Annotated in this window: 52 protein-coding genes and 1 riboswitch (2 of these 53 running past the window's edge); of the genes, 24 read left to right on the forward strand and 28 right to left on the reverse strand. The window is 57.1% G+C overall.

Translation table 11 applies throughout. The features are described 5' to 3' along the window. The 18 genes from ftsA to leuO form a co-directional block, all read right to left on the reverse strand. Nucleotides 1-94, reverse strand: the start of a protein-coding gene (ftsA, locus tag ACQUTD_RS12065; RefSeq protein WP_072570610.1) for a cell division protein FtsA. The gene continues 1,163 nt to the left of window position 1, outside the view; only the first 94 of its 1,257 coding nucleotides appear in the window; the start codon lies at nucleotides 92-94; its stop codon lies off the left edge, out of view. After that, entirely contained in the window at nucleotides 91-924 is an 834-nt protein-coding gene (gene ftsQ, locus ACQUTD_RS12070) for a cell division protein FtsQ (RefSeq protein WP_318363866.1), read from the reverse strand. The genes ftsA and ftsQ overlap by 4 nt, the downstream gene beginning before the upstream one ends. A 1-nt stretch (nucleotide 925) precedes the next feature. Then, nucleotides 926-1,846 (reverse strand): D-alanine--D-alanine ligase, encoded by a 921-nt coding sequence (locus ACQUTD_RS12075; RefSeq protein ID WP_473276247.1) that lies wholly within the window; start codon nucleotides 1,844-1,846, stop codon nucleotides 926-928. Then, entirely contained in the window at nucleotides 1,839-3,314 is a 1,476-nt protein-coding gene (murC, locus tag ACQUTD_RS12080; protein WP_072570605.1) for a UDP-N-acetylmuramate--L-alanine ligase, read from the reverse strand. The genes ACQUTD_RS12075 and murC overlap by 8 nt, the downstream gene beginning before the upstream one ends. A 55-nt stretch (nucleotides 3,315-3,369) precedes the next feature. Next, nucleotides 3,370-4,437, reverse strand: coding sequence for an undecaprenyldiphospho-muramoylpentapeptide beta-N-acetylglucosaminyltransferase (gene murG, locus ACQUTD_RS12085; RefSeq protein ID WP_321988615.1), 1,068 nt, complete (start codon nucleotides 4,435-4,437; stop codon nucleotides 3,370-3,372). Further along, complete coding sequence (ftsW, locus tag ACQUTD_RS12090; RefSeq protein ID WP_072570602.1) at nucleotides 4,434-5,678, reverse strand: cell division protein FtsW; 1,245 nt, start codon at nucleotides 5,676-5,678, stop codon at nucleotides 4,434-4,436. The genes murG and ftsW overlap by 4 nt, the downstream gene beginning before the upstream one ends. Further along, nucleotides 5,678-6,994, reverse strand: coding sequence for a UDP-N-acetylmuramoyl-L-alanine--D-glutamate ligase (gene murD, locus ACQUTD_RS12095; protein WP_318373932.1), 1,317 nt, complete (start codon nucleotides 6,992-6,994; stop codon nucleotides 5,678-5,680). The genes ftsW and murD overlap by 1 nt, the downstream gene beginning before the upstream one ends. 2 nt (nucleotides 6,995-6,996) lie before the next feature. Next, a complete protein-coding gene (gene mraY, locus ACQUTD_RS12100) occupies nucleotides 6,997-8,079 on the reverse strand; it encodes a phospho-N-acetylmuramoyl-pentapeptide-transferase (RefSeq protein ID WP_072570598.1) in 1,083 nt (360 codons plus the stop codon). After that, nucleotides 8,073-9,431 carry a UDP-N-acetylmuramoyl-tripeptide--D-alanyl-D-alanine ligase gene (gene murF / locus ACQUTD_RS12105; RefSeq protein ID WP_473276251.1) on the reverse strand — a complete coding sequence of 453 codons (1,359 nt, stop codon included), beginning with the start codon at nucleotides 9,429-9,431 and terminating at the stop codon, nucleotides 8,073-8,075. The genes mraY and murF overlap by 7 nt, the downstream gene beginning before the upstream one ends. Continuing rightward, nucleotides 9,428-10,915: a UDP-N-acetylmuramoyl-L-alanyl-D-glutamate--2,6-diaminopimelate ligase gene (murE, locus tag ACQUTD_RS12110; protein WP_473276253.1), complete on the reverse strand. Its 1,488-nt coding sequence runs from the start codon at nucleotides 10,913-10,915 to the stop codon at nucleotides 9,428-9,430. The genes murF and murE overlap by 4 nt, the downstream gene beginning before the upstream one ends. Then, complete coding sequence (gene ftsI, locus ACQUTD_RS12115) at nucleotides 10,902-12,668, reverse strand: peptidoglycan glycosyltransferase FtsI (RefSeq protein ID WP_072570592.1); 1,767 nt, start codon at nucleotides 12,666-12,668, stop codon at nucleotides 10,902-10,904. The genes murE and ftsI overlap by 14 nt, the downstream gene beginning before the upstream one ends. A 15-nt stretch (nucleotides 12,669-12,683) precedes the next feature. Continuing rightward, a complete protein-coding gene (gene ftsL / locus ACQUTD_RS12120; RefSeq protein ID WP_072570590.1) occupies nucleotides 12,684-13,049 on the reverse strand; it encodes a cell division protein FtsL in 366 nt (121 codons plus the stop codon). Then, a complete protein-coding gene (rsmH, locus tag ACQUTD_RS12125) occupies nucleotides 13,046-13,987 on the reverse strand; it encodes a 16S rRNA (cytosine(1402)-N(4))-methyltransferase RsmH (RefSeq protein WP_318363859.1) in 942 nt (313 codons plus the stop codon). The genes ftsL and rsmH overlap by 4 nt, the downstream gene beginning before the upstream one ends. A 2-nt stretch (nucleotides 13,988-13,989) precedes the next feature. Next, nucleotides 13,990-14,448 (reverse strand): division/cell wall cluster transcriptional repressor MraZ, encoded by a 459-nt coding sequence (mraZ, locus tag ACQUTD_RS12130; protein WP_072570586.1) that lies wholly within the window; start codon nucleotides 14,446-14,448, stop codon nucleotides 13,990-13,992. Nucleotides 14,449-15,056: 608 nt separating this feature from the next. Beyond that, complete coding sequence (gene cra, locus ACQUTD_RS12135) at nucleotides 15,057-16,061, reverse strand: catabolite repressor/activator (RefSeq protein ID WP_072570584.1); 1,005 nt, start codon at nucleotides 16,059-16,061, stop codon at nucleotides 15,057-15,059. Between the two features lie 180 nt (nucleotides 16,062-16,241). Continuing rightward, nucleotides 16,242-16,733, reverse strand: a complete 492-nt coding sequence (ilvN, locus tag ACQUTD_RS12140; protein WP_072570582.1) for an acetolactate synthase small subunit — start codon at nucleotides 16,731-16,733, stop codon at nucleotides 16,242-16,244. Nucleotides 16,734-16,735: 2 nt separating this feature from the next. Continuing rightward, nucleotides 16,736-18,460, reverse strand: coding sequence for an acetolactate synthase 3 large subunit (gene ilvI / locus ACQUTD_RS12145; RefSeq protein WP_473276260.1), 1,725 nt, complete (start codon nucleotides 18,458-18,460; stop codon nucleotides 16,736-16,738). 307 nt (nucleotides 18,461-18,767) lie between these two features. Then, nucleotides 18,768-19,712, reverse strand: coding sequence for a transcriptional regulator LeuO (gene leuO, locus ACQUTD_RS12150; protein ID WP_072570580.1), 945 nt, complete (start codon nucleotides 19,710-19,712; stop codon nucleotides 18,768-18,770). Nucleotides 19,713-20,341: 629 nt separating this feature from the next. On the opposite strand from leuO, the gene leuL reads away from it, so the two are divergent. From leuL to leuD, 5 genes are all read left to right on the forward strand, one after another. After that, nucleotides 20,342-20,428: a leu operon leader peptide gene (gene leuL / locus ACQUTD_RS12155; protein ID WP_099458810.1), complete on the forward strand. Its 87-nt coding sequence runs from the start codon at nucleotides 20,342-20,344 to the stop codon at nucleotides 20,426-20,428. A gap of 92 nt (nucleotides 20,429-20,520) precedes the next feature. After that, nucleotides 20,521-22,092 carry a 2-isopropylmalate synthase gene (gene leuA, locus ACQUTD_RS12160; protein ID WP_072570578.1) on the forward strand — a complete coding sequence of 524 codons (1,572 nt, stop codon included), beginning with the start codon at nucleotides 20,521-20,523 and terminating at the stop codon, nucleotides 22,090-22,092. Beyond that, entirely contained in the window at nucleotides 22,092-23,183 is a 1,092-nt protein-coding gene (gene leuB / locus ACQUTD_RS12165) for a 3-isopropylmalate dehydrogenase (protein ID WP_072570576.1), read from the forward strand. The genes leuA and leuB overlap by 1 nt, the downstream gene beginning before the upstream one ends. Before the next feature lie 2 nt (nucleotides 23,184-23,185). Continuing rightward, complete coding sequence (gene leuC / locus ACQUTD_RS12170; RefSeq protein WP_072570575.1) at nucleotides 23,186-24,586, forward strand: 3-isopropylmalate dehydratase large subunit; 1,401 nt, start codon at nucleotides 23,186-23,188, stop codon at nucleotides 24,584-24,586. Between the two features lie 10 nt (nucleotides 24,587-24,596). Continuing rightward, nucleotides 24,597-25,202, forward strand: coding sequence for a 3-isopropylmalate dehydratase small subunit (gene leuD / locus ACQUTD_RS12175; protein ID WP_318376573.1), 606 nt, complete (start codon nucleotides 24,597-24,599; stop codon nucleotides 25,200-25,202). A 92-nt stretch (nucleotides 25,203-25,294) separates the two neighbouring features. On the opposite strand, the gene ACQUTD_RS12180 is transcribed toward leuD, so the two are convergent. Then, complete coding sequence (locus tag ACQUTD_RS12180) at nucleotides 25,295-26,473, reverse strand: sugar efflux transporter (RefSeq protein WP_072570571.1); 1,179 nt, start codon at nucleotides 26,471-26,473, stop codon at nucleotides 25,295-25,297. 197 nt (nucleotides 26,474-26,670) lie between these two features. On the opposite strand from ACQUTD_RS12180, the gene sgrR reads away from it, so the two are divergent. Then, nucleotides 26,671-28,332 carry an HTH-type transcriptional regulator SgrR gene (gene sgrR / locus ACQUTD_RS12185; protein WP_473276265.1) on the forward strand — a complete coding sequence of 554 codons (1,662 nt, stop codon included), beginning with the start codon at nucleotides 26,671-26,673 and terminating at the stop codon, nucleotides 28,330-28,332. Nucleotides 28,333-28,372: 40 nt separating this feature from the next. Here sgrR and ACQUTD_RS12190 read toward each other — a convergent pair whose 3' ends face one another. After that, nucleotides 28,373-28,942 carry a DUF4142 domain-containing protein gene (locus ACQUTD_RS12190; RefSeq protein WP_072570567.1) on the reverse strand — a complete coding sequence of 190 codons (570 nt, stop codon included), beginning with the start codon at nucleotides 28,940-28,942 and terminating at the stop codon, nucleotides 28,373-28,375. A gap of 242 nt (nucleotides 28,943-29,184) precedes the next feature. Further along, complete coding sequence (locus ACQUTD_RS12195) at nucleotides 29,185-29,619, reverse strand: hypothetical protein (protein ID WP_473276268.1); 435 nt, start codon at nucleotides 29,617-29,619, stop codon at nucleotides 29,185-29,187. Between the two features lie 393 nt (nucleotides 29,620-30,012). Beyond that, nucleotides 30,013-30,113, forward strand: a riboswitch (TPP riboswitch). A 33-nt stretch (nucleotides 30,114-30,146) separates the two neighbouring features. On the opposite strand from ACQUTD_RS12195, the gene thiB reads away from it, so the two are divergent. The 6 genes from thiB to ACQUTD_RS12225 all read left to right on the forward strand — a co-directional run bounded on the left by thiB (nucleotide 30,147) and on the right by ACQUTD_RS12225 (nucleotide 37,307). Further along, complete coding sequence (thiB, locus tag ACQUTD_RS12200) at nucleotides 30,147-31,130, forward strand: thiamine ABC transporter substrate binding subunit (RefSeq protein ID WP_318363851.1); 984 nt, start codon at nucleotides 30,147-30,149, stop codon at nucleotides 31,128-31,130. Then, a complete protein-coding gene (thiP, locus tag ACQUTD_RS12205) occupies nucleotides 31,106-32,707 on the forward strand; it encodes a thiamine/thiamine pyrophosphate ABC transporter permease ThiP (RefSeq protein WP_473276271.1) in 1,602 nt (533 codons plus the stop codon). The genes thiB and thiP overlap by 25 nt, the downstream gene beginning before the upstream one ends. Further along, complete coding sequence (thiQ, locus tag ACQUTD_RS12210) at nucleotides 32,691-33,392, forward strand: thiamine ABC transporter ATP-binding protein ThiQ (RefSeq protein ID WP_072570558.1); 702 nt, start codon at nucleotides 32,691-32,693, stop codon at nucleotides 33,390-33,392. Before thiP ends, thiQ begins: the two co-directional genes overlap by 17 nt. 174 nt (nucleotides 33,393-33,566) lie before the next feature. Beyond that, nucleotides 33,567-34,889, forward strand: a complete 1,323-nt coding sequence (locus ACQUTD_RS12215; RefSeq protein WP_321988602.1) for a PTS sugar transporter subunit IIC — start codon at nucleotides 33,567-33,569, stop codon at nucleotides 34,887-34,889. A 3-nt stretch (nucleotides 34,890-34,892) separates the two neighbouring features. Continuing rightward, nucleotides 34,893-36,434, forward strand: a complete 1,542-nt coding sequence (locus ACQUTD_RS12220) for a DUF4127 family protein (protein ID WP_473276275.1) — start codon at nucleotides 34,893-34,895, stop codon at nucleotides 36,432-36,434. Between the two features lie 9 nt (nucleotides 36,435-36,443). Further along, entirely contained in the window at nucleotides 36,444-37,307 is an 864-nt protein-coding gene (locus tag ACQUTD_RS12225; RefSeq protein ID WP_158684883.1) for a MurR/RpiR family transcriptional regulator, read from the forward strand. Nucleotides 37,308-37,316: 9 nt separating this feature from the next. On the opposite strand, the gene tkt is transcribed toward ACQUTD_RS12225, so the two are convergent. Then, the gene (tkt, locus tag ACQUTD_RS12230; protein WP_473276279.1) at nucleotides 37,317-39,308 is read right to left on the reverse strand and encodes a transketolase; all 1,992 of its coding nucleotides are present in this window, start codon (nucleotides 39,306-39,308) and stop codon (nucleotides 37,317-37,319) included. Nucleotides 39,309-39,585: 277 nt separating this feature from the next. Between tkt and loiP the strand changes: the two genes are divergently transcribed. Continuing rightward, nucleotides 39,586-40,344, forward strand: a complete 759-nt coding sequence (gene loiP / locus ACQUTD_RS12235) for a metalloprotease LoiP (protein WP_072570549.1) — start codon at nucleotides 39,586-39,588, stop codon at nucleotides 40,342-40,344. Nucleotides 40,345-40,470: 126 nt separating this feature from the next. Here loiP and speB read toward each other — a convergent pair whose 3' ends face one another. From speB to ACQUTD_RS12255, 4 genes are all read right to left on the reverse strand, one after another. Further along, nucleotides 40,471-41,391, reverse strand: coding sequence for an agmatinase (gene speB, locus ACQUTD_RS12240; RefSeq protein ID WP_072570548.1), 921 nt, complete (start codon nucleotides 41,389-41,391; stop codon nucleotides 40,471-40,473). A 94-nt stretch (nucleotides 41,392-41,485) separates the two neighbouring features. Continuing rightward, nucleotides 41,486-43,462, reverse strand: coding sequence for a biosynthetic arginine decarboxylase (gene speA / locus ACQUTD_RS12245; protein WP_072570546.1), 1,977 nt, complete (start codon nucleotides 43,460-43,462; stop codon nucleotides 41,486-41,488). After that, nucleotides 43,455-43,667, reverse strand: coding sequence for an acid stress response protein YqgB (gene yqgB / locus ACQUTD_RS12250; protein WP_158684882.1), 213 nt, complete (start codon nucleotides 43,665-43,667; stop codon nucleotides 43,455-43,457). Before yqgB ends, speA begins: the two co-directional genes overlap by 8 nt. A gap of 92 nt (nucleotides 43,668-43,759) precedes the next feature. Beyond that, entirely contained in the window at nucleotides 43,760-43,903 is a 144-nt protein-coding gene (locus tag ACQUTD_RS12255; protein ID WP_442778374.1) for a hypothetical protein, read from the reverse strand. 429 nt (nucleotides 43,904-44,332) lie between these two features. Here ACQUTD_RS12255 and metK point away from each other — a divergent pair, with 429 nt between their 5' ends. From metK to ACQUTD_RS12300, 9 genes are all read left to right on the forward strand, one after another. Next, nucleotides 44,333-45,487, forward strand: coding sequence for a methionine adenosyltransferase (gene metK, locus ACQUTD_RS12260; protein ID WP_318374589.1), 1,155 nt, complete (start codon nucleotides 44,333-44,335; stop codon nucleotides 45,485-45,487). A 401-nt stretch (nucleotides 45,488-45,888) separates the two neighbouring features. Further along, nucleotides 45,889-47,283 carry a sugar porter family MFS transporter gene (locus ACQUTD_RS12265; protein WP_072570541.1) on the forward strand — a complete coding sequence of 465 codons (1,395 nt, stop codon included), beginning with the start codon at nucleotides 45,889-45,891 and terminating at the stop codon, nucleotides 47,281-47,283. Nucleotides 47,284-47,359: 76 nt separating this feature from the next. Continuing rightward, nucleotides 47,360-47,860 (forward strand): SprT family zinc-dependent metalloprotease, encoded by a 501-nt coding sequence (locus ACQUTD_RS12270; protein ID WP_072570539.1) that lies wholly within the window; start codon nucleotides 47,360-47,362, stop codon nucleotides 47,858-47,860. An 84-nt stretch (nucleotides 47,861-47,944) separates the two neighbouring features. After that, nucleotides 47,945-48,652: a deoxyribonuclease I gene (gene endA / locus ACQUTD_RS12275; protein WP_072570537.1), complete on the forward strand. Its 708-nt coding sequence runs from the start codon at nucleotides 47,945-47,947 to the stop codon at nucleotides 48,650-48,652. Between the two features lie 45 nt (nucleotides 48,653-48,697). Next, nucleotides 48,698-49,429: a 16S rRNA (uracil(1498)-N(3))-methyltransferase gene (gene rsmE / locus ACQUTD_RS12280; protein WP_072570535.1), complete on the forward strand. Its 732-nt coding sequence runs from the start codon at nucleotides 48,698-48,700 to the stop codon at nucleotides 49,427-49,429. Between the two features lie 12 nt (nucleotides 49,430-49,441). Next, nucleotides 49,442-50,389, forward strand: coding sequence for a glutathione synthase (gene gshB, locus ACQUTD_RS12285; RefSeq protein WP_072570533.1), 948 nt, complete (start codon nucleotides 49,442-49,444; stop codon nucleotides 50,387-50,389). Between the two features lie 117 nt (nucleotides 50,390-50,506). Beyond that, nucleotides 50,507-51,070, forward strand: a complete 564-nt coding sequence (locus ACQUTD_RS12290) for a YqgE/AlgH family protein (RefSeq protein WP_318363841.1) — start codon at nucleotides 50,507-50,509, stop codon at nucleotides 51,068-51,070. Continuing rightward, nucleotides 51,070-51,486, forward strand: coding sequence for a Holliday junction resolvase RuvX (gene ruvX / locus ACQUTD_RS12295; RefSeq protein WP_473276289.1), 417 nt, complete (start codon nucleotides 51,070-51,072; stop codon nucleotides 51,484-51,486). The genes ACQUTD_RS12290 and ruvX overlap by 1 nt, the downstream gene beginning before the upstream one ends. Before the next feature lie 43 nt (nucleotides 51,487-51,529). Further along, entirely contained in the window at nucleotides 51,530-52,204 is a 675-nt protein-coding gene (locus tag ACQUTD_RS12300) for a DapH/DapD/GlmU-related protein (protein WP_473276293.1), read from the forward strand. 108 nt (nucleotides 52,205-52,312) lie between these two features. Here ACQUTD_RS12300 and ACQUTD_RS12305 read toward each other — a convergent pair whose 3' ends face one another. Next, complete coding sequence (locus ACQUTD_RS12305; protein ID WP_473276297.1) at nucleotides 52,313-53,005, reverse strand: IclR family transcriptional regulator; 693 nt, start codon at nucleotides 53,003-53,005, stop codon at nucleotides 52,313-52,315. Between the two features lie 69 nt (nucleotides 53,006-53,074). Between ACQUTD_RS12305 and ACQUTD_RS12310 the strand changes: the two genes are divergently transcribed. Continuing rightward, nucleotides 53,075-55,333 carry an FAD-dependent oxidoreductase gene (locus ACQUTD_RS12310; RefSeq protein ID WP_473276300.1) on the forward strand — a complete coding sequence of 753 codons (2,259 nt, stop codon included), beginning with the start codon at nucleotides 53,075-53,077 and terminating at the stop codon, nucleotides 55,331-55,333. 3 nt (nucleotides 55,334-55,336) lie between these two features. Here the strand turns inward: ACQUTD_RS12310 and ACQUTD_RS12315 are convergent, their stop codons facing one another. After that, entirely contained in the window at nucleotides 55,337-56,314 is a 978-nt protein-coding gene (locus tag ACQUTD_RS12315) for a PilT/PilU family type 4a pilus ATPase (protein ID WP_473276303.1), read from the reverse strand. Nucleotides 56,315-56,330: 16 nt separating this feature from the next. On the opposite strand from ACQUTD_RS12315, the gene ACQUTD_RS12320 reads away from it, so the two are divergent. Further along, nucleotides 56,331-57,026, forward strand: the 5' portion of a protein-coding gene (locus ACQUTD_RS12320) for a YggS family pyridoxal phosphate-dependent enzyme (RefSeq protein ID WP_473276306.1). Its footprint extends 18 nt past the window's final position; 696 of the gene's 714 nt are visible here — the first part of the coding sequence; the start codon lies at nucleotides 56,331-56,333; its stop codon lies off the right edge, out of view.

Consider the following 57,026-nt stretch of genomic DNA (forward strand, 5'->3'; position numbering starts at 1 on the left):
TACCGTCGGGCAGAACTTCCCCTACTAAAGCGGCGACCTTCGCGGTGCCAATCTCCAGTCCAACTACCAGTTTTCTGTCCGTCGCCTTGATCATTGTTGCTCTGCCTGTGCCTGATTCTGTTGCTGATTAGGATCCTCAATGGGAGCCGGTTTCCATCCGACCGCCGCGCCTGAGTCATAGCGCAAGTCAACGTAGCTAATCTCTTTGCCATCGGTCTGCGCCTGCTGCAAAAGCACCGGGTACAGTTCAACAAAGCGGGACAGGCGTTTCATCGTATCGCCCCGCCCAAGATTGAGCTTAATATCGTTGTTCAACGTTAATTGCCAGGAGCGCCGCGCGGTCATGGCCGCCTCTTTCAACGTGAACTTATCCTTAGCCAGCTCTTTACCCATATCACGGTAGCCCTGCAAAACTTCGTTTTCGCTGCCTTCCGGACCGTACAGCAGAGGTAATCCCTCTTTACTGACGCGATCCGCAGGTACGCTGAACGAATTGCCGTCGGCATCCACCATGTGCTGATCATTCCACCGCGCTATAGGCACATATTCAACCAGATGAATCTTCAATTCATCGGGCCATTGCTTACGAACGCTCGCCTGTTTGATCCACGGCAGGCGCTCGATCTGGCTCTGAATGATGTTAACGTCCTGCGTCATAAAGGTGCCGGGCGATCCCAGCGCCAGTATGGACTGACGAATATCATCATTACGCGTGTAATGCCGTTCGCCCGTGACTACCAGTCTGGAAAGGGGTAAACGTTGCGCGTCATCCATCCAGCCCAGCACCATCCAGCCGCTCACCAGCACGGTACACACTACCGTAAGCAGGAAAATAATCCCTGCCAGACGCGTTCCATTATTCCGTCGTGAGGAGCTAACCTCTTCCTCACTCTGGTTGCGCGTGTTCAGTGCCGCCTGCGACATATCAGTCCGCCAATGCCAAAATTCTTACAACCAGCTGCGAGAAGCTCATTCCCGCCTGGCGCGCCGCCATCGGCACCAGACTATGGCTGGTCATGCCCGGCGAGGTATTCGCTTCCAGGAGATAAAACTGACCATCGCTGTCCTGCATGGCGTCAATGCGACCCCAGCCCTGACAGCCTAACGCGGTCCATGCTTTTTGCACCAGATCGCGTAAATGCGATTCATCGCTTGCTTCTAAACCGGAAGGACAGAAATATTGTGTCTCATCAGAGAGATACTTCGCCTCATAATCATAGAAGGTTCCAGCGGGTTGGATGCGAATTGACGGTAAAATTTCTTCACCGAGCACGGCCAGCGTAAATTCCGGGCCACTGAGCCATTTTTCAATAAGAACATCTTCATCATGTTGAAAAGCCATTGTCAATGCATCCTGTAATGCACTGGCTTCGGTGACTTTTGACATGCCCACGCTGGACCCCTCGCGGCTCGGCTTCACAATCAGCGGTAAGCCCAGCGCGGAAATCTGTGCCGTAACGGCGTCATCAAGACCCGCTTCGAAGGCCTTACGGGTTAGCGCCACCCAAGGGGCGACCGGTAAACCCGCGCCCTGCCACAACAATTTGCTGCGCAGTTTGTCCATGGAGATCGCCGACGCCATCACGCCGCTGCCGGTATAGGGCAGCCCGATCAGCTCCAGCAATCCCTGTAACGTGCCATCTTCTCCCCCGCGACCGTGCAGGGCAATAAACACTTTCTGATAGCCGAGCGCTTTTAACTGCGTGACATCGGTATCGCGCGGATCAACAGGATGGGCATCAACGCCCCCTTCGCGCAGACCGGCCAGCACTGCCGCGCCGGAATTCAGCGATACGTCACGTTCCGCAGAGGTTCCGCCAAAGAGGACGGCAACTTTCTCAGCCATGATGTTCTTCCTCCTGGGTTTGCGGTTTCAGTTTACTTTCAGCAAGGCTGCGGGCAATTTTGCCGATATTGCCTGCGCCCTGCACCAGAATCAGATCGTTGCCGGTTAATACCGGCGCCAGCATCGCCGCCACCTGCGCGTGATCCGGCACAAGGATCGGGTCGATTTTACCGCGACCACGAATGGTACGGCAAAGCGAACGGCTGTCTGCGCCCGGGATCGGCGTTTCGCCGGCGGAATACACATCCAGCATCAGCAGGGTATCCACCTGCGTCAGCACGTTGGCGAAATCGTCATACAGATCGCGGGTACGGGTATAGCGGTGCGGCTGGAAGATCATGATCAGATTTTTTTCCGGCCAGCCCGCGCGCGCCGCTTTGATCGTGGCGTCCACTTCCGTCGGGTGATGACCGTAATCATCAACCAGCATCGCGGTGCCTGCTTTCCCGTTCACCGTTTCTAACGGGAATTCACCGAGGAAATCGAAACGACGGCCGGTGCCCTGGAAACTTTCCAGCGCGCGCAGGATCGCCGCATCGTCGATACCTTCTTCTGTAGCGACCGCTACCGCCGCCGCTGCGTTCAGCGCGTTATGGCGACCCGGCGCGTTCAGCGTTACGTGCAGCGCAGGCTTGTCCTGACGCAGCAGCGTAAAGTGACCCTGCGGCCCTGTCTGGCGATAATTTTCAATGCGCACATCCGCATCATCACTGAAGCCATAAGTGGTCGTCTGACGTCCCACACGCGGCAGCAGCTCACGGATCACGCCATCGTCGACGCACATCACCGCACGACCATAAAACGGCAGGTTGTGCAGGAAATTAATGAACGTCTGCTTTAAATTTTCGAAGTCGCCCTGGTAGGTATCCATATGATCGGCTTCGATATTGGTAACAATCGCCACCATCGGCTGCAAATGCAGGAAAGAGGCATCGCTCTCATCCGCCTCGGCGATGAGATAACGGCTGTGACCGAGACGCGCATGCACGCCCGCCGCTTTCACCAGACCGCCGTTAACGAAGGTCGGATCCAGCCCTGCTTCCGCATAAATACTGGCCACCATCGCCGTGGTGGTGGTTTTACCGTGCGTACCGGCGATGGCGATACCGTGACGAAAACGCATTAACTCCGCCAGCATTTCAGCGCGGCGGATCACCGGAATGCGCGCTTCATGAGCGGCGACGATCTCCGGGTTATCCGCGGTAATGGCGCTCGACACCACCACCACGCTGGCATCCAGTACGTTTTCCGGACGGTGATTGAAGTAGATGGTCGCGCCGAGGGAAGACAACTGCTGCGTCACCGGATTGGGCGCCAGATCGGAGCCGCTGATCTGATAGCCTTCGTTGGCCAGCACTTCAGCGATACCGCCCATACCGGCACCGCCAATGCCAACAAAGTGAATGTGCCGGACGCGACGCATCTCGGGCACGATAGAACGCAGTTTCGCCAGTTGTTGTGTATTCATTCTCTAAACGCCATCGACTTCAAAAATTCGTGCGACGCAAAAGGCGTCGCGATCTTTATGCCTGTGCTGCAAGGCATACTGCTCTGGCAACCCGATCGGTTGCATCCGGTATGGCGGCGGCACGTGCGCGCTCTGCCATGACTAATAATGTTCTGCGATCCCAGCCCGCCAGCGTCTCTGCCACGGCATCGACGGTAAACTGCGGCTGTTCAAGGATCTTTGCCGCGCTCGCTTTTTCAAGCGGCAGGGCATTCCAGTACTGCTGCCGATCTTTGTGCTGGAAGGGCACAAACAGCGCCGGTAAACCGGCGGCGGCAATTTCGCTCACCGTTAACGCGCCGGAACGGCAAACCACGACATCGGCCCAGGCATAAGCTGCCGCCATGTCGTCAATAAATTCGGTCACTTTATGCTGCGGCTGACCGTTTTCCGCATACGCCTGCTCGACGGTCTGCTGCGCGCCCTTGCCGCTCTGATGCCAGATGGTGACGCGGTCGGCGAGCTTCGCGGCGACCTGCGGCATGGTCTGGTTCAGAATGCGCGCCCCCTGGGAGCCGCCCACCACCAGCACACGCACCGGCCCTTCACGACCGGCAAGGCGATCCTGCGGCAACGGCAGCGCCAGCACATCGGTACGCACCGGGTTGCCGACCACCTCTGCATTGGCAAAGGCACCGGGAAACGCCTGCATCACCGTTCTGGCGATTTTCGCCAGCCACTTGTTGGTCAGACCGGCAATGCCGTTTTGCTCATGCAGCACCACGGGAATGCCCAGCGACCAGGCCGCCAGCCCGCCGGGGCCTGACACATAACCGCCCATGCCCAGCACCACGTCCGGACGAAAGCGCTTCATGATGGCGCGCGCCTGACGCCAGGCGTTGAAAATTCGCAGCGGCGCCAGCAGCAGCGCTTTCACGCCTTTCCCGCGCAGGCCGGAAATGCGGATAAAATCGATCTCGATGCCGTGTTTCGGCACTAAATCCGCTTCCATTCGGTCGGCGGTGCCCAGCCAGCGAACCTGCCAGCCCTCAGCCATTAAATGATGCGCAACCGCCAGCCCGGGGAAAACATGCCCGCCGGTGCCGCCAGCCATCACCATTAATCGCTTCGCCTGAACACTCATCGAACACCTCGTGTAAACGCCTGGGCTTTTTCCAGACGAGTTTCATAATCAATACGTAACAGCAGCATGATCGCCGTCGACATAATCAACAGACTGGAACCACCGTAACTGATCAGCGGTAGCGTCAGACCCTTGGTTGGCAGCATACCCGCCGCCGCACCGACGTTAACCAGCGCCTGGAAGCTAAACCAGACGCCGATCGAACAGGCCAGAAAGCCGGAAAAACGCTGATCGATCTCCAGCGCCTTGCGACCGATGGACATGGCGCGGAAAGCGACGAAGAATACCATCAAAAGCGCCAGTACCACACCGATATAACCCAGTTCCTCACCAATAATGGCGAAGATAAAGTCAGTATGCGCTTCGGGCAGATATTCCAGTTTCTGTACCGAATTCCCCAGCCCCTGCCCCCACAATTCGCCGCGACCAAATGCCATCAACGACTGGGTAAGCTGGTAACCGCTGCCGAACGGATCGTCCCACGGACGCCAGAAAGAGGTCACGCGGCGGATACGATAGGGTTCGGCGAGGATCAGCAGCACCACCGCGGAGATGCCCATGCCGATAATGGCGATGAACTGCCACAGCTTGGCGCCCGCCAGAAACAGCATCGCCAGCGTGGTGACAAAGAGCACCACCACCGTACCGAGGTCAGGCTGCGCCAGCAGTAACACCGCCAGCACGAGGATCACGCCCATCGGTTTTAAGAAGCCGCGCAGGTTATTTCGCACCTCATCAACCTTACGCACCAGGTAGTTCGCCAGATAGCAGAACAGCGATAGCTTGGTAAATTCCGCGGGCTGGAAACGCATCAGCCCTAAATCGATCCAGCGCGATGCCCCGTTGATCGAGCTGCCCACCACCAGAACCAGCAGCAGCATGATAATGGCGAGGATCAGCATCGCCGAGCTGTAGCGCTGCCAGAAGGTCATCGGCAGACGCAGGGTGATCACCGCCAGACAAAACGCGAGGAACAGGTACAGCGCGTCACGTTTGGCGAAGAAGAACGGATCGTTAGTCAGGCGCTGGCCGACCGGCATCGACGCCGAGGTCACCATGATAAAACCTACCGCACCCAGGCCAAGCGTCAGCCACAGCAGCATGCGGTCATACATGATCAGACTGTCGGTGTCTTTCTCACGGGATCCCATGACCCAGCCACGAAGTGCCGAGCCAGCCCAGCCAAGGATACCCATCCCCGGCAGGCGCGGCAGTCGAAGGCGCGGTAGCGATAAACGCATCAGCCTAACTCCCTCGCCAGACGGGTAAAGAGATCGCCCCGTTGTTCGAAATTCTTAAACTGATCGAGACTGGCGCAGGCGGGCGACAGCAACACCATGTCCCCGGCTTTTACCTGCGGCGCGATCAGGCGCATCGCCTGTTCCATGGTTTCCGTTTGCACGGCAACGTCCGGACGCAGCGCGGCAAGTTCAGCGCCGTCGCGGCCAAAGCAGTACAGGCGAACACGATCGCCGGTCAGATAACGCGCCAGCGGCGAGAAATCCGCGGATTTGCCGTCGCCGCCGAGCAGTAAATGTAAGGTGCCGTCCACCTGCAGGCCGTTCAGCGCCGCTTCGGTGCTGCCGACGTTGGTGGCTTTGGAGTCGTTGATCCAGCGTACGCCGTTATGCTCAAGGGCCAGCTGGAAACGGTGCGCGAGACCGGTGAAGGTGGTTAGCGCTTTCAGGCTGCTGGCGCGCGGTATACCGGCGGCATCCGCCAGCGCCAGCGCCGCCAGCGCATTGGTGTAGTTATGCTGCCCCGTAAGCTTCATCTCTTTTACGTTCAGCACCTTTTCGCCCTTCACGCGCAGCCAGGTTTCCCCCTGCTGGCGGTTCAGGTGATAGTCGCCCACATCCACGCCGAAGCTGATGCAGCGTTCATCAGCGCCGCGCACCGGCATGGTCAGCGCATCATCGGCATTCACCACGCAGACTTTGGCGTTTTCATAGACGCGCAATTTCGCCGCACGATACTGCTGGAGGCCAAACGGATAGCGATCCATATGATCTTCAGTGACGTTCAGGATCGTCGCCGCCACGCTGCGCAGGCTGGTGGTGGTTTCCAGCTGGAAGCTCGACAGTTCCAGCACATACAGTTCACAGGCGCCGTCCAGCAGCATCAGCGCAGGCAGGCCGATATTGCCGCCGACGCCAACGTTCATACCCGCAGCTTTCGCCATCTCGCCCACCAGAGTGGTGACGGTGCTTTTACCGTTTGAACCGGTAATGGCGACGATCGGCGCCTGGGCTTCACGGCAAAACAGTTCGATGTCGCCGATAATCTCCACGCCTTCATCGGCGGCGGCGCTGAGGGACGGATGCGCCAGCGCCATGCCGGGACTGGCGACAATCAGATCGGCGGCCAGCAGCCAGTCGTCATTCAGACTACCAAGATGGCGCTCCACCGTTTCCGGCAGCTTGTCCAGCCCCGGCGGCGCAACGCGCGTGTCCATTACCCGCGGGTTAACGCCGCGCGCAAGGAAAAAGTCCACGCAGGACAGGCCGGTTAAACCTAACCCGATGATGACGACTTTTTTGCCCTGGTAATCTGCCATGATTAACGCACCTTCAGCGTTGCCAGTCCGATGAGGACCAGCATCAGCGAAATAATCCAGAAGCGCACAATAACGCGCGGCTCCGGCCAGCCTTTCAGTTCGTAATGGTGATGGATCGGCGCCATGCGGAAGATCCGCTGGCCGCGCAGTTTAAACGAGCCGACCTGCAGGATCACCGACAGGGTTTCCACCACAAAGACGCCGCCCATGATCACCAGCAGGAATTCCTGACGCAGCAGCACGGCGATAATGCCCAGCGCGCCGCCCAGCGCCAGCGAGCCGACGTCGCCCATAAAGACCTGCGCCGGATAGGTGTTGAACCATAAGAAACCGAGTCCTGCGCCGACGATTGCCGTACAGACGATCACCAGTTCACCCGCATGACGCAGGTAAGGGATGTGCAGATAGTTGGCGAAATTCATGTTACCGGACGCCCAGGCCACCAGCGCAAAGCCCCCGGCGACAAACACCGTCGGCATAATGGCAAGGCCATCCAGACCGTCAGTCAGGTTGACTGCGTTGCCGGTACCGACAATCACGAAGTAGGCCAGCAGCACGTAGAACAGCCCCAGCTGCGGCATCACGTCCTTGAAGAACGGCACTACCAGCTGCGTGGCTGGCGTATCGTTACCGGCGAGATAGAGCGCAAAGGCCACGCCCAGCGCGATCACTGACATCCAGAAATACTTCCAGCGGGCAATCAGCCCTTTGGTGTCTTTACGCACCACTTTGCGGTAATCATCCACAAAGCCAATGATGCCGTAGCCGACCAGCACCACCAGTACGCACCAGACGTAAGGGTTGGAGGGATAGGCCCACAGCAGGACGGAAATGACAATCGCGGTCAGGATCATGATCCCGCCCATGGTTGGCGTACCGCGTTTACTGAAGTGCGATTCCGGACCGTCGTTACGGACGACCTGGCCAAAAGCGAGTTTTTGCAGACGGGCAATCATGCGCGGGCCCATCCACAGCGAGATGAACAGCGCGGTCAGCAGGCTGACAATGGCGCGAAACGTCAGATAAGAAAAGACGTTAAAGCCAGAATAATATTTGACCAGATGCTCGGCCAGCCACACTAACATGTCCCGTTCTCCTGTAATGCGTGTACTACCTCTTCCATGGCAGCACTACGTGAACCTTTCACCAGAATGGTGATAATTTGATGTTCTGCGATCAGCGCTTTCAGACGCGTCACGACCGCAGACTTATCGTTAAAATGCTCGCCCACACCGCTGGCGTCGCTAAGGGTTTTACTTGCTGTGCCTACGCTCAGTACCCGATCCAGGCCTGCGGCTTTCGCGGCGGCGCCGACCTGCGCATGACATTCTTCGCTTTCTGCGCCCAGTTCCGCCATATCGCCCACCACCATCACGCGGTAGCCCGGCATTTCAGACAGCACCTGCGTGGCGGCAGTCATGGAACCGACGTTGGCGTTATAGGAGTCATCCAGCAGCAACTGGTTTTCCCCCAACGCAATCGGGAACAAACGCCCCGGTACGGCTTTCAGCTGCGCCAGCCCGGTTTTCACCGCGTCCAGGGTTGCGCCCACTGCCATAGACAATGCCGTCGCGGCCAGCGCGTTAGCGATGTTATGACGGCCAGGCAGCGGCAGCAGCACCTCGACATTGCCGGTCGGCGTTTGCAGGGTGAATTCCGTGCCGTGGGAGGTCACATGGATATTGGTGGCGGTAAAATCGCTGTTGGCGGCATTCTGGCAAAAACGCCAGGTTTTACGATCGCCAATCACGCTCTGCCAGTTAAGCCAGTCGTTATTATCCGCGTTCATGATCGCTATGCCGTTTTGCGGCAGGCCGGTGAAGATCTCACCTTTAGCCTTCGCCACCCCGGCCAGCGATCCGAAACCTTCCAGATGTGCCGCCGCGAGGTTGTTCACCAGCGCCGCTTCCGGGCGGGTCAGACTCACGGTCCAGGCGATTTCGCCCTGGTGGTTGGCACCCAGTTCGATCACCGCAAATTCGTGCTCCGGCGTCAGACGCAGCAATGTCATCGGCACGCCGATGTCATTATTCAGGTTACCGGCGGTATAAAGTGTGTTTCCGCACTGGCTGAGGATCGCCGCGGTCATCTCTTTGACCGAGGTTTTGCCGGAGGAACCGGTCAGCGCCACGACGCGCGTCGGCACCTGTTGACGCACCCAGGCCGCCAGTTCGCCAAAGGCTAAACGGGTGTCTTTCACCAGCAGCTGCGGTAAATCGCACTCCACTTTGCGGCTGACCAGCAGCGCGCCCGCGCCGCCCTCTTTAGCGGTCGCGGCAAAATCGTGAGCGTCGAAACGTTCGCCTTTCAGGGCCACAAACAGGCAGCCGGGCGTCAGTTTACGCGTATCGGTGGTCACCGCATCGATCGTCAGGTCCTGGCCGATCAGTTCACCTTTCAGGATCCCGGCAAGCTGGCTTAAATTCACGCTGATCATGCGACCACTCCCAGCAGACGAGCGGCAGTCACGCGATCCGAGTAATCCAGACGGTTGGTGCCGATAATCTGATAATCTTCATGTCCTTTGCCCGCCAGCAGCACCACGTCATTCTCTTTGGCCTGCATAATGGCGTTGGTCACTGCTTCCGCGCGGCCTTCTACGACACGGGCATGGCCTGCGTCCAGCATACCGGCCAGAATATCGTTGATAATGGCGCGCGGCTCTTCGGTACGCGGGTTATCGTCGGTCACTACGGCGATGTCGGCGAACTCTTCGGCAATGGCCCCCATCAGCGGACGCTTGCCTTTATCGCGATCGCCGCCGCAGCCAAACACGCACCACAGTTTGCCGGTGCAGTGCAGGCGCGCCGCCTGTAAGGCTTTTTCCAGCGCATCCGGTGTGTGCGCGTAATCCACCACCACCGTCGGTTTACCCGGCGCGCTGAACACTTCCATACGGCCGCAAACCGGTTGCAGGCGCGCGGCGGTTTTCAGCAGATCGCTTAACGGGAAATCCAGCGCCAGCAGGGTGGCCAGCGCCAGCAGTAAATTGCTGACGTTAAAGGCGCCCATCAGACGGCTCTCGATCTCGCCTTCGCCCCAGGAGGAGTCAAAACGGATGGTCGCGCCGCTGTCGTGATAGTTGACGTCGGTCGCTTTTAACCAGCGACCATGGCAGTCCGGGTTGATGTGATCTTCCATCGAAACGGCAACCGCGTCCGGCAGTTTTGCCAGCCAGCGGCGGCCCACTTCATCATCGGCGTTCACAATGGCTTCGCCATAATGATGCGCGGAAAACAGCAGCCATTTTGCCGCTTCGTAGTTTTCCATATCGCCATGATAATCAAGGTGATCCCGGCTTAAATTGGTAAAGACGCTGGCGCGGAATTTGAGCGCCGCCACGCGGTGTTGGATCAAACCGTGGGAAGAGACTTCCATTGCGGCCAGGGTCGCGCCCTGTTCTGCCAGTCCGGCAATCACATGCTGAACATCGACCGCAGAGCCGGTGGTATTTTCGGTGGGGATCACATGACCCAGTAAACCGTTACCCACGGTCCCCATCACGGCGCTGGTTTCACCGAGCAGCTGGCCCCACTGCGCGATAAGCTGCGTGGTGGTGGTTTTGCCATTGGTGCCGGTCACGCCAATCAGGCGTAAACGATCTGACGGCTCATCGTAAAAACGGCCCGCCAGCGCGGAGAGGCGTTCATTAAGCTGGCTCAGGTAGATCACCGGCACGCCGTGCATTTCACGCACCTCGCCGTCGGTGGCTTCACCCTGCGCTTCGGCAATAATAGCGGCAACACCCTGGGCAATCGCCTGCGGGATATAACGACGCCCGTCCGTCTGATGACCAACAACGGCCACAAAGAGATCGCCCGACGCCGCCACGCGGCTGTCGAGTGTCATTTCCCGAAGTGCTCTCGCAGGCAGTGCTGGTACCCACGGAGCGAGTAGGTCGCGCAAATTACGATCTGCCACCTGTTGCCTCGCCTTGATTAATCACAAATTCACTTTTCTCGCCCGTCGCCAGCGCATCCGGTTCGATGTTCATGGTGCGCAGAACGCCGCCCATGATGGCACCGAAGACCGGCGCGGAAACGGCGCCACCGTAATATTTACCCGCCTGCGGATCGTTAATCACCACCACCAGCGCGAAACGCGGCTGACTGGCGGGCGCAACGCCTGCGGTGTAAGCAATGTATTTATTGATGTATTTTCCGTCCGGGCCGACTTTTTTCGCCGTACCGGTTTTGATGGCAATGCGATAGCCTTTGATCGCCGCTTTCACGCCGCCGCCGCCAGGCAGCGCCACGCTTTCCATCATGTGCACCACGGTACGCACAATGGATTCCGGGAAGATACGTTCGCCCGGCACCGGGGGATCAACTTTGGTGATCGACAGCGGACGATAAACGCCATAGCTGCCGATCGTTGCGTAGACTCGCGCTAACTGTAACGGCGTTACCATTAGCCCGTAGCCGAAAGAGAAGGTGGCCCTCTCTATGTCAGACCACCGTTGTTTTTGAGGATATAAGCCACTGCGTTCTCCGACCAACCCCAAATTGGTCGCTTTTCCCAGCCCAAAGTGCGAGTAAGTTTCTACCAGCGCTGAGGACGGCATCGCTAACGCCAGCTTTGAAACACCGACGTTACTCGACTTCTGCAATACCCCGGTGAGGGTTAATTCACTGTAACGCGCCACGTCTTTGATTTCGTGACCGTTGATCCGGTAAGGCACGGTGTTGAGCACCGTATTTTCCCGCACCACGCCGCGCTGTAGCGCCGTCATCACCACCATGGGTTTGACGGTCGAACCGGGTTCGAAGACGTCGGTGATGGTACGGTTACGCATGACATCTTTCTGCGTGCCGGTGAGGTTATTCGGGTTATAGGAGGGGCTGTTCGCCATCGCCAGCACTTCGCCGGTGTTCACATCTACCAGCACCGCGCTGCCTGATTCCGCTTTGTTAAAGGCGACGGCGTTGTTCAGTTCTCGGTACACCAGCGCCTGCAGGCGCTCGTCAATACTCAGCGCCAGGTTGTGCGCCGCCTGGCTGTCGGTGGAAGAGATGTCTTCGATCACGCGACCGTAGCGGTCTTTACGCACGATGCGCTCCCCCGGCTGACCGGTGAGCCATTTATCAAAGCTTTTCTCGACGCCTTCAATGCCCTGGCTGTCAACGTTGGTAAAGCCGATGAGGTGAGCGGTAACTTCGCCTGAAGGGTAGTAACGGCGCGACTCTTCACGTAAGTGAATGCCGGGCAGTTTGAGTTTTTTGATGTAATCGCCCAGATCCGGGTTGACCTGGCGCGCCAGATAGATAAAGCGCCCTTTCGGGTTAGCATTGACGCGCGCCGCAAGCTGATCCAGCGGCATATTCAGCGCGTCGGAAAGGGCTTTCCAGCGGTTATCCAGCGAAATGCCGCCTGCGTCATGCAGCTCTTTCGGATCGGCCCAAATCGCTTTTACCGGCACGCTTACCGCCAGCGGGCGGCCAGAGCGATCGGTGATCATACCGCGCGAGGTGGACACTTCCTGCACGCGCAGCGAGCGTAAGTCGCCCTGCCGCACCAGCATATCCGGGTTGATGATCTGCAACCATGCTACGCGCCCCAGCAAAAATGCCAGAGCCAGTAGAATGCAACCGCAAAGCAACGCAAAACGCCAACTAATAAAGTTGGCCTGTTCTTCCTGGCGTTTCGGTTTTAGCGCCTTCGCCGCTGCTTTCATGCGTCGGGTAAGTCCTTATTTTTGTACGACAATATTTTCTTGCGAAGGATCGACATGCTGCATTTGCAGCTTCTCGGTGGCGATCCGCTCAACCCGGCTGTGATCGCCGAGCGCGTTCTCTTCAAGGATCAGGTTGCGCCATTCGATGTCCAGCGCATCGCGCTCCACCACCAGCTGTTCACGCTGGGCGGTGAGTAAGCGCGTGTGGTGCGCGGTAGTGACTACCGTCACCGCCGTGGCAATGATGCAAATGAACAGACAGAGTGGCAGTTTCCCAAATCGCAAAAGATCGTCGCCGATCACGCCAGGCAAAGCATGGCGCTCGTTGCTTCCTAACGATTCTTTAACCTTGCTGAAGGTCTCTGTCACTCTGCTGATCATGCGTTCGTCCTCTCTGCGATGCGCAGAACTGAACTACGGGCGCGTGGGTTCTCTGCCACTTCTTCATCGCCCGGCATCAACTTGCCTAATGCCCGCAGATAACGGCCACCCAGCTTGCTGAGTTGTGCTTCCGTCATCGGTAATCCCGCCGGAACCTGCGGACCACGGCTGTTTTCACGCATAAAGCGCTTCACAATGCGGTCTTCAAGGGAGTGGAAACTGATGATGGAAAGCCGGCCTCCCGGGGCCAGCACGTTGAGCGAGTTTTTTAGCGCCAGCTCAATCTCTTCCAGTTCACTGTTAACCCAGATGCGCACCGCCTGGAAGGTACGGGTCGCGGGGTGTTTGAACTTATCTTTAATCGGCGTGGCCGCAGCGACCACTTCCGCCAGTTCTTTGGTGCGGGTCATCGGATCGAGACGATTACGCTCGACAATGGCGCGCGCAATACGTTTTGCGAAACGCTCTTCGCCGAAGGTTTTCAGCACCCAGGCGATGTCAGCTTCGTCCGCGTTTTGCAGCCATTCGGCGGCAGACTGGCCGCGCGTTGGATCCATACGCATATCCAGCGGGCCATCGCGCATAAAGGAAAAGCCGCGCTCAGGATCGTCAAGTTGCGGAGAAGAAACGCCCAGATCGAGGAGAATGCCGTTGATTTTGCCGGTCAGCCCGCGCTCAGCAACGTAATCTGCCAGCGCCGAGAAAGGCCCGTGCACAATAGAAAAGCGGGGATCATCAATGGTATTAGCAATGGCAATGGCTTCTGGATCGCGATCGATAGCCAGTAAGCGACCTTCCGCTCCCAACTGAGAGAGGATCAAACGTGAATGTCCACCGCGGCCAAAGGTGCCGTCAATGTAAATGCCGTCCGGCTGGATGTTAAGGCCGTTAACCGCTTCATCCAGCAGAACCGTAGTATGTTTAAAATTATCCATCATCGTTATAGAGACAAATCCTGCAATCGATCTGAAAGCTGTTCAGCACCAGATTGCTCAGCGTCGATATCTTCCCTGACCTGTTGATACCAGGTCGTTTCATCCCACAGTTCAAATTTATTAAACTGCCCGACCAGCATCACTTCTTTGTTTAGTCCGGCGTGCTGCCGTAAAACGGGCGGTATCAGTAAACGGCCCGCGCTGTCCATCTGACATTCACTGGCATGGCCCAGCAGTAAACGCTGCACGCGTCGCTCCAGCGGGTTCATGCTCGACAGACGCGATAATTTTTGCTCAATAATTTCCCATTCCGGGAGAGGATAAAGCAGCAGACAGGCGTGGTGGATGTCGATGGTGCAAACCAGTTGACCAGAAGCGTGCCCGACCAGATATTCCCGATGACGGGTAGGCACAGCGAGCCGGCCTTTACTGTCGAGATTAACTAATGTTGCTCCACGGAACATGCCAGTTTCACCTCACCATGACCCTTTTCACCACTTTATCCCACAAATCTCCACTGGAGGAGTTTACGGAGCGGAGGAAAAGCTTGTCAAGCCAGCACTGACGCTAAGCGATTTAAAAGCCAGCCAGCATCAGACAGCGATCGGCACCGGGGAAATTTTGCCCTACCTGCACTGCAAATTAACGTCATGAATATTTGTAAGAAAATAAACCGAATATCTTCATGAGCGCTCCCTCACACTTCTTAGCAGTGCTGAAATATAAAGTGTCAGTTTGCGACGCGGGCGGCATTTTAAGCCATATTGCATTCAGATGACAGCGCCCGTTAAAGCTGCGCATGCCGCGGCTGCGCGGCCATAAGCGCAATTTATAAAAGCCGCCGGGAAAAGTGATGGTTAATTCGGCAAATCAGATGAGGATGTAACAAAACAATTCAAAACATACGAATGCTTACTTCTTATAATGATGAAAAACACGCCACAGGTAATTAATCGCCTTCGTTATTAACGCCCCTGAATTTTTTAAGGATTAATCTGATTCTTAAGCAGGCGTGATAATTTAAAACCAGCAGAAAAGAAAAAGGCAGCTATGGCTGCCTTTCGGGTGGAAATCAAATACGGTTAAGTATGCCGCGGCGGTACAGATTACGCCGGATACGGCTCAGGCCTGGCTTCGGTTTGCGCGGTTCATCAAGGCTTGCCAGGACGATCTCCAGCACGCGCTCCGCCACATCACGGTGACGCTGCGCGACGGCCAGTACCGGGCATTGCAGGAAGTCCAGCAGTTCGTGGTCGCCAAAGGTGGCGATAGCCAGATTCGATGGCAGCTTGCCATCGCGACGCAGCGTGACGTCCATCACGCCCTGCAACAGCGCAAAAGAGGTGGTGAACAGCGCCTGCGGCATCGGGTGTGTTTCCAGCCACTTTTCGAATAGCTGCGCGGCGGCTTCCCGTTCATAACTGTTCGCGTAGAGATACTGCACTTCGCGCGGATCGTCTTTCCAGGCGGTGCGGAATCCCTGCTCGCGCAGGAAGCTTACCGACAGCTCCGGCAGTGCGCCTAAATAAAGAACCGTTTCAGCGGGGAAGGTGCGCAATTCGGCGGCCAGCATTTCGGCGTCGTCCTGATCGGCACCGACCACGCTCGTGAAGTGCTCACGATCCAGCGCGCGATCGAGGGCGACGATGGGGAACGCGTCATTAGCCCAGCGCTGATAAAATGGATGCTCTGGCGGTAACGAGGTGGAGACGATAATGGCATCCACCTGTCGTTGCAGCAGATGTTCAATGCAGCGCATTTCGTTATCCGGCTGATCTTCCGAGCAGGCAATCAGTAACTGATAGCCGCGTTGCCGCGCCTGGCGCTCCAGATAGTTTGCAATCCGCGTATAACTGGTGTTCTCCAGATCGGGAATAACCAGTCCAATCGATCGCGTACGTCCTGCACGCAGCCCGGCCGCTACCGCATTCGGATGGTAGTTATGCTCACGGACCACGGCCATGACTTTTTCAACGGTTTTATCGCTGACACGATACTGCTTTGCTTTACCGTTGATGACATAGCTGGCTGTGGTACGTGAGACGCCGGCTAGCCGGGCGATTTCATCCAGTTTCACAATTGCCTCTCAAGAAAAAAAGATACTCCATAACCTTTTTGAGGATATAGGTTAAATTCCATAACATCTAAACGCAGAATAGTCACTGCGGCAACCGCTTTCGCGCATGCTTTCAATTGAATTCGCAAAAAAAAGCCCGACAAGGAGTGTCGGGCCGGGATTTAGGCTGGCGCTATCGTCTTAACGCATGATCTTATCGCCGCGCGACAGACCCACCACGCCGGAGCGTGCCACTTCGACAATTTTGGCGACATCGCGGATCGTCGCCAGAAAAGCGTCCAGCTTATCGCTGGTGCCGGCAAGCTGAACCGTGTAAATCGACGGCGTCACGTCGATGATCTGTCCACGGAAGATTTCGGCGTTGCGCTTCACTTCTTCACGCCCGTATCCGCTGGCCTGGATTTTCACCAGCATGATCTCACGTTCAACGTGCGCCCCCTGCCCCAGTTCGTTGACGCGCAGCACGTCCACCAGCTTGTGCAGCTGCTTTTCGATCTGCTCAAGCACTTTCGCATCGCCCACCGTCTGAATGGTCATGCGCGAAAGCGTGGGATCGTCAGTGGGCGCTACGGTCAGGCTTTCAATGTTATAGCCGCGCTGGGAAAACAGACCGATCACGCGGGACAAGGCACCGGACTCGTTTTCCAGTAACACAGATAATATCCGGCGCATAATCAGGTCCTCTCCGTTTTGCTTAACCACATCTCATCCATGCCGCCGCCGCGAATGTGCATCGGATAAACGTGTTCACTGCCATCCACGCAGACATCGACAAACACCAGACGATTGTTGCGTACCTGCGCAAGGGCTTCTGCCAGCTGGTTTTCCAGTTCGGCAGGATGGGTAATGCGCATGCCCACATGCCCGTAGGCTTCCGCCAGACGCACAAAATCAGGCAGGGAGTTCATATAGGACTGGGAGTGGCGGCCGGAATAGATCATGTCCTGCCACTGCTTCACCATGCCCAGATAACCGTTATTCAGGTTGAGCACCAGCACCGGCAGCTCGTATTGCAAAGCGGTGGAGAGTTCCTGAATGTTCATCTGGATGCTGCCATCACCGGTCACGCAGATCACCGTTTCCTCCGGCAGCGCCATTTTTACGCCCAGCGCCGCGGGCAGGCCGAAGCCCATGGTGCCGAGGCCGCCGGAGTTGATCCAGCGACGCGGCTTATCAAAGGGATAATAAAGGGCGGCGAACATCTGGTGCTGACCGACATCGGAAGTCACATAGGCGTCGCCCTGGGTTAAGCGCCAGATGGTTTCGATCACCGCCTGCGGCTTAATGCTTTCGCTGCTGGTGTCATATTTCAGACACTGCCGGGCGCGCCACTGGTCGATCTTAAGCCACCAGTCGCGGATATCGTCCAGCGGCTGACTGGAGGTTTCCTGTCCCAGCAGTTCCAGCATCTGCTCCAGCACCTGACGCGCATCGCCGACAATAGGCACATCCGCCGCCACGGTTTTTGAAATGGACGTGGGATCGATGTCGATATGCAGCACGGTGGCATTCGGACAGTACTTCATCAGGTTATTGGTGGTGCGATCGTCGAAACGCACGCCAACGGCGAAGATCACATCGGAATGGTGCATCGTCATGTTGGCTTCGTAAGTGCCGTGCATCCCGAGCATGCCGAGCGCCTGACGGTGCGTGGCCGGAAACGCCCCCAGCCCCATTAATGATGACGCCACCGGCAGATTGAGTTTTTCGATAAGCTCGCGCAGCTGTGCTTCGCAGCCCGCGTTCACCGCTCCACCGCCGACGTAAACCACCGGATTTTTCGCCGCGATCAGCGTTTGCAGCGCGCGTTTGATCTGGCCTTTATGCCCCTGGGTGGTTGGATTATAAGAACGCATGCTGACCGACTCGGGCCATACATAAGGGAATTTGTTTGCCGGGTTCATAATGTCTTTCGGCAAATCGACCACCACCGGGCCGGGACGGCCGCTCGCTGCCAGCCAGAAGGCCTTTTTCAGCACGCCGGGAATGTCTTCTGTCTGTTTGACGAGGAAACTGTGCTTCACCACCGGGCGGGAGATGCCCACCATGTCGCACTCCTGGAAGGCATCGTAGCCAATCAGCGAAGTCGCCACCTGGCCGGAGAGCACTACCAGCGGAATAGAGTCCATATACGCGGTAGCGATACCGGTAATGGCGTTGGTGGCGCCCGGTCCTGAAGTCACCAGCACGACGCCGACTTCACCGGTCGCGCGTGCCAGCCCGTCCGCCATATGCACCGCCGCCTGCTCATGGCGCACCAGCACATGATCGATGCCCCCTACCGTATGTAAGGCGTCATATATATCAAGGACGGCGCCTCCGGGATAACCGAATACTTGCTTTACGCCCTGATCGATAAGCGATCGGACGACCATCTCGGCTCCAGACAACATCTCCATGGTTTGCCTCCAGGCGTTATTTTGTTATTTGAGGATCACCTTAACCGCTCAAAATCAGGCAGGCAATTGGCAAAGGTTTAGCCCGACAGTCATCAGGAAGAAGAAATAAGAGGTCGGCGAAGCTCAGAAAGAAGAATACACCATGATAAGTAAAGACGATGACCAATCGTCACGGTAAAGGGGAATGAGACAGGTAATCATGCATTTTTAACGTCGCGCGAAGGCTGACGTTAAAAATGCATTAGTAGAAAATATTGCATTATAAATGATTAACAGAATAAATAAGACGCTGCGCGTCTGTTAAGATTTAACGACGGCAGACGGAAACCAGCAACTCCTCCATCCATTGATGGCCCTTATCGCGCCCTGCCGCTTCGTGCCAGGAAAGGAAACAGGTGCGGCTATTCAATTTCAGCGGTAACGGCAGAATTTGTAATTCTAATTTCTCGGCATATTCATCCGCTAACCAGCGCGGCGCAATAGCGACCAGATGCGTTTGCGATACGACATTCAGAACGCTAATTAATGCCATGCCCTGATAAGCGATACAGCGCTGTTTTTCCGGCGTGTCATACCATGCCTGGCTAAAAGAGGCATAACGATCCAGCGCCACCACCGCGTGCTCTTCATTATAAACATCGCTTTCCCGTAATGGACCCGTCAGGCGCGGATGTTTTTTACTGGCCACCAGCACCATTTCATCTTTAAACAGAGGAATACAGGAAAACTCCGGACGACGAAATTCTTCATAACCAATCACAAACTCAATCTCCTGATAACGCAGTTGATGTTCAGTATTGTGATTGAGGGAAGATTTAAAGACTAAATGAATATTGGGGGCCATTTCTTCGACGCGATTATAAATCACCGACGTCAGATAATTATCCAGCGGACTACAGACGCATAAATTAAATACCCGTGCGCTGTTAATCGGCTCGAAACCCGCTCCCGGCAGTTCATTCTGAATGAGCTGCAACGCCTGGCGAACAGATCCGTACAGCTGGAAAGCACGCGCAGTGGGCTGGATGCCGCGGCCATAGCGGACAAACAGCTCATCATCGAACATCACTTTCAGACGGGCGACCGCGTTGCTGACGGCGGGTTGCGACATCTGTAAATGCATCGCGGCGCGGGTGATGTTTTGCTCCTGCATCACCACATCAAATACCGTCAGTAAATTAAGGTCGACCATTCGCAGCTTGGGTTTCGTCGCTTCGGATGGATTAATATTGGTAATGTTTTCTTCTGGCATATTGAACTCCACTGTCACGCCAACCTCCCTTTACTTATGCAGTAATAATTTCGTGAAATATTATTTACCATGCATATGAAACAAGCAAAAGAAGATTTTTACAAAATAGGAATATATAAAGATCTCTTGATGAGTAAAGAGATTAAATTTGGTAATCAATGCGGCGTATTAGTGATCAACACATTCACCGTATAACTTGACGCAAATAAAAACATAAACACCATGAATATACATAATCACTTTTATTTAATCGCCATTTCAGTTTCTCTTAACTCAAAACAATAAAGCACCAGAGAATTAACATGATAAGTACAATACTTAACAATATATTCCTGAGACAAAACCAGTATCTGAAACAAGTAATGGAAAATCATAGCGATACAGACAGGAAAATCGTCATTGCGGCTTGCGAACAAAAATAAGCAGTCATGTGTATTTGTCACAAAATGTAAGCGCGTCATTTTTTGAAAAAGGATGTCACTGCCTTTGCTGTCAGATACAGCACAATTACCTCATCACGCCATACGGCTGACGCGCTTAAAAAAGTGCATTTCCGGGATCGGGGGTTGACATCAGATTACGTATCCAGTACCACTAGAAGCATATTGTATTCATCTGGAGCATGACACATGATTCGCCACGTTCGTTTCGCCGGTCTACTACTACTAAACGCATCTTCCTTGCGCGGTGGACTGGTGGGCGACACGCAGAATTAAGTCATCTCCCGGTAGAATAACGAACCCGCGCTATTGCGCGGGTTTTTTTATGCTCGTAGCAAAGCGCCCTCAGACAGAAAAGGACCTAAACCATGAGCCAGCAACAAGTCATTATTTTCGATACGACCTTACGTGACGGTGAACAGGCATTACAGGCAAGCCTGAGCGTGAAAGAAAAACTGCAAATCGCGCTGGCGCTGGAACGTATGGGTGTTGACGTCATGGAAGTCGGGTTCCCTGTCTCCTCCCCTGGCGATTTTGAATCCGTGCAGACCATCGCCCGTCAGGTTAAAAACAGCCGCGTCTGTGCTTTAGCGCGCTGTGTGGAGAAAGATATTGATGTGGCGGCGGAGTCGCTGAAAGTCGCGGAAGCCTTCCGCATTCACACCTTTATTGCCACCTCCCCGATGCACATCGCCACCAAACTGCGCAGTACGCTGGATGAAGTGATTGAGCGCGCGGTCTACATGGTCAAACGCGCCCGTAACTATACCGACGATGTGGAGTTCTCCTGTGAAGACGCAGGCCGCACGCCGATTGAAGACCTGGCGCGCGTGGTCGAAGCGGCGATCAACGCCGGGGCCAGAACCATTAATATTCCTGATACCGTCGGCTACACCATGCCGTTCGAATTCGCCAGTATCATTAGCGGCCTGTATGAGCGCGTGCCGAACATTGATAAAGCCATTATATCTGTGCATACCCATGACGATCTGGGGCTGGCCGTCGGCAACGCCATGGCCGCCGTTAACGCCGGCGCGCGTCAGGTCGAAGGTGCGATGAACGGTATCGGCGAGCGTGCCGGTAACTGCTCGCTGGAAGAAGTGATCATGGCGATCAAAGTACGCCAGGACATCATGAAGGTGCACACCCGTATCAACCATCAGGAAATCTGGCGCACCAGCCAGATGGTCAGCCAGATCTGCAACATGCCGATCCCGGCCAACAAAGCGATTGTCGGCACCGGCGCTTTCGCCCACTCCTCCGGTATTCACCAGGACGGCGTACTGAAAAACCGCTCCAACTACGAAATCATGACCCCGGAATCCATCGGTCTGAACCAGGTGCAGCTGAACCTGACCTCCCGCTCTGGCCGCGCCGCTGTGAAACACCGCATGGACGAGATGGGTTATAAAGAAAGCGACTACAACCTGGACAACCTGTACGACGCCTTCCTGAAGCTGGCGGATAAAAAAGGCCAGGTCTTTGATTACGATCTGGAAGCCTTAGCCTTCATTAATAAGCAGCAGGAAGAGCCGGAGCATTTCCGTCTGGATTACTTCAGCGTGCAGTCTGGCTCTAACGACATCGCCACCGCCTCCGTGAAGCTGGCATGCGGTGATGACGTGAAAGCCGAAGCCGCCAACGGCAACGGCCCGGTCGACGCCGTATACCAGGCGATCAACCGCATCACCGACTACAACATTGAGCTGGTGAAATACCAGTTAACCGCCAAAGGCCACGGCAAAGACGCGCTGGGCCAGGTGGATATCGTGGCGAACTATAACGGGCGTCGCTTCCATGGCGTGGGTCTGGCCACCGATATCGTGGAATCCTCCGCCAAAGCCATGGTGCACGTGCTGAACAATATCTGGCGTGCTAACGAAGTCGAAAAAGAACTGCAACGCAAAGCTATTAAAGAAAACAATCAGGAAACCGTGTGATGTCTAAAAATTATCATATTGCAGTTTTGCCGGGCGACGGCATTGGCCCGGAAGTGATGGCGCAAGCCCTGAAAGTACTGGATGCGATCCGTAACCGTTTTGACATGCGTATTTCTACCAGCCACTACGATGTGGGTGGTATCGCCATTGACCGCCACGGCAACCCGCTGCCGCAGGCCACCGTTGAAGGCTGCGAACAGGCCGATGCGGTGCTGTTCGGCTCCGTCGGCGGCCCGAAATGGGAAAAGCTGCCGCCCGATCAGCAGCCCGAGCGCGGCGCGCTGCTGCCGCTGCGTAAACACTTTAAGCTGTTCAGCAACCTGCGTCCGGCGAAGCTGTACCAGGGGCTGGAAGCCTTTTGCCCGCTGCGTGCCGATATCGCCGCGAACGGCTTCGACATTCTGTGCGTACGTGAACTGACCGGCGGTATCTACTTTGGTCAGCCGAAGGGCCGCGAAGGTAGCGGTCAGCACGAAAAAGCGTTCGACACCGAGGTGTATCACCGTTTTGAGATCGAACGCATCGCGCGTATCGCCTTTGAATCGGCGCGTAAACGCCGCCACAAAGTGACCTCCATCGATAAAGCGAACGTATTACAGTCGTCGATCCTGTGGCGCGAAATCGTGAACGAAATCGCGCAGGAATACCCGGACGTTGAGCTGGCGCATATGTATATCGACAACGCCACTATGCAGCTGATTAAAGATCCGTCGCAGTTTGACGTGCTGCTGTGCTCCAACCTGTTCGGCGACATCCTGTCTGACGAATGCGCGATGATCACCGGTTCCATGGGTATGCTGCCGTCCGCCAGCCTGAACGAGCAGGGCTTTGGTCTGTACGAACCCGCCGGCGGCTCCGCGCCGGATATCGCCGGGAAAAATATCGCCAACCCGATCGCGCAGATCCTGTCGCTGGCGCTGCTGCTGCGCTACAGCCTGGACGCGAACGAGGCCGCCACGGCCATTGAAGTCGCCATTAACCGCGCGCTGGAAGAAGGCGTGCGTACCGGTGACCTGGCCCACGGCGGCGCGGCCGTCAGTACTGATGAAATGGGCGACATTATTGCCCGTTATGTTTCCGAAGGGGTGTGATCATGGCTAAGAGCTTGTATGAAAAATTGTTTGATGCGCACGTCGTCTATGAAGCGCCAGACGAAACCCCGTTGCTGTATATCGACCGCCATCTGGTGCACGAAGTGACCTCGCCGCAGGCGTTTGATGGCCTGCGCGCCCACAAGCGCCCGGTACGTCAGCCGGGTAAAACCTTCGCCACCATGGATCACAACGTCTCGACGCAGACCAAAGACATCAACGCCTCCGGCGAAATGGCGCGCATCCAGATGCAGGAGCTGATCAAGAACTGTAACGAATTCGGCGTCGAACTTTACGATCTGAACCACCCGTATCAGGGGATCGTGCACGTGATGGGGCCGGAACAGGGCATCACCCTGCCGGGCATGACCATCGTCTGCGGCGACTCCCACACCGCCACCCACGGCGCATTTGGCGCGCTGGCGTTCGGCATCGGCACGTCGGAAGTGGAACACGTGCTGGCGACGCAGACCCTGAAACAGGGCCGCGCGAAAACCATGAAGATTGAAGTCACCGGCCAGGCAGCGCCGGGGATCACCGCGAAAGACATCGTGCTGGCGATCATCGGCAAAACCGGCAGCGCCGGCGGTACCGGCTATGTGGTGGAGTTTTGCGGCGACGCGATCCGCGCCCTGAGCATGGAAGGCCGCATGACGCTGTGCAACATGGCGATTGAGATGGGTGCGAAAGCGGGCCTGGTCGCGCCGGATGAAACCACCTTCAACTATGTGAAAGGCCGTCTTCACGCGCCGAAAGACCACGATTTTGACGAGGCGGTGGCGTACTGGTCCACCCTCAAAAGCGACGAAGATGCAGAGTTTGACAGCGTGGTGACGCTGCGCGCCGAAGAGATCGCCCCGCAGGTGACCTGGGGCACCAACCCCGGTCAGGTGATCTCGGTGAACGATATTATTCCCGATCCGGCCTCTTTTGCCGATCCGGTCGAACGCGCCTCCGCCGAAAAAGCGCTGGCCTACATGGGCCTGAAACCGGGCGTGCCGCTGACCGAGGTGGCTATCGATAAAGTATTTATCGGCTCCTGCACCAACTCACGCATTGAAGATCTGCGCGCGGCGGCTGACATCGCCCGCGGGCGCAAAGTGGCGCCAGGCGTACAGGCGCTGGTGGTGCCGGGTTCCGGGCCGGTGAAAGCTCAGGCGGAAGCGGAAGGGTTGGACAAGATTTTCATCGAAGCCGGTTTTGAATGGCGTCTGCCGGGCTGCTCCATGTGTCTGGCAATGAACAATGACCGCCTGAACCCCGGCGAGCGTTGCGCCTCCACCAGCAACCGTAACTTCGAAGGACGTCAGGGCCGCGGCGGACGCACGCACCTGCTGAGCCCGGCCATGGCAGCGGCTGCCGCCGTCACCGGTCACTTCGCTGATATTCGCAACCTGAAATAAGGACACCATCATGGCAGAGAAATTTATTCAACATACCGGCCTGGTGGTTCCGCTGGATGCCGCCAACGTCGATACCGACGCGATCATTCCGAAGCAGTTTTTGCAGAAAGTGACCCGCACCGGTTTTGGCGCGCATCTGTTTAATGACTGGCGTTTCCTGGACGACAAAGGCCAGCAGCCGGATCCTGACTTCGTGCTTAACTTCCCGATCTACAAAGGCGCGTCCATTTTGCTGGCGCGGGAAAACTTTGGCTGCGGCTCCTCCCGTGAGCACGCCCCCTGGGCGCTGACCGATTACGGCTTCAAAGTGGTGATCGCCCCAAGCTTCGCCGACATCTTCTACGGCAACAGCTTTAACAACCAGCTGCTGCCGGTGAAACTGAGCGACGCCGAAGTGGATGAACTGTTTGAGCTGGTGAAGGCCAATCCGGGGATCCGCTTTGAAGTGGATCTGGAAGCGCAGGAAGTGAAGGCCGGGGATAAAACCTACCGCTTTAACATCGACGCCTTCCGCCGCCACTGTATGCTGAACGGGCTGGACAGCATCGGCCTGACCTTGCAGCACGACGACGCCATCGCGTCTTACGAAGCAAAACAACCGGCGTTTATGCGCTGATCGGCTTGCCGGATGGCGCTTTGCTTATCCGGCCTACAATGTCACTCGTAGGCCGGGTAAGGCGAAGCCGCCACCCGGCACATACCACGAAGCTACACATCCTTCACCCGGCTGGTGATGCCAAGCGTGACCAGCGAAATCCCGGCAATCACCCAGTACACCACCCCGTGACCGTAACTTTGCGCCAGCGCGCCCTGGATCACCCCGGCTAAAATCACGCCGGTGGAGATACTGTTGGTGAACAGCGTGGTCGCCGATCCCGCCCGACCCGGCATCAGATCCTGGAACCACAGCATGCCGATCCCGGCGACAATGCCAATAAAAATGGCGTTAAACAGTTGCAGGATGAGCAGCGCCACATGGCTGTGGAAGAAAATCAGGCCGATATAAAACAGCACGCCCGCCGCCACCGCGAGAGTCATCATGCGGCGTTTGCCGAAGCGCTTAACGTAGAAGCCTGCGAGGATCATCGCCGGGATTTCCAGCCCTGCCGCCGTACCCATCAGGATCCCCGCCAGCTTATCCGGCAGCCCCAGATCGGCACTGATCCACAGCGGCATATCGATGATGTACATGGTGTTGCAGGTCCACATCAGCGTGGAGGCGATAAACAGCAGACGCACGTTTTTGTCGCCCCAGCCGCTGACGCGGGTGACCGGCACATCGGCCGCCTGCTCCACCCTCGCCACCGATGGCAGGATCAGCGCAATCAGCGCCAGGCTGATGGCGAAGATCCCGGCGGCGATGCAGAACATGGCGGTGAAGCCGTAATTCAGCGCGATCATAAAGGCCAGCGGCGGGCCGATCACCCACGCCAGCGACAGCTGCGCACGCATCACCGAGCTGAACATCACCACTTCACGCGCCGAGTTATCGGCATATTCCCGCGCGAGGGCAAACAGCTGCGGCATGGCGGTATTGGCGATAGAGGCCAGCAGCACGCCGCAGGTAATGAGCGTCAGATAGTGGCGGTTGAAGGCAAACAATAGCGCATTGCCGATGGCCATGGCGCAGCAGAGCATGATCAGTTTGCGGCGATCGCCCCGGCTGTCGGATCGTTTCGCCAGCCACAGGCTCACCAGGATCCCGGCGATGGCGTTGACGGTATAAAACAGGCCCACCCAGAAGGGTTGCGCGCCCACCTCACGGCTGAGAAACAGACTGAGCGTCGGCGCCTGCAATGCGCCGGCGATCCCCATCATAAAGGCAACGATCATAAACGCGGCATAGACCCCGTTCAGACGTCTGCCCATCGTCATAAGCCACAGCATAATTCGTCCTTTTGCGCGCGCAAACAATGAAAAAAGCCAGCAGATGATACCTGCTGGCGTGGCGATAAGCACCAATACTCAGTCACACATGGTGGAAGCGAATGCTGTAGCAGCCCTCCCCGCTTCCATCGACGTTCAGTATTGGCTTAATATAGGGATTAATAAATTGATGAGTTTTCGTCAGGAGTTCCCCTTTTATGTCGTCGGGCCGTCTGCAACAACAATTCATCCGCCTGTGGCAGTGTTGCGACGGCGCGTCTCAGGAAACCACGCTGAGTGAACTGGCGGAGCTGCTGAGCTGTTCGCGTCGTCATATGCGTACCCTGCTCAATACCATGCAGGCGCGCGGCTGGCTGACATGGGAAGCGGAAGCCGGGCGTGGTAAGCGCTCACGCCTCACCTTTCTTTATACCGGACTGGCGCTGCAACAGCAGCGTGCGGAGGATCTGCTGGAGCAGGATCGCATCGATCAGCTGGTGCAACTAGTGGGCGACAAAACCGCCGTGCGGCAGATGCTGGTGTCGCATCTGGGACGCAGTTTTCGCCAGGGCCGCCACATTCTACGCGTGCTCTATTACCGCCCGCTGCGTAATCTGCTGCCCGGCACCGCGTTAAGACGCTCTGAAACCCATATCGCCCGCCAGATCTTCAGCGCCCTGACGCGGGTAAATGAGGAAAACGGGGAACTGGAAGCGGATATCGCCCATCACTGGCAACAGCTTTCGCCGCTGCACTGGCGATTTTATCTGCGGCCCGGCATCCATTTTCACCACGGGCGCGAACTGGAGATGCGCGACGTCATCACCTCCCTTGAGCGTATCAACGCCTTTCCGCTCTATTCGCACATCATGCAGATCGTCTCTCCCACGCCCTGGACGCTGGACATTCACCTCTCTGAGCCGGACAGCTGGCTGCCCTGGCTGCTGGGCCATGTGCAGTCGATGATCCTGCCCCACGAATGGGAGTCGATGAGCAACTTCGCCAGCCTGCCGGTCGGCACCGGCCCCTATGCCGTCACCCGTAACAACAGCAGCCAGCTGAAGATCCAGGCTTTTGACGACTACTTTGGCTTTCGCGCGTTGATTGACGAAGTGAACGTCTGGGTGCTGCCGGAAGTGAGCGACGATCCCAGCGGTGGCCTGACGCTGGAAGGCCCCGGCGAGGGCGAAAAAGCCGTCGAGAGTCGTCTTGAAGAGGGCTGCTATTACCTGCTGTTTGATGCCCGCACGCCCAGGGGCAACAATGCGGCGGTGCGGGACTGGATCAGCCATGTGCTCTCCCCTGCCAGCCTGCTGTATCACGGCGACGAGCACTATCAGCGCTTCTGGTTTCCGGCGTACGGTCTGCTGCCGCGCTGGCACCATGCGCGACCCGGCGGCAGTGAAATCGAAAAACCCGCCGGTCTGGAATCCCTCACCCTTACTTATTATCGGGAACATCAGGAGCACAAAGTCATCGCCCGCTCGATGATCGCCCTGCTGGCACAGCACCATGTGCGGCTGGAGATCCAGGAGGTGGAGTACGAGGAGTGGCACAGCGGCGAAGTGACCAGCGATATCTGGCTGAACAGCGCCAACTTCACGCTGCCGCTCGATTTTTCGCTGTTCACGCATTTATACGAAGTGCCGCTACTCCAGCGGTGCATTCCCCGCGACTGGCAACAGGATGCCGCGCACTGGCGCGCAGGCGAAATGAATCTGGCGAACTGGTGCCAGCAGCTGATGGCGAACCGCGCGATAGTGCCGCTGATCCATCACTGGCTGACCATCAACGGTCAGCGCAGTATGCGCGGCCTGCGCATGAATACGCTGGGGTGGTTTGACTTTAAATCGGCGTGGTTTGCGCCGCCGGAGCCATAAGGGAAAAGTCGGTGGGCCCTGTGCCCACCGAACGACCAGCTTACTTAGTCATCTGCTCGGCTGATTTCAGATGCTGCTCAACGACCGGCGTATGTGCGTCAGCCAGCGCCTTCACATCCGGATCTTTGATCATCTTCGCATCGCTTTGCAGTTTCGTCAGCACCATCTTGTGGTCTTTAGTACCGGCGTTTTCCATATACATTTTGTCAAAGTCATCACCGCTCGCTTTTTCCAGCTTCGCTGCCATAGCCTTATGCTCAGCATCCGGCTCCGTCGGCAGCGTGACGCCTTTTTGCTGAGCGACTGTCTGGACTTTGGTCAGAGCCGCACCATGATCGTCGACCATCTTCTGCGCGAAGGCTTTCACGTCGCTGCTTTGCGCTTTGCTCAGCGCAATCTTGGCGGCGGCGATTTCATTGATATTGGCCTGCGCCATATCCTTCACCGCTTTTTCGTCCCCGGAACTGAGCTTAGCGCCCGATGCGGTCTGGCTGGTGGCGTCACTCGTTGCAGTGCTGGACTGTGTCTGGGCTTGCACGCCGAGCGTGGTGAACATCGCAGCCACTGCCGATACGGCCAGCAGTCCTTTCAAGGTTTTGCTCTTTTGCATGTTATTCTCCAGATGGTCATCGGTAAGGTAAATATGAGGTAATTATCTGCACGTAGTCTCCTGCGTAAATGACAACGGCACTACTCAGTATAGTTGAACGCTCAGAGACAGCAGTTTTAGTTAGAGATCTTACAAAGGGCAGCAGGAAATGGCGGGCGTAAAGGTGTGGGAAGGATGCAGCCTGCCCGGCGGCGCAGGCTTGCCGGGCCTACAGGTGTCACCCGGCAAGATGTTGCGGCTGGCTACGCGTCTGTCCCTTTCACCCAGCGCGGCGCTTTCATAATATCGGTGAAATACCACACCAGTTCACACAGCAACCCGGTCAGGGTTTTCTCCATATCCGGCGGCAGCGACTGGCTGTTCAACAGGCGCGTTAACGCCAGGCAGTATTCACAAATCAGATCAGATTCCGGTTCGAAACACGGCGGTTCCGCAGGCAGGGTATCCACCGTGAATTGAGGGATCAGATGCGGTGGAATGACGTCATTCAATGTGGGTTGCAGCAGCATCAGGCAGGCGTTCAGACGCCCGCACATCGCGAGGCGCAGCGCCGGATCGTCGCTTTCGATCAGCGTTTCGGCAAAATGCTCGCAGTGATCCGCCAGCACGGTGAAATCAGTGTCTGCGGTGAAGGGAACGGTAAGTAACGGGTGAGTCTGGTTGAGGGTCGTAGCCATAAGGGCAGCCTCCGGTATGTGAATGTATATTCCGCCACTGAAGAGACCAATCTTACGGGTGGCGGACTGAACGGAGTTGGTCTTACCGGCCATACCGACACCGGCGCGCCTTGCAGCGCCCCCGTCCAGCCCACCATAGAGATGTAGCCAAACGCACGACATAAGAAAGACGCTTACGCGTCATATGTCGCAGGTATGATATGCAGGAGACCAATCCCGGCACCTGATTTTGCAGGCGCGGGAAGATGCTACTGTCAGACGCGATCAACGGCAAGCGGATTTGGCAGTACGGTTTGCGAGAAGGCTCGTAAATACATATCAAAAACAGTCACCCCACCTCATACCCCCAACCATCCCTCATTGCTGCCCGGCAACAAAATCATTACACTAGCGCCGTGCTCAACGGGGTGCTGCGCGAAACGCGTGTGCTGAGAAAATACCCGTCGAACCTGATCCGGATAACGCCGGCGAAGGGATTTGAGGCTACCGCTCAAGTCCTTTGCCACTCTCTTTTATTGAGGTGCAAAGTGTTAAAAAAATGTCTGCCGTTCCTGCTGCTGATTGCCGCGCCCGCCTTTGCTAAACCCGTTCTTACCGTTTACACCTACGACTCCTTTGCCGCTGACTGGGGCCCTGGCCCGAAAGTTAAAAAAGCCTTTGAAGCGGACTGTAACTGCGAGCTGAAGCTGGTGGCGCTGGAAGATGGCGTCTCGCTGCTCAACCGTCTGCGCATGGAAGGCAAAAACAGCAAAGCCGACGTGGTACTGGGGCTGGATAACAACCTGCTGGAAGCGGCCACGCAAACTAAACTGTTTGCGAAAAGCGGCATCCCGAATGATGCAGTGAACGTGCCGGGCGGCTGGAAAAACGACACCTTTGTGCCGTTCGATTACGGCTATTTCGCCTTCGTTTATGACAAAAACAAACTGAAAAATCCGCCGAAAAGCCTGAAAGAACTGGTGGAAAGCGACCAGAAATGGCGTGTGATTTACCAGGACCCGCGTACCAGCACGCCAGGCCTCGGCCTGCTGCTGTGGATGCAAAAAGTCTATGGCGATAAGACGCCGGACGCCTGGCAAAAACTCGCCGCGAAAACCGTCACCGTCACCAAAGGCTGGAGCGAGGCTTACGGCCTGTTCCTGAAAGGCGAAAGCGACCTGGTGCTGAGCTACACCACCTCCCCGGCGTATCACGCCATCGAAGAGAAAAAAGACAACTACGCCGCCGCGGGCTTCAGCGAAGGGCACTATTTGCAGGTGGAAGTTGCCGCCCGCACCGCCGCCAGCAAGCAGCCGGAGCTGGCAGAGAAGTTCCTGAAATTTATGGTGACCCCGGCGTTCCAGAACACCATCGCCACCGGCAACTGGATGTATCCGGTGACCAGCGTGGCGCTGCCCGCGGGCTTTGACCAACTGGTGAAACCGGCCACCACGCTGGAATACTCCCCGCAGGATGTTGCCGCGAAGCGTGCCGACTGGATCAGTGCATGGCAACGCGCCGTCAGCCGTTAATCCCTGGCTGGCTGCTGCCCGGTGCCGCCGCAGCCACGCTGATGGTGGCGGTGGCGCTGGCGGCTTTTTTTGCGCTGTGGATGAATGCGCCAGTAACGGACGTTGCCGCGCTGTTGCAGGACAGCTACCTGTGGCACGTGGTGCGCTTCTCGTTCTGGCAGGCGTTTTTGTCCGCCCTGCTGTCGGTAGCCCCGGCAATCTTTCTTTCCCGTGCCCTGTACCGCCGCCGCTTTCCTGGGCGGCAAATGCTGTTACGCCTGTGCGCCATGACGCTGATTTTGCCGGTGCTGGTGGCGGTGTTCGGCATTCTCAGCGTCTATGGTCGTCAGGGCTGGCTGGCGCAGATTTTCGGATCGCACTGGACGTTTTCGCCTTACGGCCTGCAGGGGATCCTGCTGGCCCACGTCTTCTTTAACCTGCCGATGGCGACTCGCCTGCTGTTACAGGCACTGGAGCAGATCCCCGGCGAGCAGCGCCAGCTTGCCGCCCAGCTCGGGATGCGCGGCTGGGCGTTTTTCCGCTTTGTTGAATGGCCCTGGCTGCGGCGGCAAATTCCGCCGGTGGCGGCGCTGATCTTTATGCTCTGTTTCGCCAGCTTTGCCACGGTGCTGTCGCTGGGTGGCGGTCCGCAGGCCACCACCATTGAGCTGGCGATTTATCAGGCGCTGAGTTACGACTTTGAACCAGGCCGTGCGGCGCTGCTGGCGCTGGTGCAGATGATCTGCTGCCTCGGCCTGGTGCTGTTAAGCCAGCGGCTGAGCAAAGCCATTGCCGTCGGCACAAATCACCTCACCGGCTGGCGCGATCCGCAGGACAGCCTGTTGCGCCGCCTCGCCGATGGCACGCTGATTGTTCTGGCCCTGTTGCTGTTGCTGCCGCCGCTGATTGCCGTGATGGTCGAAGGGCTGAATCGTAGCCTGTTGGATGTGCTGGCGCAGCCGGTGCTGTGGCAGGCGACCTGGACCTCGCTGCGCATCGCACTGTGCGCCGGGGTGCTGTGTGTGATCCTGACCATGATGCTGCTGTGGAGCAGCCGCGAACTGCGCGCCCGCCAGCAACCCTTCGCCGGGCAGGCGCTGGAGCTGTCCGGCATGTTGATCCTCGCAATGCCCGGCATCGTGCTGGCGACCGGCTTCTTTTTACTGCTTAACAACGCCACCGGCCTGCCGGACTCTGCCGACGGCATTGTGATTTTTACTAACGCGCTGATGGCCATCCCCTACGCGCTGAAAGTGCTGGAAAACCCGATGCGCGATGTCGCCGCCCGTTATACGCTGCTGTGCCAGTCTCTCGGCATGGCAGGGCTGCAACGGCTGCGCGTGGTGGAGCTGCGCGCGCTGAAACGTCCGCTGGCGCAGGCGCTGGCGTTTGCCTGTGTGCTGTCGATCGGCGATTTTGGCGTCGTGGCGCTGTTCGGCAATGACGATTTCCGCACGCTGCCGTTTTACCTTTATCAGCAAATAGGCTCTTATCGCAGCCAGGACGGGGCCGTAACGGCGCTGCTGCTGCTGGCGCTGTGCTTTATCCTGTTCACCGTGATTGAAAAACTTCCGGGTCGCCATGCTAAAACTGACTGATACCACCTGGCTTTACCATCACCTGCCCATGCGCTTTACGCTGAATATCGAGCGGGGTGAACAGGTGGCGATCCTCGGGCCGAGCGGCGCGGGGAAAAGCACGCTGTTGAATCTGATCGCCGGGTTTTTACAGCCGGACAGCGGCTCGATCATGCTGGAAAACGAGGATCACACGCGTACGCCACCGTCGAGCCGCCCGGTGTCGATGCTGTTCCAGGAAAACAATTTGTTCACCCATCTGACGGTGCGGCAGAACATTGGTCTGGGGCTGCATCCCGGCTTAAAACTTAACGACACCCAGCGCGCCACTCTCGCGGTCATTGCCGCACAGATGGGGCTGGGATCGCTGCTCGATCGTCTGCCAGATCAGCTCTCCGGCGGGCAACGTCAGCGTGTGGCGCTGGCGCGCTGTCTGGTACGCGAACAACCCGTATTGCTGCTTGATGAGCCGTTTTCCGCCCTTGACCCGGCGCTGCGTCAGGAGATGCTGGCGCTGGTTAACGAGGTGTGTCAGCGCCAGAACCTGACGCTGCTGATGGTGTCGCACAGTGTGGAAGATGCGCTGCGCATCGCCCCGCGCTCGCTGGTGATCGCCGACGGGCGCATTGCCTGGGACGGCAGCACCCAGGCGCTGGTGAGCGGGCAGTCGCCCGCCTCGGCATTACTGGGGATCGCCGCACCGTAACTCTGCCATGAGCCACGACGCAACATTTTTTATTCATAAGTGAAGAATTAACTCCATTTTATTTAAAAAACTGGAGTTAAAAATTCATTGCGTGATCGCCTTCATGCTTTTCTTCCGCGCCCTTTTCCATAATGCCGCCGCCGCACTTGTGGAGCCAAACACTCAGGAGGAAAAATGATAAAGGGATTTAACGCCAGCGCGGCACTCGACAGGCTGGCTTACTGGGCAGGCAGAATGGCGGCGCAGCGCCATCTCACGGCGATCAGGGAAGGATTTATTTTTCTGATGCCGCTGATCATAGCCGCCTCGTTTTTTGTACTCATCAATAATGTGGTACTGAATGAAAAAGCCGGGCTGATGGGACTGCTCGGTATAAAAGCCGACTGGCTTGTTCCCGCCAGAGAAATTGGTATACGCATTTACAATGGCACGCTCAATATTCTGACGCTACTCGCAACAGCGATGATAGCGTGGCGCATGGCGCTCGCGCGTGAACAGGCGGGAGCTATTCATGCGGTCTTCGCGCTGGCCTGTCTGGTGATCTTTTTCCCCCTTGAGCAGACGTTGCAGATGGCGGATCAAATCGTTCGGGTTCCCGGCCTTATCGCCGCCAGCGAAACCGCCGCCAGCGGCCTGTTTGTCGGCATCATCATCGCCCTGATAAGCAGCGAACTGTTGACGCTGGCGCAGCGCAGTCGCTATCTGGCGATCCGCATGCCTGACAGCGTTCCACCCGCTGTAGCCAGCTCTTTTAACGTTATTCTTCCCATGTTGTTGCTGCTCACCCTGTTTGGCCTGCTGGCAGTGTTAATTGAAGTATGTTTCGGCACTAACCTGCACCATCTGGTGAACGAGGTTGTGCAGGCGCCGCTGCAAAACGCATTACAAAGTCTGCATGGCGTGCTCGGCCTGCTGTTCAGCATGAATATGCTGTGGTTTTTCGGCATCCATGGCGTATCGATCATGATGCCGATCACCGAGCCAACGCTGCTGGTGGCGATCCAGGAAAACGCCGCCGCGCTTCAGCAGGGCGCTGTTCCGCCACACATTGTCACCAAACCTTTTATTGACGCTTTCGGATATATGGGCGGCGGCGGGCAGACCATCGGATTGGTTATCGCCATGCTCATCGCCTCGCGCCGGGAAGATCACCGGACCATCACCCGGCTTTCCGGCGTGCCGTCGTTGTTCAACATCAATGAGCCGATGATTTTTGGCATCCCGATTATCTTTAATCCGCTGCTGCTGGTGCCCTTTATTCTGACGCCGCTCCTGAGCGTCGGCATCGCCTGGTTCGCCACCGCGCTTGAGCTGATCGATAAAACCACCGTGCTGATCCCCTGGACCACGCCGCCAGTGCTCTCCGCATTTCTCGCCACGGGCGGGGACTGGCGCGCCGCGCTGCTGGCCCTGCTGTTGCTGATACTTTCGGTGTTGATCTATCTGCCTTTCGTGCTGGCGCTGAATCGCCAGAAACAAGCGGAACAAGGAGCATAACGGATGAAAATTGTCTGTCTGCCGCTGGATGCCCGCCCCTATAACTACGATTTTCTACAGTCGCTGGCGGCGATGGATAGCCAGCTGACGCTAGTGATGCCGCCGCGTGATTTGCTCGGTTTCCGCAAAACACCCGCCCACTTTGCCGCGCTCACCGCGTTTATCGAGGCGCATATGGCTGGTGCCGATGCGCTGATCCTGTCGCTGGATATGCTGATTTACGGCGGCCTGCTGCCTGCGCGTACGCATCATTTAACGCCAGAGGCGCTGCACGCGCGCCTTGACTGGCTGCGTCAGCTCCATCAGCGTTATCCGGCAGTAGAAATCTCCGCCTCCTCGCTGATCCTGCGTACCCCCGCCTATGATTCCGCCGAAGAAGAGCCGGATTATTATGCGCACTGTGGCCGGGCCATCTGGCAGTACGGCATTTACCGCGACCGCGACGCACAGGGTCTGCTGACGGCGGAAGAACAGCTGGAGTATCAGCGTCTGGCGGCAGAGCTGGACAGCGCAGCAAGAACGGATTTCGAACAGCGTCGGCAGCACAATATCGCCGTCACGCAGGCCGCGCTGGAGCTGGTTACTGATGGTGTGCTGGCGTGTCTGCTGATCCCACAGGATGACGCCTCGCCCTTTGGCTATACCGCCATGGATCAGCGCCAGCTTTACCGGGCTATCGCCGCGAATCGCCTGCAGGATCGCGTCTGGCTGCACCCCGGCACCGACGAATCAGGTTGTACCTTACTGACCCGGGCCTGGCTTACACGGCAACCAACGCGGCTGAAATTTGCGGTCTGCTGGTCGAATCAGGCTTTTCGGCAATTTGTGCCTGAGTATGAAGATCGACCTTTTGAAGAGAGCCTGCTCTCCCACAGCCGCGCCTGCGGTATTGCCCTTTGTGATGATCCGGCAAATGCGGACGCGCTGCTGGGCATCAACGGCTGCGGCGAGGTGATGCAGGAGGGCTGGATGCAGCAGAACAATAAAGCGCTCTCTTATTACCGTAACCGCAGCCTTACCGCCTTTTGCGACACGCTGGCTTCATGGATTGGTGGCAAACCGGTCGGCATTGCCGATGTCGCTTTCAGCAACGGCGGCGAGCGGGAGTTAATTGAAATGCTGGATCACCATCGCCTGCTGGATCGCCTCAGCGCCTATGCAGGCTGGAACATTGCCTGTAATACGCTGGGCACCGTACTGGCCGCCCTCGCCTTCGCCTGTCGCGGCGACCGCCCGCAGCAGGCACGCAATTTTATGCTGGAACGTCTGGTGTCGGACTGGGCTTATCAGAGCGAAGTGCGATTTGCGGTACAGGAAACCGTGCTGCCTGCGCTGGGCGCCAGCTATGCGCAGTTCGGCAAACACGAAGCGGCTATTCTGGCAACCATTGCCACGCGCGTTAAACAATGCTGGCAGCAGACGCTGCACAACAGTTTTTCTGGCCAGCAGCTCGTCATCGACGAGGTTCGCGCGCCCTTCAAACGGATGAGCGGCCTGGCTTTTACCGTCTCTTTAAAACCCCCATCATCGCCCAGCCGTGATTAAAGGATGTTTATGTCGATCAGTGCGTTAATTAAAATGCATCACAACCAACTCACCCGCACCGAGCAGCGGCTGGCGGATTATATTCTGGCCCATCAGCAGCAGGTGATCATGCGCAATATCGCGAGCCTTGCCAGCGCAACGCAGCTGGGCGAAGCGACGATCGTGCGCTTTTGCCGCAAGATTGGCCTGGCAGGTTTTGCGGCGCTGAAAAGAGAACTGACCGCAGAACAGCTCCAGTCGCTACAACCGCTGCCTCAAAGCGACAGTCCCGCCGAACAGCCCTCATTACTGGACGTGGCGCGTCGGCTGCATCAGCTTAATCAGGCATCGCTGGACGAAACCCTGGCGCTGCAAAGCAACGCTACCCTGGAGCAGGCGGCGACTTTGCTGCTCGGTGCCAGCCAGATCAATGTGTACGGTATCGGCATGTCGGGCATCAGCGCGCTGGAGGCAAAGTATCGCTTTATGCGCATCGGCATGCGAATTGACGCGCATACGGATAACCATACGATGCTGCTGAATTCTGCGCTGGTGGGCAAGCAGGATCTGGTAATAGGCATCAGCCATACCGGAGAAACGCGCGATCTGGTCGATGCTTTTCAGAACGCAAAGCAGAATGGCGCTAGCACGCTGGCAATCACCCGCTATTTGCATTCACCTTTAACGTCCTTTGCTGATGTCACGTTATTAACTGGAGGGTCGCAGAATCGCTATGAAAGCGATGCGTCTATGATCAAAGCATCGCAAACCTGGCTTATTGATTTGCTGTTTAATATGGCGATCTTTATTAATCAGGGACGATCGATTGATAATTTACTGGAAGTGATGAAGCGGATAGAAAAAAACGGGCCGCCTGAGCGACCCGTTTCTTAACAACAACGATTACAGCAGTGCTTTTGCCTGGCTTACCACATTGTCGACCGTAAAGCCGAACTCTTCAAACAGCTGCTCTGCCGGGGCAGATTCGCCGAAGGTGGTCATGCCGACGATAGCGCCGTTCAGGCCCACGTATTTGTACCAATAGTCAGCGATACCCGCTTCTACTGCCACGCGCGCAGACACAGCTTTCGGCAGCACGGATTCGCGGTAGGCGGCATCCTGCTTGTCGAACGCATCGGTAGACGGCATGGAAACCACGCGGGCTTTGATGCCTTCGGCAGTCAGTTTTTCCCATGCGCCTACAGCCAGCTCCACTTCGGAACCGGTGGCGATGAAGATCACCTGCGGCTGGCCGTCGCTGTCTTTCAGTACATAACCGCCACGGGCGATGTCTGCCAGTTGCTGCTCAGTACGATCCTGCTGCGCCAGATTCTGACGGGAGAGGATCAGCGCGGTCGGGCCGTCGTGACGCTCAACACCGTATTTCCAGGCTACCGCGGATTCAACCTGGTCGCACGGACGCCAGGTGCTCATGTTCGGCGTGACGCGCAGAGAGGCGATCTGCTCAACCGGCTGGTGCGTCGGGCCGTCTTCGCCCAGACCGATGGAGTCGTGGGTGTAAACCATCACCTGACGCTGTTTCATCAGCGCAGCCATACGCACCGCGTTACGGGCGTATTCCACAAACATCAGGAAGGTGGAAGTGTACGGCACGAAACCGCCGTGCAGGGCGATACCGTTGGCAATGGCGGTCATACCGAATTCGCGCACGCCGTAATGGATGTAGTTACCTGCGGCGTCTTCGTTAATCGCTTTCGAGCCGGACCAGATGGTCAGGTTGCTTGGCGCCAGGTCAGCAGAGCCGCCGAGGAATTCCGGCAGCCACGGGCCGAAGGCTTCAATCGCATTCTGGGACGCTTTACGGCTGGCGATTTTCGCCGGGTTTGCCTGCAGTTTGGCAATGAATTCATTCGCTTTCGCGGCGAAATCTTCCGGCATTTCACCTTTCATACGGCGGGTGAACTCTGCCGCTTCCTGCGGGAAGGCTTTCGCGTAGGCCGCGAACTTCTCGTTCCAGGCGTTTTCTTTCGCCGCGCCCATTTCTTTCGCATCCCACTGCGCATAGATATCAGACGGGATTTCGAAAGCGGCATGTTTCCAGCCCAGCTGTTCGCGGGTCAGCGCCACTTCCGCGTCGCCCAGCGGCGCACCGTGGGAGTCGTGAGTACCGGCTTTGTTCGGGGAACCGAAACCGATGATGGTTTTGCACATCAGCAGGGATGGTTTGTCGGTAACGGATTTGGCTTCTTCGATGGCGCGTTTGATCGCGTCAGCATCGTGACCGTCCACACCACGCACCACGTGCCAGCCGTAGGCTTCAAAACGTGCTGCGGTGTCGTCGGTGAACCAGCCTTCTACGTGGCCGTCGATAGAGATGCCGTTGTCATCATAGAACGCCACCAGCTTGCCGAGGCCGAGGGTACCGGCAAGGGAGCACACTTCGTGGGAGATGCCTTCCATCATGCAGCCGTCGCCCATGAAGGCGTAGGTGAAGTGGTCGACGATGTCGTGGCCCGGACGGTTAAACTGCGCCGCGAGGGTTTTCTCAGCGATAGCCATACCCACTGCGTTAGCAATACCCTGACCCAGCGGGCCGGTTGTGGTTTCCACACCGGCGGTGTAGCCCACTTCCGGGTGACCCGGGGTTCTGGAGTGCAGCTGGCGGAAGTTTTTCAGCTCTTCAATCGGCAGATCGTAGCCGGTGAGGTGCAGCAGGCTGTAAATCAGCATGGAGCCGTGGCCGTTAGACAGCACGAAGCGGTCACGATCGGCCCAGGCCGGGTTCTGCGGATTATGGTTCAGGAAATCGCGCCACAGGACTTCGGCGATGTCTGCCATGCCCATCGGGGCGCCCGGGTGACCGGACTTGGCTTTCTGTACTGCGTCCATGCTCAGCGCACGAATAGCGTTGGCAAGCTCTTTACGTGAGGACATTTTGACTCCAGATCGGACTGTTAAAGGCCATGCCCTGGCGACTTGACTACAGCGCGGAATGGGCTACGCCGGAAAAAAGTGACAACAATGTAACCCAAGCGGCAACTCATGTACATGGAGCATCCTTTTGCCGCTTCAGAAATCTCTGGATCATGCTCGCAAGTTGCGCAAACGCTCGCCGCCATCCCGTTCTATTCTTTATACTCAGCGCACCAGCCCGCTTCGTTCAGGCGTGGCGACTATCAAAATATGCATTAATTATTGCGGAAGATAAGACATGAAGATTCGCACAGCATTGCTTGCTCTGGGTGTGGCAACGGCGTTGACCGGCTGCCAGAACATGGATTCTAACGGCCTGATGAGCTCCGGCGCGGAAGCGTTCCAGGCCTACTCATTAAGCGATCAGCAGGTAATTGCATTAAGCGATGAAGCCTGTAAAGAGATGGACAGCAAAGCGACGATCTCCCCGGCCAGCAGCGCTTACAGCCAGCGTCTGGCGAAAATCGCCAACGCGCTGGGCGACAACATCAACGGCCAGGCCGTGAACTACAAGGTCTATGAGACGAAAGATGTGAACGCCTTTGCGATGGCGAACGGCTGCATCCGCGTATACAGCGGCCTGATGGATATGATGAACGACAACGAAGTGGAAGCGGTGATCGGCCATGAAATGGGTCACGTGGCGCTTGGTCATGTGAAGCGCGGCATGCAGGTGGCGCTGGGCACCAACGCGGTGCGCGTGGCGGCGGCGTCTGCTGGTGGCGTAGTGGGTAGTCTGTCGCAGTCGCAGCTTGGCGATCTGGGTGAAAAACTGGTCAATTCCCAGTTCTCGCAACGCCAGGAATCCGAAGCGGATGACTACTCTTACGATCTGTTGCGCAAACGCGGCATCAGCCCGGCCGGTCTGGCAACCAGCTTTGAGAAGCTCTCTAAACTGGAAGCAGGCCGTCAAAGCTCAATGTTTGACGACCATCCGGCTTCCGAAGCGCGTGCGCAGCATATTCGCGATCGCATGGCGGCAGACGGCATCAAATAAATCTGTTCGGGCGTAATTGGCGAAGCCAGTCTGGGTCAGGCCAGCGCGCAGCCACCGGAGCGTACACCCAGTACGTGAGGATGGCGAGCACTGCCCTGGCCCATAATGGCGAGTAAAATAGCCCGATTACTCGCCTTTCTTGGCGGCCTGGATATACAGCATTTCCAGTGCCAGCGTCGCGGCGGCCAGCGCCGTGATCTCAGACTGATCGTAAGCCGGTGCTACTTCCACCACGTCCATACCCACGATATTCAGATCTTTCAGGCCGCGCACCAGTTTAATGGCGCGATCGGAGGTCAGCCCGCCAATGACCGGCGTGCCGGTGCCCGGTGCGAACGCCGGATCCAGACAATCGATATCAAAGCTCAGGTAAACCGGCATATCGCCTACAATTTGCTTCACCTGAGCGAGAATGTCGTCCACGCTGCGATCGTTTACCTGGCAGGCATCCAGCACGGTAAAGCCGTTGTCTTTGTCGAACTCGGTACGGATACCAATCTGCACGGAGTGGTGCGGATCGATCAGGCCTTCTTTCGGCGCGGTGTAGAACATGGTGCCGTGGTCGAACTCGCAGCCGTTCGCGTAGGTGTCGGTGTGGGCATCGAAATGCACCAGCGCCATTTTGCCGAAGTGTTTCGCGTGGGCGCGCAGCAGCGGAAGCGTGACGAAGTGGTCGCCGCCGAAGGAGAGCATACGCTTACCGGCCGCCAGCAGTTTTTCCGCGTGGGCCTGTAATTTTTCACTCATTTCGCGCGCATCGCCGAAGGCATACACCAGATCGCCGCAGTCGACGACGTTCAGGCGCTCGCGCATGTCGAAGTTCCACGGGAAGCGGTTGTGTTCCCAGGCGAGGTTGGTGGACACCTGACGGATTGCGCCCGGCCCATGACGGCTACCGGCACGGCCGGAGGTCGCCATATCAAAAGGTACACCGGTGATCACCCAGTCAGCATCACTGTCATACGGCTGGAAATTCATCGGAAGGCGTAAAAAACCAAAGGCGTTAGATACCAGAGAGTTATCGTACTGATGACCTAAGGTGCTCATGTCTGTGACCTCTTTCGTAAAGTCGATATAAAAAAAATCCCCTCCGCGTCGTTAAACCCGACGAGAAAGGGATTAGGGGCGAAGCGGGAGTCGATTACTCGTCTTCCAGGTAGGTATACCCGTACAGTCCGGCTTCAAATTCTTCGAGGAACTGCTGTTGCAGATCCGTATCCAGATCGGTTTGTTTCACCTGATCGCGGAAATGCGTTAACAGCGTTTTTGGATCCAGCTGCACATATTCCAGCATATCGGCCACGGTATCGCCTTCGTCAGACAGCTCGACTTCCACGCTGCCATCCGGGAAGACAAACACGTCCACCGCTTCGGTGTCACCGAACAGGTTATGCATGTTGCCGAGAATTTCCTGATACGCGCCCACCATAAAGAAGCCCAGCGGCGGCGGGTTTTCCGGATCGTACTGCGGCATCGGCATGGTGGTGGCAATACCATCGCCATCCACATAGTGATCGATAGCGCCATCCGAGTCACAGGTAATATCCAGCAGCACCGCACGACGCTCCGGCACCTGGTTCAGCCCTTCCAGCGGCATCACCGGGAACAGCTGATCGATACCCCAGGCATCCGGCATCGACTGGAACAGCGAGAAGTTGACGTAAATTTTATCCGCCATACGTTCCTGCAGCTCATCGATAATCGGGCGATGGGCGCGATTGCTCGGATCCAGCTGCTTCTGCACTTCGTGGCACATGCTCAGGTAGAGCTGTTCCGCCCAGGCGCGATCCTGCAGGGAGTAAGCGCCGGAGGAGTAGCCGACGTGAATGTCGTGCAGATCCATCTGGCTGTCGTGCAGCCATTCGCGCAGGGAGCGACGGGTACCCGGCTGGTGCATTTCGCCCCAGGTTTCCCACATGCTTTGCAGCGCGCGCGGCGCGTCTTCGGACGGCGCAGTCGGCTCGGTGTATTCGTTACGCTCCACGCCGATGATGTTGGACACCAGCACGGTATGGTGAGCGGTCACGGCGCGGCCAGACTCGGTGATCACCGTCGGATGCGGCAGGCCGTGCTCTTCGCAGGCATCGCCAATCGCCCAGATAATGTTGTTGGCGTATTCGTTCAGGCCGTAGTTAACGGAGCAGTCGGACTGCGAGCGCGTGCCTTCATAGTCCACGCCCAGGCCGCCGCCCACGTCGAAGCACTGGATGTTCACGCCCAGCTTATGCAGCTCAACGTAGAAACGGGCGGATTCACGCACGCCGTTGGCGATATCGCGAATATTCGCCATCTGCGAGCCGAGGTGGAAGTGCAGCAGCTGGATGCTGTCCAGACGACCGCGTTCACGCAGAATTTCCACCAGTTGCAGCACCTGGGTGGCAGCCAGGCCGAATTTGGATTTTTCACCGCCGGAGGACTGCCATTTACCGGAGCCCTGCGACGCCAGACGCGCACGCACGCCAAGGCGCGGGATGACGTTCAGACGTTCGGCTTCGTCCAGCACGATGGCGATCTCGGACATCTTCTCGATCACCAGATAGACCTTGTGGCCCATCTTTTCGCCGATCAGCGCCAGGCGGATGTATTCACGGTCTTTATAACCGTTACAGACGATCACGCTGCGGGTCATGCCGGCATGGGCCAGCACCGCCATCAGTTCCGCTTTGGAACCGGCTTCCAGACCCAGGGGTTCACCGGAGTGGATCAGGGACTCAATAACGCGACGATGCTGGTTCACCTTAATCGGGTAGACCAGGAAGTAGTCGCCATTGTAGCCATAGGATTCGCGCGCACGTTTAAAGGCGGCGTTGATTGAACGCAGACGGTGCTGCAGGATCTGCGGGAAGCAGAACAGTGCAGGCAGACGCTGCCCCTGCGCTTCACGCGCTTTTACCAGTTCAGCAAGATCAACGCGCGCTTGCGGTACGTCAGGATCCGGGCAAACGCTGATATGCCCCAGTTCGTTGACGTCGTAATAGTTATTGCCCCACCAGGCAATATTATAGGTGCGCAGCATTTTGCTGGCTTCCTGGGAGCTCATGGCTACCTCCTGCATGGAACGTAGTACACCCTGTTCGCCTGCTGACGAAGGGGATGGCGAAGACATGTCGTCAGACATAGCGAACCTCAAACATAGTTGAAAGTGTATACCCTGTGAAATTCGGCTTACCGCAAGTCGGAATTACCCTTGCCGCACGAAAGACCGTGGATATAAAACAGTTGACTACTATCGCAGCGTAACACAGCGATAACAACCCATAAACAGGCGGAGTGGCCAGCAGACTATGCTGGTACGCCGACTGCGCGACCGGTTTCTTGTTCATATCATTTTAAAACACGTATCCGAACCAGATTATGACGGTTCAGCGAAACCACGAGAAAACCCCTGATCAACAGGAGCGCCCTTGTTCAGGTATTACAGGGCCTTACCGGCTCTGGAGTCCTGAGAAGCGCCGAGATGGGTTAAACATCGGCAGGATTGCAATGAAGATATGCAGGTAGCGGGAGTCAGATGCCCGGCCGGACGGCATGGCAGATCTAGCGGTAAACAACGGTTCATTATCTGGTATCACCTCCACGCCAACCGGGGTCTGGTCAGCGATAAGCCCAAGCGAATTTAACTGCTCAACCCGGCTGGAAGTGGCGACACGAAACGTTGTCGTGCGCTTTTTTATACCCTGGCGCAAAGCGCCGCAAGGGATAAGCCGCGTGCGGCGTTTTATACCGTCAAAGGGGGCAAAAAGCAAAATAAAAAAGCAGGCTTTGCAGGCATATAAGTAAAATTCGCCGTTGGGCTGCCATCAAGAATGCGACGAATCTCAAAAAAGGCTGGAAATGGGCTCAAGAATTGACCTAAAATAGCCGTCCAGATGTTAATCCATCTATACAGATTAACACTTAGACTTCCTGTGTCATTAACCTGCATGCCGCATCGACGGCCCCGGCACAGAGTTTGAGCTTATACCATTACCCCAGGGTGACTTAGAACATGGCAAAACACCTTTTTACATCAGAGTCTGTCTCAGAAGGACATCCTGATAAAATCGCTGACCAGATTTCCGATGCCGTACTGGACGCGATCCTCGAACAGGATCCGAAAGCGCGCGTCGCCTGCGAAACTTATGTGAAAACCGGGATGGTTCTGGTGGGTGGCGAAATCACCACCAGTGCATGGGTCGACATCGAAGAAATCACCCGTAAAACCGTGCGTGACATCGGTTATGTCCATTCTGACATGGGCTTTGACGCCAACTCCTGCGCCGTGCTGAGCGCGATTGGTAAACAGTCTCCGGACATCAACCAGGGCGTTGACCGTGCCGATCCGCTGGAACAGGGCGCTGGCGACCAGGGCCTGATGTTTGGTTACGCGACCAACGAAACCGACGTGCTGATGCCAGCGCCAATCACCTACGCTCACCGTCTGGTGCAGCGTCAGGCAGAAGTGCGTAAAAACGGCACCCTGCCGTGGCTGCGTCCTGACGCGAAAAGCCAGGTGACCTTCCAGTATGACAACGGCAAAATTGTCGGTATCGATGCCGTAGTACTTTCCACGCAGCATGCTGAAGATATCGATCAGAAAGCCCTGCAGGAAGGCGTGATGGAAGAGATCATCAAGCCGGTTCTGCCGCAGGAATGGCTGAACGAATCCACTAAATTCTTCATCAACCCGACCGGCCGTTTCGTTATCGGCGGCCCGATGGGCGACTGCGGTCTGACCGGTCGTAAGATCATCGTTGATACCTACGGCGGCATGGCGCGTCACGGCGGCGGCGCTTTCTCCGGTAAAGATCCGTCGAAAGTGGACCGCTCTGCGGCCTACGCGGCGCGTTACGTTGCGAAAAACATCGTGGCGGCGGGTCTGGCGGATCGCTGTGAAATCCAGGTCTCCTACGCGATTGGCGTGGCTGAACCGACTTCCATCATGGTGGAAACCTTCGGCACCGAGAAAATCGCTACCGAACAGCTGACCCTGCTGGTACGCGAGTTCTTCGATCTGCGTCCGTACGGCCTGATCCAGATGCTGGATCTGCTGCACCCGATCTACAAAGAAACCGCGGCATACGGTCACTTTGGTCGTGAACATTTCCCGTGGGAAAAAACCGACAAAGCAGCTGTGCTGCGTGAAGCGGCCGGCCTGAAATAATCTGCTGAAAGTCGTGTCATAAAGGCCAGCCCTGTGCTGGCCTTTTGCATTTTTACGTTTTTTCCTGGCCCATCGCGGCATCAACCAGTCTATACTTCATGCGGCCCACTTCGTCTTTTTCTGAAAGCGATTACACCGCCATTTTGCTGCTATGCCCCGCCACGTCACGCTTTCCTTGCTATTTTTATCCTGCTGTTTCATGGCGCTTCGGTTTAATCTGAATGTACTTTCACTGCGGATTTGCAAAACTATAATAATCTATTGATAAATTTAACTAATTTAACAATGGCTGTTGCCGGTGATGTGTAACCGATTACACTAGCGTGACTTACATCACATAAAACAACAACTTGCTCATCTAACATTTACATTGATAACAGTGTGACTTAACCGGAGGCGATATGCCTGATAATAAAAAAAAGGGGCGTTCTAACAAGGCAATGACGTTTTTTGTCTGTTTCCTCGCCGCACTGGCCGGACTGCTGTTTGGCCTTGATATTGGTGTGATCGCAGGGGCCCTGCCCTTCATTACCGATGAGTTTAAAATTAGCCCGCACACGCAGGAATGGGTGGTGAGTTCCATGATGTTCGGTGCCGCCGTGGGCGCTGTGGGTAGCGGCTGGCTGTCTTTCCGTCTCGGGCGTAAAAAGAGCCTGATGATCGGTGCGGTGCTGTTTGTGATCGGTTCGCTGTTCTCAGCCGCCGCGCCAAACGTCGAAGTACTGATCCTCTCGCGCGTGCTGCTCGGCCTTGCGGTCGGCGTGGCCTCTTATACCGCTCCGCTGTACCTGTCTGAAATCGCACCGGAAAAAATTCGCGGCAGCATGATCTCAATGTACCAGTTGATGATCACCATCGGTATTCTCGGCGCTTATCTGTCTGACACCGCGTTCAGCTACAGCGGCGCATGGCGCTGGATGCTGGGCGTGATCATCATCCCGGCGGTACTGCTGCTGATTGGCGTGTTCTTCCTGCCGGACAGCCCGCGCTGGTATGCCGCGAAACGCCGCTTCCATGATGCCGAACGCGTGCTGCTGCGTCTGCGTGATACCAGTGCCGAAGCGAAAAACGAACTGGATGAGATCCGCGAAAGCCTGCAGGTTAAGCAGAGCGGCTGGGCGCTGTTTAAAGAGAACAGTAACTTCCGCCGCGCCGTGTTCCTCGGCATTCTGTTACAGGTGATGCAACAGTTCACCGGTATGAACGTCATCATGTATTACGCGCCGAAAATCTTTGAACTGGCGGGTTATTCCAATACTACCGAGCAGATGTGGGGCACCGTTATTGTGGGTGTGACCAACGTGCTGGCGACCTTTATCGCCATCGGTCTGGTGGATCGCTGGGGCCGTAAACCGACGCTGACACTGGGCTTCCTGGTGATGGCGGTCGGCATGGGCGTACTGGGTACCATGATGCATGTGGGTATTGATACCCCGACCGAACAGTATGTGGCTGTCGGTATGCTGCTGATGTTCATCGTTGGTTTTGCGATGAGTGCTGGCCCGCTGATCTGGGTACTGTGTTCTGAGATCCAGCCGCTGAAAGGCCGCGATTTCGGTATCACCTGCTCTACCGCCACCAACTGGATCGCTAACATGATCGTCGGCGCGACCTTCCTGACCATGCTCAACACGCTGGGCAACGCTAACACCTTCTGGGTGTATGCGGGTCTGAACCTGTTCTTCATCGTGCTGACCCTCTGGCTGGTGCCGGAAACCAAGCATGTGTCGCTGGAGCATATCGAGCGCAACCTGATGAAAGGCCGCAAACTCCGCGAGATTGGCTCTCACGACTGATTGTTCGCCTCAGGGCGTTGCCACCCGGCAACGCCCTTCTTGCACTTCTTTTTTCACCGCACTATTCTCTGCCGTTATGAAAACCACCCGCCTTCCTATCGCCATTCAACAGGCCGTTATGCGCAGCCTGCGCGACAACCTCGCCCTCGCGAATCAGAAACTCAACCGCGCCTATCCGGAACCGGCGCTGGTGTATCAGCAGCGGGGAACTGCCGCCGGCACCGCCTGGCTGGAAAGCTATGAGATCCGCCTGAACGCGGTGCTGCTGATGGAAAATCAGCAGGCCTTTATCGACGAGGTGGTGCCCCATGAGCTGGCGCATCTGCTGGTGTGGAAGCACTTTGGCCGCGTGCCGCCGCACGGCAAAGAGTGGAAATGGATGATGGAAAGCGTGCTCGGCGTTCCGGCGCGCCGTACTCATCAGTTTGAACTGGCGTCCGTGCGCCGCAATACCTTCCCTTACCGCTGCCCCTGCCAGCAGCATCAGCTGACCGTGCGCCGCCACAACAAGATCCTGCGCGGCCAAGCCGTGTATCGCTGCGTGCACTGCGGCGAGCCGCTGGTGGCGGAGGCCTGATTTTCGGAACTTTTATGCTCTGACTGATTGCATCTGACAACCGCTTTCGCTAGGGTGCGGACACACTCAGATATGGAGCAGGCTATGTCCCGCAAACTTGCTTTCGCTGCCCTTTTACTGGCTGGCAGCCTTTCCTTTCCCGGTATTGCCGGGGGTATCAACAATTTCTCGCAGGCGAAAGCGGCCAGCGTCAAAGTGAACGCCGATGCGCCCGGCGATTTTTACTGCGGCTGCAAAATTACCTGGCAGGGTAAAAAAGGCGTCGTCGATCTGGCGTCCTGCGGCTATAAAGTGCGTAAAAACGAAAACCGCGCCAGCCGTATCGAATGGGAGCATGTGGTGCCCGCCTGGCAGTTCGGCCATCAGCGCCAGTGCTGGCAGGACGGCGGCCGCAAAAATTGCAGCAAAGATCCGGTCTATCGCCAGATGGAAAGCGATATGCATAACCTGCAACCTTCCGTAGGCGAAGTGAACGGCGATCGCGGCAACTTCATGTACAGCCAGTGGAACGGCGGCGAAGGCCAGTACGGTCAGTGCCCGATGAAAGTCGATTTCAAAGCGAAGCTGGCAGAGCCGCCAGCCCGTGCCAGAGGCGCTATCGCGCGTACGTATTTCTACATGCGTGACCAGTATCAGCTCTCTTTGTCCCGTCAGCAGACGCAGCTTTTCACCGCGTGGGATAAACTCTATCCGGTGGCCAGTTGGGAGTGTGAGCGCGACCGCCGTATCGCCGCCGTGCAGGGGCATCACAACCCTTACGTGCTGCGCGCTTGTCAGGCACAAAAGAGCTAACTTACACTGGCGCGTATTATTGAGCGATTAAACGGAAGTACTAGCATGCGTAAACCCCGCATTTATCACCCGGGATCTTTAACTGTCGGTCAGCAGGTGGCGCTGAACGATGACGCCGCCAACCATGTGGGGCGCGTACTGCGTATGACCGCTGGTCAGCAGGTTCAGTTGTTTGACGGCAGCAATCAGGTTTTTGACGCCGAAATCCTCCGTGCGGATAAAAAAAGCGTCGAGGTCAGCGTTCTGTCCGGGGAAACCGACGATCGTGAATCGCCGCTGCATATTCATCTGGGCCAGGTGATGTCCCGCGGCGAAAAAATGGAATTCACCATCCAGAAATCGATCGAACTGGGGGTAAGCCTCATTACGCCACTTTTTTCTGAGCGCTGCGGCGTTAAACTGGATGCTGAACGCCTGAACAAGAAGATCCAGCAGTGGCAGAAAATCGCCATCGCTGCCTGTGAACAGTGTGGTCGCAATGTGGTACCGGAAATCCGTCCGGCGATGGATCTGGAAGCCTGGTGCGCCGAGCCTGACGACGGCATTAAGCTGAATTTGCATCCGCGCGCCAGCGCCAGCATCAACACGCTGCCGTTGCCGGTGAGCCGTATTCGCCTGCTGATCGGCCCGGAAGGCGGTTTATCTGCCGATGAAATCGCCATGACCGCACGCTATCAGTTTACTGATATTCTGTTGGGACCACGTGTTTTGCGCACTGAAACGACCGCGCTCACCGCAATTACTGCACTGCAAGTACGCTTCGGCGATTTGGGGTAACGGAGAAAAAGAATGATTAAGCTCGGCATCGTGATGGATCCCATCGCAGACATTAACATCAAGAAAGATTCCAGCTTCGCTATGCTGCTGGAAGCGCAACGTCGCGGCTACGAGCTGCACTATATGGAAATGGCCGATCTTTACCTGACCAACGGTGAAGCCCGCGCCCGCACGCGTCTGCTCTCCGTCGAGCAAAACTACGATAAATGGTACGAATTCGGCAGCGAGCAGGATATTGACCTCGCCTCGCTTAACGTCGTGCTGATGCGTAAAGATCCGCCGTTTGATACCGAATTTATCTACGCCACTTATATCCTTGAGCGCGCCGAAGAAAAAGGCACGCTGATCGTCAACAAGCCGCAGAGCCTGCGCGACTGTAACGAGAAGCTGTTCACCGCCTGGTTTGCCGATCTGACCCCGGAAACCCTGGTCACCCGCAACAAGGCGCAGCTGAAAGCGTTCTGGGAAAAGCATCACGACATCATTTTAAAACCGCTGGATGGCATGGGCGGCACCTCGATTTTCCGCGTGAAAGAAGGCGATCCGAACCTGCCGGTGATCGCTGAAACCCTGACTGAGCTGGGCAGCCGCTACTGCATGGCGCAAAACTATCTGCCCGCCATCAAAGACGGCGACAAGCGCGTGCTGGTGGTGGATGGCGAACCTGTGCCTTACTGCCTGGCGCGTATTCCGCAGGGCGGCGAAACCCGTGGCAATCTGGCCGCCGGTGGCCGTGGCGAACCGCGTCCGCTCAGCGACAGCGACTGGGATATCGCCCGCCGCGTCGCCCCGACGCTGAAAGCCAAAGGGCTGATTTTTGTTGGTCTCGACATCATTGGTGACCGTCTGACCGAAATCAACGTCACCAGCCCGACCTGCATTCGTGAAATCGAAGCCGTCTTCCCGATCTCCATCACCGGGATGCTGATGGACGCCATCGAAAAGCGTCTTGGTCAGTAATCCGCTCTGACGATCCGGCGGGAGGGAACCCGCCAGTGTCTGACTAGTGACAGCACGCTGCTTTCCCCGCATACTGGACGCTTGCTGCTTTTTTGAACCGGAAACAGAACCTTGACAATGAATTTACAGCATCACTTTCTGATTGCCATGCCTGCTCTCCAGGATCCCATCTTCCGTCGTGCTGTTGTCTACATTTGCGAGTACAACGATGAAGGTGCAATGGGGATCATCATCAATAAGCCGCTGGAAAACCTCAAGGTTGAGGGTGTGCTTGAGAAGCTTAAAATTCAGCCTGAATCGCGCAATCCGGCGATCCGCCTGGATAAACCGGTGTTCCTCGGCGGCCCGCTGGCGGAAGATCGCGGCTTTATTCTGCATACGCCACCGGCAAAATTCGCCTCCAGCATCCGCATTTCCGATAACACGGTGATCACCACTTCCCGCGACGTGCTGGAAACCTTAGGCACCGATGACCAGCCGACAGACGTGCTGGTGGCGCTGGGCTACTCCTCCTGGGAGAAAGGCCAGCTGGAGCAGGAGATCCTCGACAACGCCTGGCTGACCGCCCCTGCCGATCAGAATATCCTCTTCAAAACGCCGATCGCCGACCGCTGGCGCGAGGCCGCAAAACTTATCGGCATTGATATTTCAACCATGCCTGGCGTTGCGGGGCATGCGTAATGAGCGGCACCTTACTGGCGTTTGATTTCGGAACGAAAAGCATCGGCGTGGCGATTGGACAGCGCATCACCGGCACCGCCCGGCCACTGACCGCCATCAAAGCACAGGACGGCACGCCGGACTGGAAGCTAATTGAAAAGCTGCTGAAAGAGTGGCAGCCGGATGAAGTGGTGGTGGGCCTGCCGTTAAATATGGACGGCACCGAACAGCCGCTGACCGCCCGCGCGCGCAACTTTGCCAATAAGATCCACGGCCGTTTCGGCGTGAAGATCCAGTTACACGATGAGCGTCTGAGCACCGTGGAAGCCCGTTCCGGGCTGTTTGAACACGGCGGCTTTCGCTCGCTCACCAAAGGCAACGTCGATTCCGCTTCGGCGGTGATCATCCTCGAAAGCTACTTCGAACAACATCTCTGAGCCATGCCTGTAGTCATCACTATTATTTGCATTGAGGGAACTTATGACACAGTTGTCAGTACAAGAAAAACCTGCTTATTTGCAGGGCCGCGTTATTTTTGAACGCCCTGCAAATCTGGCTTCTTTCCAGTTTCGTGGAAAATTAAACACAGTAGGTGCCTTCAGTTACGCGAACCGGGACACCATGGTTTATGACACTGACATTGGTCGTTATACATCTATTGCACATAAAGTGCTCATTTCCCCACCGGAGCACCCTGTAGATTGGCTAAGCACAAATGGTTTTGCCTTTGGCGATCAGGGAGTATTCAATTGGAGCCCTGAATTTAAATCAATTTGCTCTTCCGAAACTTATGCATCCAATGATATCAGGACAACAATTGGTAATGATGTCTGGATTGGCGCAAACTGTTTTATCAAACGGGGGCTTACGATTGGCGATGGTGCAATTATTGCGGCGGGTGCCGTCGTCACTAAAGATGTGCCCCCTTACAGTATTATGGCCGGGATACCGGCACGCTTATTACGCATGCGTTTCACAGATGACATTATTAACCGCCTGACCACATTACAGTGGTGGAAATACTCATTAGATCGAGAAATTACAGGTGAGATCAAATACTCCGATATCAGATCATCATTAAAACGTCTTGAAACATTAGTGGCAGAAGATAAGCTGCCATACTTTTCCGCATCAACAGTTGAATTAACTCGTTAATCCCTTGAGGGAGATGATTCCCTCGATCGTCCTCACACTTTGCGGCCATGCTTTTTGCATTTCGCAGAGTGTATCTATAAAAGAAACAGTGTATCCCAATTTCAGTACTCACTCTTTTTGCGTGAGCTGGATACAGAGCTGGTTTAGCGCCTTCAGACGGGTGGCGACCTGTTCATCTTCAGGGTGCCACATACCGGCAAAGGCCAGCGCCGCAGAGTGAAAACCGAGCGGGCGGGCCATTGAGACTTCGCCGTCCTCGTGATGCCAGATCACGCGTCCGAGCGCGCGCTGTTGCGCCACATGCGGACCGAGCTGCTGCCACTGTTCCGGAGAAAAACGCGCTATCAGCGCCTCGTCGCTTTCCGCCGCCAGCAGCGACATGCCGATGACGGATTGCCAGGCGGGCAGCATATGAAAACCCGCCAGCGCCTGGCTGCCCTGTCTGTCGGGACTGGAGTGATAGATATAAATCACCTGATCCTCCCAGAGCACGCCCATCGCTACCACGATGTCTTTCGGGGCGTGGCGCTCCAGCAGCGGCAACGCCTGGGAAAAGAGCGCTGAACCGCGGATGGCCTGCGCCGCCAGCGCGTGAATGCCGGGACCGGGGAGATAACGCCGCTGTTCGTCCTGCATCGTCAGGCCAATGGACGCCATGGTCATCAGCAGACGGTTAACGCGGGTGGTATTGATGCCCATCAGGCGCGCCAGTTCGCGACAACCTATGGCCCGGCCGCTGGAGACGAGGTATTGCAGACAGCGAATGCCGTCAATCAGGCTTTGATTCGGTTGAGACGACATGAGCGGCACCCATTCCATTTTTGCGTTCTGAACGTCGATTTTACCGCCAGTACAGAAGGAAACAAGATAATGAAAATCTTTCCCCAGCGCGATGCGAGAACCTTCCCTACGGTGCAGCTGAAAACCGACCTGCTGGTGGCCGGCGGCGGGCTTGCCGGACTCTGCGCGGCGCTGGCCGCCGCGCGCGACGGCTTGCAGGTAGTGCTGATCCAGGACAGGCCGGTGCTGGGAGGTAATGCCTCCAGCGAAGTACGGCTGTGGGCTAACGGCGCGACCTCGCATATGGGCAACAATAACCGCTGGTCGCGGGAAGGCGGCATCATGGGCGAGATCCTCGAAGAGAACCTCTGGCGCAACAAAGAGGGTAACCCGGTGATGTTCGACCTGGTGCTGCTGGATCTGGCGAAAAGCCAGCCGGGGCTGACGCTGCTGCTTAATACTGCGGTGTTTGAAGTGGAGGCGTATCAGCAGTGTATTCATCAGGTCAAAGCCTTTAACCCGATCAATGAAACCTTTTATGAGGTGGCCGCCAGCCAGTTTTGCGATGCCACCGGCGATGGCGTGCTGGGCTATCTGGCGGGCGCGGAGTACCGCGAAGGCGCGGAAGAGATGGCGGAGCTGGGCGAAAAAATGGCCCCCGGCGATAACTTTGGCCACAAGCTCGGCCACTCGATCTATTTCTATACCAAACAGACTGACGGCCCGGTGCAGTTTGTTCCGCCCTCTTTCGCGCTGCCTGATATTACCGCTATCCCGCGCTATAAGCGGCTGACCTCGACGCTGAACGGCTGCGATCTATGGTGGCTGGAATGGGGCGGACGGCTCGACACCGTGCACGAAAGCGAAGCCATCAAATGGGAACTGTGGAAAATCGTCTGGGGCGTCTGGGATCATATTAAAAACTCCGGCCAGTTCCCGGAAGCGGCCAACATGACCATTGAGTGGGTGGGCGCCATCCCCGGCAAGCGCGAAAGCCGCCGGTTTGTGGGCGACCATCTGCTGTGCCAGCAGGACATTATTGAGCAGCGTGACCACTACGACGCCGTGGCCTACGGCGGCTGGTCGATTGATTTGCATCCGGCTGACGGGGTGTACAGCACGCACGACGGCTGCCGACAGTTTCACAGTAAAGGCACCTATACCATTCCTTATCGCAGCCTTTACAGCCGCTCGCTGGATAACCTCCTCCTGACGGGACGCCTGATCTCCGCCACCCACGTCGCCTTTGGCAGTGCGCGGGTGATGTGCACCTGCGGCTTGCTGGGCGAAGTGGTGGGCCGCGCCGCCGCGCTGTGCCACCAGCAGGGATTTACTCCGCGCCAGCTCGCTGATCGTGAAAACATTGGCACGCTCCAGCAGCATTTGCAGGCCACTGGCTGTTATATCCCGCGCCAGCAGTTGATCGACCCGGCGGCAGGCGCCAGCGTGAGCGCCAGTAGTGAATACCCGCTCAGCCAGCTGCCGTCCAACGGCGCCTGGCAGTCGCTCTCCGCCAGCATGGCGCTGCTGCTGCCGATCAGAGCCGGGGCGTCGCTGCCGGAACTCACCTTTACCCTGCGCGCCGGTCAGCGCCGGACGGTGAACGTAACGCTGATGGGCAGCGCCCGCTCCGGCAACTTTACGCCGGAACTGCATTATGACCAGTGCGTGCTGCATGTCGCCGGTGAAGGCGAGCATTGCTGCTCCTTCCGCTGGCAGAGCGATCGCGATCAGTATGTTTTCGTCGCCTTTGACGCGCAGGATGACGTGGAAATCGCCCTTACCGACACGGCACTGCCGGGCATAATGACAGTCTTCAACAGCCTGAATGCCCGCGTCGCGAAGCAAACCCGTCAGGTCGCCGACGGCGATTACGGCGTCGATGAGTTTGACTTCTGGCTACCGCGCCGCCGTCCGCATCAGGTGATGCCCGCCCTGCGACTGGATCCGCCGCTGCGCTGTTTCAGCCCAGATAACCTGCTTAACGGGCGGCTGCGCCCGGAACAGTACAGCAACGCCTGGGTGCCCGACGCGCAGGATCCTGCGCCCCAGGTAACCTGGCAGTGGCCCGCGCCGCATACTTTCCGGCATCTGACATTGGTACAGGATCATGACTTTGATAACGCTATGGAGACGGTGCAGATGGGCCATCATCAGGCCGTGACGCCGCACTGCATTACCCATTATCGTCTGTGGGCCGATGAGCGGTTGCTTGCCGAGGTGCGCAACAATCACCGTTCCGTCTGCGAACACCATTTCGAGGCGCCGCAAACCGCACAGCGCATCCGTCTGGAGATCGTCGCCACCGCCGGGGCGCTGCCCGCCGTTTACTCCCTGAACGTGCGCTGAGCTTTAAAGCCTGCCCTGCGCCACACGCTGCTGGTGGCTTTGGGCAAAGGTCAGCATGCCTGCCTGCTGCCCGGTCTGCATCATGCCGGGCAACTGGTGGGTTTTCCCCTCGCGAATAAGATTCGCCACCGCCGGGGTGTTCACCAGCAGTTCAAACAGCGCCACCCTGCCCCCCTGCCTGTCAGCCTCCAGCTTTTGCGCCAGTACCGCCTGTAAACTGCCCGCCAGCTGGCTGCGTACCGGATCTTTTTCCTGCGCCGGAAAGGTGTCCACCAGCCGCTCTATCGCCTGCGCCGCGCCACGGGTATGCAGGGTTGCCAGCACCAGATGCCCGGTTTCCGCCGCCGTCAGCGCCAGCCGGATGGTTTCACTATCGCGCAGCTCGCCGAGCAAAATCACATCCGGATCTTCCCGCAGCGCCGCCCGTAAGCCGTCGGCAAACGAGGCGCAGTGCGGGCCAATTTCCCGCTGCTGGATCAGGCATTGCGCGCTCTGGTGCACAAACTCCACCGGATCCTCCAGCGTCAGAATATGGCCGTGCAGCGAGTGATTAAGCGCATCGACCATCGCCGCGAGCGTGGTGGATTTGCCGCTGCCGGTCGCCCCGGTCACCAGGATCAGACCGTTTTCCCGCGCCAGTAGCGTGCTCAGCAGCGGCGGCGTTTCCAGCGCCGCCAGCATCGGGCAGCGATCCGGCAGCAGGCGCAACGCCAGCGAGACGCCGCGATGGTGGCGAAAGGCGCTGGCGCGCAGGCGATGCTGATTGAGCGAAACGGCAAAATCCACCTGCCGCCGGGTGCGCCACTCGTCACGCTGCCGCTCGTCGAGCGTGGCCTGCAACAGGGCATCGGGATCCGGCGGCGGAAAAGGCGCGGCCTCCAGCCTGCCCTGTCGTCGCCAGCGCGGCGGCCCGTCACTGCACAGGTGTAGATCCGAGACGTTATGCTTTACACTAAGGGCCACGATCTCTTCCATATCCATAAAGCCTCCTGGAAACATGAACGTTATAGCGCATAACCTGGCACAGGTTCGGGATAAAATCTCAGCGGCGGCAACGCGTTGCGGCCGTGCTTCAGAAGAAGTTACGCTGCTTGCAGTGAGCAAAACAAAACCTGCGAGCGCCGTCGCAGATGCGGTCGCTGCGGGTCAGCGCGCGTTTGGCGAAAATTACGTTCAGGAAGGCGTCGACAAGATCCGCCACTTTCAGGAGACGGGCGTCGCCGGGCTGGAGTGGCACTTTATCGGCCCGTTGCAGTCCAACAAAAGCCGTCTGGTGGCGGAGCATTTTGACTGGTGTCATACCGTGGATCGTCTGCGTATCGCCAGCCGTCTGAGCGAGCAACGCCCGGCGACCCTCGCGCCGCTTAACATCCTGATCCAGATAAACATTAGTGACGAAGCGAGCAAGTCCGGCATCGCCCTGAGCGAGCTGGATGCGCTGGCGGCGCAGGTGGCGGAATTGCCCGGCGTGCGCCTGCGCGGGCTGATGGCGATCCCCGCGCCTGTGTCAGATTATGAAAGGCAGTTTGCGGTGGCACGGCAAATGGCTGTAGCATTTGACGCGCTCAAAGCGCGTTATCCCACCGTCGACACCCTTTCACTGGGAATGTCGGACGATATGGACGCCGCCATTGCGGCAGGCAGCACTATGGTGCGCATCGGAACCGCTATCTTTGGTGCGCGCGATTATACA

The organism is Enterobacter sp. K510 (genome assembly GCF_055804875.1).

What these genes read in the sequence shown, in the direction of transcription:
- ACQUTD_RS12225 (WP_158684883.1), top strand. Translation starts at nt 36,444, where the DNA reads ATGTCGATCAGTGCGTTAATTAAAATGCATCACAACCAACTCACCCGC.
- ilvI (WP_473276260.1), bottom strand. Translation starts at nt 18,460, where the DNA reads ATGGAGATGTTGTCTGGAGCCGAGATGGTCGTCCGATCGCTTATCGAT.
- ACQUTD_RS12255 (WP_442778374.1), bottom strand. Translation starts at nt 43,903, where the DNA reads ATGAACCGTTGTTTACCGCTAGATCTGCCATGCCGTCCGGCCGGGCAT.
- ftsL (WP_072570590.1), bottom strand. Translation starts at nt 13,049, where the DNA reads ATGATCAGCAGAGTGACAGAGACCTTCAGCAAGGTTAAAGAATCGTTA.
- speA (WP_072570546.1), bottom strand. Translation starts at nt 43,462, where the DNA reads ATGTCTGACGACATGTCTTCGCCATCCCCTTCGTCAGCAGGCGAACAG.
- ACQUTD_RS12265 (WP_072570541.1), top strand. Translation starts at nt 45,889, where the DNA reads ATGCCTGATAATAAAAAAAAGGGGCGTTCTAACAAGGCAATGACGTTT.
- ACQUTD_RS12305 (WP_473276297.1), bottom strand. Translation starts at nt 53,005, where the DNA reads ATGTCGTCTCAACCGAATCAAAGCCTGATTGACGGCATTCGCTGTCTG.
- murD (WP_318373932.1), bottom strand. Translation starts at nt 6,994, where the DNA reads ATGGCAGATTACCAGGGCAAAAAAGTCGTCATCATCGGGTTAGGTTTA.
- leuC (WP_072570575.1), top strand. Translation starts at nt 23,186, where the DNA reads ATGGCTAAGAGCTTGTATGAAAAATTGTTTGATGCGCACGTCGTCTAT.
- mraY (WP_072570598.1), bottom strand. Translation starts at nt 8,079, where the DNA reads ATGTTAGTGTGGCTGGCCGAGCATCTGGTCAAATATTATTCTGGCTTT.
- ruvX (WP_473276289.1), top strand. Translation starts at nt 51,070, where the DNA reads ATGAGCGGCACCTTACTGGCGTTTGATTTCGGAACGAAAAGCATCGGC.
- ACQUTD_RS12215 (WP_321988602.1), top strand. Translation starts at nt 33,567, where the DNA reads ATGATAAAGGGATTTAACGCCAGCGCGGCACTCGACAGGCTGGCTTAC.
- endA (WP_072570537.1), top strand. Translation starts at nt 47,945, where the DNA reads ATGTCCCGCAAACTTGCTTTCGCTGCCCTTTTACTGGCTGGCAGCCTT.
- ACQUTD_RS12220 (WP_473276275.1), top strand. Translation starts at nt 34,893, where the DNA reads ATGAAAATTGTCTGTCTGCCGCTGGATGCCCGCCCCTATAACTACGAT.
- metK (WP_318374589.1), top strand. Translation starts at nt 44,333, where the DNA reads ATGGCAAAACACCTTTTTACATCAGAGTCTGTCTCAGAAGGACATCCT.
- rsmH (WP_318363859.1), bottom strand. Translation starts at nt 13,987, where the DNA reads ATGATGGATAATTTTAAACATACTACGGTTCTGCTGGATGAAGCGGTT.
- sgrR (WP_473276265.1), top strand. Translation starts at nt 26,671, where the DNA reads ATGTCGTCGGGCCGTCTGCAACAACAATTCATCCGCCTGTGGCAGTGT.
- ACQUTD_RS12310 (WP_473276300.1), top strand. Translation starts at nt 53,075, where the DNA reads ATGAAAATCTTTCCCCAGCGCGATGCGAGAACCTTCCCTACGGTGCAG.
- murF (WP_473276251.1), bottom strand. Translation starts at nt 9,431, where the DNA reads ATGATCAGCGTGAATTTAAGCCAGCTTGCCGGGATCCTGAAAGGTGAA.
- ACQUTD_RS12315 (WP_473276303.1), bottom strand. Translation starts at nt 56,314, where the DNA reads ATGGATATGGAAGAGATCGTGGCCCTTAGTGTAAAGCATAACGTCTCG.
- leuL (WP_099458810.1), top strand. Translation starts at nt 20,342, where the DNA reads ATGATTCGCCACGTTCGTTTCGCCGGTCTACTACTACTAAACGCATCT.
- ftsW (WP_072570602.1), bottom strand. Translation starts at nt 5,678, where the DNA reads ATGCGTTTATCGCTACCGCGCCTTCGACTGCCGCGCCTGCCGGGGATG.
- thiP (WP_473276271.1), top strand. Translation starts at nt 31,106, where the DNA reads ATGGCAACGCGCCGTCAGCCGTTAATCCCTGGCTGGCTGCTGCCCGGT.
- leuA (WP_072570578.1), top strand. Translation starts at nt 20,521, where the DNA reads ATGAGCCAGCAACAAGTCATTATTTTCGATACGACCTTACGTGACGGT.
- yqgB (WP_158684882.1), bottom strand. Translation starts at nt 43,667, where the DNA reads ATGAACAAGAAACCGGTCGCGCAGTCGGCGTACCAGCATAGTCTGCTG.
- speB (WP_072570548.1), bottom strand. Translation starts at nt 41,391, where the DNA reads ATGAGCACCTTAGGTCATCAGTACGATAACTCTCTGGTATCTAACGCC.
- thiQ (WP_072570558.1), top strand. Translation starts at nt 32,691, where the DNA reads ATGCTAAAACTGACTGATACCACCTGGCTTTACCATCACCTGCCCATG.
- rsmE (WP_072570535.1), top strand. Translation starts at nt 48,698, where the DNA reads ATGCGTAAACCCCGCATTTATCACCCGGGATCTTTAACTGTCGGTCAG.
- murC (WP_072570605.1), bottom strand. Translation starts at nt 3,314, where the DNA reads ATGAATACACAACAACTGGCGAAACTGCGTTCTATCGTGCCCGAGATG.
- ftsQ (WP_318363866.1), bottom strand. Translation starts at nt 924, where the DNA reads ATGTCGCAGGCGGCACTGAACACGCGCAACCAGAGTGAGGAAGAGGTT.
- ACQUTD_RS12270 (WP_072570539.1), top strand. Translation starts at nt 47,360, where the DNA reads ATGAAAACCACCCGCCTTCCTATCGCCATTCAACAGGCCGTTATGCGC.
- ACQUTD_RS12075 (WP_473276247.1), bottom strand. Translation starts at nt 1,846, where the DNA reads ATGGCTGAGAAAGTTGCCGTCCTCTTTGGCGGAACCTCTGCGGAACGT.
- loiP (WP_072570549.1), top strand. Translation starts at nt 39,586, where the DNA reads ATGAAGATTCGCACAGCATTGCTTGCTCTGGGTGTGGCAACGGCGTTG.
- leuD (WP_318376573.1), top strand. Translation starts at nt 24,597, where the DNA reads ATGGCAGAGAAATTTATTCAACATACCGGCCTGGTGGTTCCGCTGGAT.
- ACQUTD_RS12290 (WP_318363841.1), top strand. Translation starts at nt 50,507, where the DNA reads ATGAATTTACAGCATCACTTTCTGATTGCCATGCCTGCTCTCCAGGAT.
- leuB (WP_072570576.1), top strand. Translation starts at nt 22,092, where the DNA reads ATGTCTAAAAATTATCATATTGCAGTTTTGCCGGGCGACGGCATTGGC.
- tkt (WP_473276279.1), bottom strand. Translation starts at nt 39,308, where the DNA reads ATGTCCTCACGTAAAGAGCTTGCCAACGCTATTCGTGCGCTGAGCATG.
- ACQUTD_RS12190 (WP_072570567.1), bottom strand. Translation starts at nt 28,942, where the DNA reads ATGCAAAAGAGCAAAACCTTGAAAGGACTGCTGGCCGTATCGGCAGTG.
- ACQUTD_RS12195 (WP_473276268.1), bottom strand. Translation starts at nt 29,619, where the DNA reads ATGGCTACGACCCTCAACCAGACTCACCCGTTACTTACCGTTCCCTTC.
- ACQUTD_RS12180 (WP_072570571.1), bottom strand. Translation starts at nt 26,473, where the DNA reads ATGCTGTGGCTTATGACGATGGGCAGACGTCTGAACGGGGTCTATGCC.
- gshB (WP_072570533.1), top strand. Translation starts at nt 49,442, where the DNA reads ATGATTAAGCTCGGCATCGTGATGGATCCCATCGCAGACATTAACATC.
- mraZ (WP_072570586.1), bottom strand. Translation starts at nt 14,448, where the DNA reads ATGTTCCGTGGAGCAACATTAGTTAATCTCGACAGTAAAGGCCGGCTC.
- ilvN (WP_072570582.1), bottom strand. Translation starts at nt 16,733, where the DNA reads ATGCGCCGGATATTATCTGTGTTACTGGAAAACGAGTCCGGTGCCTTG.
- ftsI (WP_072570592.1), bottom strand. Translation starts at nt 12,668, where the DNA reads ATGAAAGCAGCGGCGAAGGCGCTAAAACCGAAACGCCAGGAAGAACAG.
- leuO (WP_072570580.1), bottom strand. Translation starts at nt 19,712, where the DNA reads ATGCCAGAAGAAAACATTACCAATATTAATCCATCCGAAGCGACGAAA.
- ACQUTD_RS12300 (WP_473276293.1), top strand. Translation starts at nt 51,530, where the DNA reads ATGACACAGTTGTCAGTACAAGAAAAACCTGCTTATTTGCAGGGCCGC.
- murG (WP_321988615.1), bottom strand. Translation starts at nt 4,437, where the DNA reads ATGAGTGTTCAGGCGAAGCGATTAATGGTGATGGCTGGCGGCACCGGC.